Here is a 47,895-nt window from a genome sequence, read left to right as displayed (position 1 = left end):
GCCGACTCGACCAGCGCCTCCGGGGTCGCCCTGCCGTACTTCTGGAGCAGGCGACGGTCGAGGGAGCCGGCGTTGACACCGATGCGGATCGGCGTCCCGTGATCCTTCGCGGCCCGCGCGATCTCCCTGACCTTGTCGTCGAACTGCTTGATGTTGCCCGGGTTGACGCGGACGGCCGCGCAGCCCGCCTCGATGGCCGCGAACACGTACTTCGGCTGGAAGTGGATGTCGGCGATGACCGGGATCCGGGACTTGCGGGCGATCGTCGCGAGCGCGTCCGCGTCGTCCTGCGTCGGGCAGGCGACCCGCACGATCTGGCAGCCGGACGCGGTCAGTTCCGCGATCTGCTGGAGCGTGGCGCCGACGTCGGACGTACGGGTCGTCGTCATCGACTGCACCGACACCGGGGCCCCGCCCCCGACCGCCACCGGTCCGACCTGGATCCGCCGCGACACGCGCCGCGGCGCCACCGGCCGGACCGGTACCTCGGGAACGCCCAAGGGAACGGCGGTCACGACGTCACTCCCGGTTCCCGGAGACCGTCTCGCGCATGGCGCGCAGGGACTCCTTGAGCGACCCCATGGTGGCCAGCACGGCGGTGGGCTCGTAGCCGCAGTGCGCCATGCAGTTGGCGCAGCGCGGGTCCTTGCCGCGGCCGTACTTGTCCCAGTCGGTGTCCTCGATGAGTTCCCGGTACGTCGGCACGTACCCGTCGCTCATCAGATAGCAGGGCCGCTGCCAGCCGAAGAGCGAGTAGTTCGGGATCGCCCAGGCGGTGCACGGGAAGTCGACCTTGCCCTCGAGGAAGTCGAGGAACAGCGGGGAGTGGTTGAGCCGCCAGCGGCGCCGGTTGCCGCCCGCGAAGGCCTTCTTGAACAGCTCGCGGGTCTGCTCCACGCCCAGGAAGTGCTCCTGGTCGGGCGCCTTCTCGTAGGCGTAGGCGGGCGAGATCATCATCTCGTCGACCTTGAGGTCGTCGTTGAGGAAGTTGAGCACCTCGATGATCGTCTGCGGGGTGTCCGTGTTGAAGAAGGTCGAGTTGGTGGTCACCCGGAAGCCGCGCCGCTTGGCCTCCTTGATGGCCTCCACCGCCTCGTCGAACACGCCCTCCTTCGCGACCGACTCGTCGTGCCGCTCCCGCAGTCCGTCGATGTGCACCGCGAACGCGAAGTAGGGGGAGGGCTTGAACTTGTCCATCTTCTTGCGCATCAGCAGGGCGTTGGTGCACAGGAAGACGTACTTCCGCTTCGCCACCAGCTGACGCACGATCTCGTCGATCTGAGGGTGCATCAACGGCTCGCCACCGGCGATGGAGACCATGGGCGCGCCGGATTCGAGCACCGCCCCCACGGCCTGCGCCACCGGCATGCGCTGCTTGAGCACGCCGGCCGGGTGCTGGATCTTGCCGCAGCCCTCGCACTTGAGGTTGCAGGCGAAGAGGGGCTCCAGCTCCACGATGAGCGGGAACTTGTCCCGCTTACGGAGTTTCTGTTCGGCCAGGTATGTAGCGACCTTGATGGACTGACGCAGCGGCATGGCCATCTGGCTCACCTCCGGGGGAGCAGCAAAGAACGGTGCCATTCGTAGAAAGCGGGAAGGACGGAACGAAGAACATGGAAAGCTGATATTCCACCGCGCACCGTGCCGATCCGGACGAGTTCATGTTCTGGAGCGTCCACGACCACCCGGACGGCCGCAACCGGGCGCTCGCCCGCGCGGACGGCGCTCAGGAGCGTGGCCGCCGACTCCATGTCGACCGCGATCGCGCCGGTCGAGAGCAGACCGGCCCGCTCCTGACCACGGACGACGTGGTCGGAGCCGGTGAGCGGACCGGTGTGGACGGTGCGTCCGGGCAGGATGCGCGCGAGTTCCTTGACGAGCAGGTCGGTGCCGACGCAACCGACGCTCCCGCGCGGGTCCCGGGTCTCCTCGGCGACGACCAGGTCGCCGGGGTGCATCCCCGGAGCCAGCCCCGCGCAGAAGCCGGAGGCCAGGACGGCGGCCCCGGCGAAACCCGGGTCGGCCAGCAGCCGGGTGACGGACCGTTCCGCCGCCTTGGGCCCCATGCCCGTACGCAGGACGGTCACCGGCCCGCCTCCACCGCCCCGCCCGTGCAGGGCGAGGCGTTCGATGCCGAGCGCGCAGGCGATCAGCAGCGGGGGCGGGGCGGGCTGGGTGCTCATCAGCTCCCCTCGGCCTCGGCGAGGGGCTTGTCGGCGGCCTGCGTGACGAGCTCCGGGACGGGCCGCCCGGCCGGCTGCCGATCGGGCTTCTGGGTGAACGGCTCCCCGTTCAGGTAGCGGCCGAGCGCGGTGAGCGGGAAGACCTGCCGGTAGAGGTGGTAGTTGATGGAGAAGTCCCAGGGGAAGCCGGTGCCGGTGAAGTACGGCTCGTCCCAGGAGCCGTCCTCCCGCTGGGTGTCCGCGAGCCACTGGACCCCGCGTTCCACGGCCTTGGAGTCCCGCTCCCCCGCGGCGAGCAGCGCCATCAGCGCCCACGCGGTCTGGGAGGCGGTGGAGGCGCCCCGGCCGCTCCACTGCCTGACGTACTTGTAGGAGCGCAGGTCCTCGCCCCAGCCGCCGTCGTCGTTCTGCACCGCCTCCAGCCAGGCCACCGCCCGGCGGACCGCGGGGTGCGAACCCGGGAGGCCGGCCGCGGTCAGGGCGGGCACCACCGAACCGGTGCCGTAGACGTAGTTGACGCCCCAGCGCCCGAACCACGAGCCGTCCGGTTCCTGTTCGGCGAGCAGCCACTGGATGCCGCGCCGGGTCCGCGGGTCGTGGGCGAGGCCCTCGACCGCGAGCATCTCGACGACGTGCGCGGTGACGTCCGCGGACGGCGGGTCGATGACCTCGCCGAAGTCGCAGAACGGCAGCCGGTTGGGGAACGGGCTGGTGTTGTCGACGTCGAAGGCGCCCCACGCGCCGTTCTTCGACTGCATGCCGAGGTTCCAGCGCACCCCGCGCCCGATCGCCTTGTCCACCCGCTCCGGGTCGTGGTGCTTCACCCGGCGCAGGGCGAGGGCGACCTCGGCGGTGTCGTCGATGTCGGGGTAGTTGTCGTTGTGGAACTCGAACGCCCAGCCGCCCGGCGGAAGTCCGGGCCGCCGGACCGACCAGTCTCCGGGCCGCACGACCTGCTCGCCCAGCATCCAGTCGGCGGCCTTGACGAGCGCCGGGTGGTCGGCGGGGAGCCCGGCGTCGGCGAGGGCGATGGTGGCCAGGCAGGTGTCCCACACCGGCGACTGGCAGGCCTCGATCATCCGGGCCCCGTCCTCGCGCCACACGGCGAAACGGTCCAGCGACTGAAGGCCCGCGCGCATCACGGGGTGCTTCAGGTCGTAGCCCAGCAGGTACAGCGCGATGACCGAGTACACGGCGGGCGGCTGGATGCCGCCCCAGCAGCCGTCGTTCTCCTGGCGCTCGATGATCCAGCGGGCGGCGGAGTTCATGGCGGCCCGGCGCAGCCGGCGCGGGGCGACCTTGCGCAGCTGGTGCAGCGCCTTGTCCAGACGCTGGAACACGCCGTCCCAGCTCGCCGCCGGAGCGAGCGGCTCGGCCGGGTTGGGGTGCGCCGGGTCGGTGTGCAGTTCGTCGAGCGGGAAGGGCGCGGGGCGCACCGGGCGCTTGGCGGAGACGACGGTCAGCGGCACGATCGTCTGCCGGGCCCAGCAGCCGAAGTCGTAGATGTTGAGGGGGAACCACTTCGGGAACCAGACGAGTTCCGGCGGCAGTTCGGGCAGGTCCTCCCACTTCCACCAGCCGAACAGGGCCAGCCAGATCCGGGTGAAGACCCGGGCGGCGGCGATGCCGCCCCGCTCGCGGACCCAGGCCGAGGCCCTGCGCATGTGGGGGGCGTCCGGCTCGTCGCCGGCCAGGCGGAGGGCGACATAGGCCTCGATGGTGGCGGAGAGTTCGCCGGGGCCGCCGTAGAAGGTGGCCCAGGTGCCGTCCTCGCGCTGCTCGCCCCGGATGAAGAGCGCGGCGGCCGCGGTGGTCGCCTCGTCGCGGATGCCGAGGAACTGACGCAGCAGCAGGTCCTCGGCGTCCATCGTGACGTTGGTCTCGAGGTCGCCCTTCCACCAGCCCTCGGCGTCCTGCCGGGACAGCAGGAAGTCGGTGGCGCGCCGGGCGGCGCCCGCGGCGGCTTCGTGCACCCCGGCCGCGACGGGGGTGGTGATGTCGGTTTCGCTGGCCGCGGCAGCGCGGGACGGCAGTGTGGCCCCGGTGCTTCCGTCGGTCGTCGCTGTCATGGCTTCCCCTTCGTGCAGTCGAGTCGTGCTGCTGTGGGTCCGCCGTCGGCCGGTGCGCGGGTGCGGTACGCAGTACCACGCCGCTCCGGCCGGCGACTACGCGAGGGCTGTTCGACCGATAATGATCATCTCTTCCGTACGACGACGAAGTCGGCGAGCGCCGTGAACGCGGCCCGGACGCGGTCCGGCATGCCGACGGCGTCGAGTGCCTCGATGGCGATGGTGTGCTGACGGCGCGCCTCCTCGGCCGTCCAGTCACGGCCCCCGGCCTTCTCGATGAGGGCGGCGCGGGCCGCGAACTCCTCCTCGGAGAAGTTCTCGAAGTCGCTGCTCTTGGCGTCGGCGGCGAGGATCTCGCCGAGCCGCTCGGAGGCGCTGCCGCCCGCCGCGAGCGCGGCCACGACCGGCAGGGACTTCTTGCGCTGGCGCAGGTCGCTCCAGGTCTGCTTGCCGGTGGCCCCCGGGTCGCCCCAGATGCCGAGGAGGTCGTCGACGGCCTGGAAGGCGAGGCCGAGGTGGTAGCCGTACTTCTCCAGGGTGTCGGCGGTGTGCTCGTCGGCGCCGCCGAGCACCGCGCCGATGGAGGAGGCGCAGGCCAGCAGGGCGCCGGTCTTGTTGCCCTCCATCTCCAGGCACTCCTCGACGCTGACGCGGTCGCGGTGCTCGTAGGAGATGTCCTGCGCCTGACCGTCGATCAGGGCCCGGGTGGCGGTGGTCAGCCGGCGCGTGGCGCGGCCCGCCTCGACCGTGCCGAGCTCCAGGAGGACCTCGTTGGCCAGCGCGAACAGGGCGTCACCGACGAGGATGGCCTGGGCGGGACCGTGCACCTTCCACACGGTGTCGCGGTGACGGCGCTGCTCGTCACCGTCCATCAGGTCGTCGTGCAGCAGCGAGAAGTTGTGGACCAGTTCGACGGCGACCGCGCCGGGGATGCCGGTCTCGGGCGCGGCGCCGGTGACCTCGGCGGAGAGCACGGCGAGGGCAGGACGCACGGCCTTGCCGCCGTCGCCGTCGGCCGGGTTGCCCGCCGCGTCGATCCACCCGAAGTGGTAGGCGGCGACGGTGTCCATGGGAGGCGCGAGCCGGTCGACGGCCGCCCGCAGCACCGGAGTGGCCAGCGTCCGGCCGCGCTCCAGGAGCGCGGCCACGTCCACCGCGGTCTCTCGAGCGGCCTGGTCGGCCGGGGGCACAGTGGGCACAGTTACTCCTCTTGTTGCGGTGCCGGGGGTGCGGGAGTTTGCCGCGTGCCGGTCGGGCGTCACGCCGCCTCCTCGAGCTCGAAGAGATGGCGGGGGCGGGGCCGGCCCAGGGCGCTCAGCGCGGCGTCGGCCGCGCTCACTCCGCTGCGGACCGCACTCTCCATGGTCGCGGGCCACCCCGTGGCGGTCCACGCTCCGGCCAGGTAGAGGCCGGGTGCCTTGGTGCGGGCGCCGGGCCTGAGGCGCCCGACGCCGGGGACGGGAGCGAACGTCGCCGTGCGCTCCCTGGTGACGAAGAAGTCCCTCACCTCGGCGCCGCGCGCGCGGGGCAGCAGCCGCTCAAGTTCGGGCAGATAGCGCTCGCGCAGTGCGGCGACCGGTGCGTCGATCTCGTCCTGCGCGGCCGACTGGGACAGGGCGAGGTACTGGCCCTCGCCGAGGCCGGACGCGTCCGTGCGGTCGAAGACCCACTGCACGGGCGTGCCCAGGGCGGCGAAGAAGGGCCTGGCGAGCACCTTGCGGTCGTAGACGACGTGGACGTTGAGGATCGGCGCGGTGCCGATCTCCAGCAGCCGCCCGGGGGCGTCGAGGGCACCGGGCGGCAGCAGGTCGTGCGCCTCGCGCTGCGGTACGGCGAGCACCACCGCGTCCGTCCGGAGCGTCTCGCCGGGAACCTGAACGTTCCAGCTGCCGTTCTCGTTGGTAGAGACGGAGGTGACGCGTGAACGGACCTCGGTACGCACGCCCGCGGAGTCGAGCGCCTTGCGGGCGAGACGGTCGTGCAGTTCGCCCAGCGGCACTCGGGCCCAGCCGATGTCGGCCGCACCCGGGTCGGACAGCAGACCGGTCTTGAACACCATCGCGGCGAGCCCCAGCGAGGCGTCGCCCGCGACCGCGTTGAGGGTGGCGACCCCGACCAGGTCCCACAGGGCCTCGACGGCACGCGCCGACTGGCCGTGAGCGGCCAGCCAGCTGCCGAAGTCCTGTGCGTCCAAGGCCGGATCGGCGAGGTCCAGCCCCTTGAGCGCGAGCGCGGCACGCCCGACCCCGGCCCGCTCGGCGAGTGAGAGGTGCGGGTACGTGGCGAGGCTCCGGCCCAGGTGCAGGGGTACGGGCAGCGCGTCCCGCCGCAGCCTGCCGAGCCGCCGGCCCTCGGGCCGTGCGACGTCGAGAACGGGCACGTCGAGACGATCCTGCAACGGTGCCAGCGCCGCCCCCTCGATACGGTCGAGGAACCAGCGGTAGGCGGTGCAGCAACGCAGGTACACGTGCTGTCCGTTGTCGACGGTCAGCTCGCCGCGCCGGAAGGAGAAGGCGAGGCCGCCCAGTCTCGGCCTGCCCTCGACCAGGGTCACGTGCACGCCCGCGTCGGCGAGCGCGAGCGCCGCGGTGACACCGGCCAGCCCGCCGCCGACGACCACGGCGGTACGTCCGGCCCGGTCCGGGGTGGTCCGGCGGTCGGCCGGTGGCCGGCCGGACCGCGTGCCCTCGGTCATCGTGCGTCCTCCTGTGCAGGTCCGTCGTGCTGACGGAACGATGCACGGCGGACCGTCGCAGTCAGGGACGCCGCGCCGCGGCGGAGGGTTGCCTGCCGCATGCCGGGGGTGGAGTCCTCCTCGCCCAGGGGGTCCATCAGGCGCGCCTCCTGACGGTCCGCCGGGAGCTGTGGCGGGTCACGTGCCGGGCGTCGAGCCCGGACAGGCCGCGCACGGCGACGTACGCCTTCTCGCGCCCGGGCAGCGAGACCCGGCCGCGCAGCACGGCCTCCGGGTCGCGCTCGATGCGGTCGAGCAGCCGGCGGTAGATGCCGGCCATGGCGGCGACACAGGCGCCGCTGCGCCGGTCGAGCATGGGCAGCAGCCGGTAGCCCTCGGCGAAGAGGGCACGGGCCCGCCGCACTTCGAAGTGCACGAGGCCCGGGAAGTCGGAGCCCTCCGGTGGCGTGGGCCCGTCCAGGCCCGCGGAGCAGCCGAATTTGGCGAGGTCGTCGGCGGGCAGGTAGGTGCGGCCGCCCTCGGCGTCCTCGCGGATGTCCCGCAGGATGTTGGTGAGCTGGAGCGCGAGCCCGAGCGTGTCGGCGTACTCGGGCGCGCGTTCGGCGCCGCGCGCCCCCGGTTCCGTACCGAACACGCCCAGCGAGAGGCGGCCGATGGCGCCGGCCACGCAGCGGCAGTAGACCTTGAGGTCGTCCCAGGTCTCGTAGGTCTCGCCGCGCACGTCCATCTGGACGCCGTCGATGAGTTCGTCGAGGCCGCCGAGCGGGATCGGGAAGGCCTCGGCGGCGTGGGCGAGGGCGACCGCGACCGGGTCGGTGTCGTCCTCGGCGACCGTGCCCTCGCGGATCCGGGTGAGCACGGCCCGGGTCTCCTGGAGGCGTTCGGTCTTGACGTCGTCCGCCAGCGCGCCGTCGCCGATGTCGTCGACGCGCCGGGAGAACGCGTACAGCGCCGACATCGCGCGGCGCTTGGGCGTGGGCAGCAGCCTGATGCCGTACGCGAAGTTCCGGGCCTGCTGCCCGGTGACGGCCTCGCAGTAGCGGTAGGCGGCGAGTACCGGTGCGGACACGTGCGGCACAGAGTCCACGGTCCGGATCACCCCTCTCCTCGCAGAGTCGAGCCCACCTCACGCAGCAGCTGAGCCTTGCCGGGCTTGGGCGGGCCGGGAAGTACGTCGTATTCGGCGGCGGCGATCGCACCGATCGCCGCCCTTCCCCCCGCCACGAACCCCGCGAGCAGCAGCCTCAGTCTGCCGTGGACGCTACCCACCAGGGGGGCGCCTTCATTCAGGAGATCGCGGGCGCGTTCCGCTTCGTACGCAACCAGTGCGCGCAACCGTGCGCCCGCGGTCGTCATGGCGAGATCCGCCTGCTGGACCTGAAAGCGTTTCAGGTCCTCGGCGGGCAGATAGATCCGGTCGCGGCCGAGGTCCTCGGCGACGTCCTGGAGGTGTTCAATGATCTGGAGAGCGGTGCAGATCCGGTCGGACAGCCGGATCCGCTCGGGCGTGGCGGTGCCGGTGACGGCGAGCACGAGACGGCCGACGGGGTTGGCGGACAGTTCGCAGTAGGCGAGCAGGTCGTCGTAGGTCTCGTAGCGGGTGACGAGCTGGTCCTGGCGGTTGGCCGCGATCAGGCGGAGGAACGGCTCGGGGGTGAGGGAGCGGCGGCGCACGGCCGGCTGGAGGCGGCGCAGCAGGGGGTGGTGCGGGGTGGCGTCGAAGACCCGGCGCAGGTCGGTCTCGAAGGCGTCGAGGAGGACGAGGCGGTCCTCGGCCTCGGTGGCCGACACGCCGAGCAGCTCGGCGTCGGCGCCGCCGGGGGCGAGGTCGCCGTCCCCGATGTCGTCCACCAGACGGGCGAAGCCGTAGACGGCCATGAGGTCGTCGCGCCAGTCGCGGGGCAGGAAGAACGGCGCCACGGGGAAGTTCTCGCCCGCGGCCTTGTCGAGGGTGGCGCGCTCCGTCTCGCGCGCCGTGTCGGTTCCCGTCACCGTGCTCTGCCCGTGGCGGAGACGGCACGTGCTGCGTTGAGCTGGGGAGTTTCCGTAGCCATTGCCGTCACATCTCCCGTTCTACACCGCCGACCCAATACTCACTATTTCGGACACGCCGCCCGGCCGTCCGTGGGGCGGCCCTGGCAGAGGGTGTCGCGTAGTATCGCCCCACTTGCCGCTTTCCGGGACCGGTACAGCTTACGTTGTACAACGCGGTCAGGACCGTCGGGGTGTCCCGCGCATCACAACAACACACCGATTGGCGTCAAGATTCCTAACGCCAGCAGGAGTTGGCGTTTCCTTTGCAGACGCGGGGCCCCGCCGAAAAGGTTGCGGCGGGGCCCTGGCCGAATGTGGTCACTTCCCCGTGAACTTCTCGTATTCCTTGAGGACCTCTTCAGTGGGGCCGTCCATGCGCAACTCGCCGCGCTCCAGCCACAGGACGCGGTTACAGGTGTCACGGATGGACTTGTTGTTGTGGCTGACCAGGAACACGGTGCCCGCTTCCTTGCGGAGCTCCCGGATGCGTTCCTCGGAGCGCTTCTGGAACTTGCGGTCACCGGTGGCCAGCGCCTCGTCGATCATGAGGACGTCGTGGTCCTTGGCGGCGGCGATGGAGAAACGCAGGCGCGCGGCCATGCCGGAGGAGTAGGTGCGCATCGGCAGGGTGATGAAGTCGCCCTTCTCGTTGATGCCGGAGAAGTCGACGATCTCCTGGTAGCGCTCCTTGATCTCCTCCCGCGACATGCCCATGGCGAGACCGCCCAGGACGATGTTCCGCTCGCCGGTGAGGTCGTTCATCAGGGCGGCGTTGACGCCGAGCAGGGAGGGCTGGCCGTCGGTGTAGACCTTGCCCTTCTCGGCCGGCAGCAGGCCGGCGATGGCCCGCAGCAGGGTGGACTTGCCGGAGCCGTTGGAGCCGATCAGGCCGATGGCCTCGCCCCGGTAGGCGACGAAGGAGACCCCGCGCACGGCGTGCACCTTGCGCACACCCCGCGCCTCGTCGCCGGAGCCTCGCTTGAGGATGCGGCTCAGGGCCGCGGTGGCGCTGCCCTTGCCGGTCTTGGCGCCGTTGACGCGGTAGACGATGTGCAGCTCGTCCGCGATGACGGTGGGGCGGCGCTCCCCGGTGTGCTGGTCAGCCACGGCCGTACCTCTCCTCCGCCTTCCAGAAGTACACGAAGCCGCCGGCGAAGACGACCACGGCCCAGAACAGGGCGATGACCCACACGTGCGGCGGCAGGTTCGAGGCGCCGTAGCCGTCGATCAGGGCGAAGCGCATGAGGTCCATGTAGACGGCGGCCGGGTTCACCTGGAGCACGCGGGCGACGGTCTCGGACCGCCCTTCGAGCATCTTGTTGATCGAGAACATGACGCCGGAGGCGTACATCCAGGTACGCAGGACGAACGGCATCAGCTGGGCCAGGTCGGGCGTCTTGGCGCCCATCCGGGCCACGATCAGCGCGAGCCCGGTGTTGAACAGGAACTGGAGCGCCAGCACCGGCACGATCAGCAGCCAGGACAGGCCCGGGTAGCTGCCGAAGCCGATCGCCACGACGAACAGCACGAGCATCGAGAACAGCAGTTGCTGGAGCTGCTGCAACGCGAAGGAGACGGGCAGCGAGGCGCGCGGGAAGTGCAGGGCGCGCACCAGTCCCAGGTTCCCGGAGATCGCCCGTACACCGGACATGAGCGAGCTCTGGGTGAAGGTGAAGACGAACACGCCGGTCACCAGGAACGGGATGTACACGTCCTGGGACATGCCCCGGCTGGCGTGCAGGATCAGACCGAAGATGAAGTAGTACACGGCCGCGTTCAGCAGCGGCGTGGCCACCTGCCAGAGCTGGCCGAGCTTGGCCTGGCTGTACTGGGCCGTCAGTTTCGCCTGGGAGAAGGCGAGGATGAAGTGCCGCCGCCCCCACAGCTGACGGATGTACTCGACGAGCGAGGGCCGGGCGCCACTGACGGTCAACCCGTACGTGGCGGCGAGCCCTGCCGCCGTCAGTCCCTCGTCGGGCGACGGGGCCGCGCTCACCGCGATGCCGCCGTCGTGCGTTGTCTCACTCACGGGTTGGAAACTTTCGTCTTCGAGTGCAATCGAGTACTTCGCGTACTTCGTCGAGCTTGTCAGATCACCGGGGGGCGGCCCAGCCGCGTGAGCCGCCACACGGTGCGCCACTTCATCGGCCGGCGGGGCCCGCACGGAGTGGTCCAGCCCTCCCTGAACCCGCCGAACCAGGCCTTCAGGGCCGGGCGGGAGGGGCGGCGCAGCAGGGTGAGCAGCATCCAGACCCCGAGGTAGACCGGGACCAGGAGGGCGGGGAGGTTCCGGCGGGCGAGCCAGACCCGGTTGCGGGCGACCATGCGGTGGTAGACCGCGTGCCGGGAGGGCGCGGTCGTCGGGTGGTACAGCACCATGTCGGACCGGTAGTCGATCATCCAGCCCGCGTCGAGGGCCCGCCATGCCAGGTCGGTTTCCTCGTGCGCGTAGAAGAATTCGTCCGGGAGTCCGCCGACTTCGGCGAGGACCCGGGTACGGACGGCGTTGGCGCCGCCGAGGAAGGTGGTGACCCGGGAGGAGCGCATGGGGTCGGAGGCCCGCAGCCGCGGCACGTGGCGGCGCTGGGTGACGCCGGTCTCGGGGTCGGCGATGCGGAAGCTGACGATGCCCAGCTTCGGGTCGGCGGTGAAGGCCTGCCGGCACAGCTCGGCGGTGTCGTGGCCGGCGAGCAGCCCGTCGTCGTCGAGGAAGAGCAATATGTCGACATTGCGGCCGCCGGGCCCGAAGGCCTCTATGCCGACGTTGCGGCCGCCCGGGATGCCGAGGTTCTCGGGCAGCTCGATGGTCCGTACGCCCTCGGGGACGTCCGGGACGGGCGAGCCGTTGCCGACGACGACCACCTCGACCCGGTCGCCGTCCTGCTTGGCGACCGAGTCGAGCAGGGCGCGCAGTTCGTCGGGGCGGTTGCCCATGGTGATGATCACCGCGCCGACCTTCGGGGAGCTGGTCACGGCGGTCACCTCAGCCTGCTGGAGGCGAGGATGGACACCAGGTGCAGCACGGTCTGGAGCAGCGCGATGCCGGCCAGCACCGCGACGCCGAGCCGGGTGAAGAACAGGTCGCCGCGCGCCTGGTCGACGACGGCCAGGACCAGGATGAGCAGCGACGCCTCGATGCCGAGGATCAGCCGGTGGAACTTGAACGCGGCGGCGGCCCGGCGGGCCAGGGCCATGCCGGAGGTGCGCATCTCGGCCGCGGCCTCCTTGACCGGCGGCTTGCCCGCCTGGTGCCGGGCGACGCCGACCAGGTCGGTCTCGGCCTTGATCAGGATCGCGCCGAGGGCGGCCAGCGTGCCGAGGAAGGCCCACAGCCAGTCGATACGGCCGGTGCCCCACAGGTCGGCGGCGCGCAGCCCGAAGCCGACGAGGACCGCGGCGTCGGTGAGGTAGGCGCCGACCCGGTCGAGGTAGACGCCGTTCAGCGAGTACTGCTTCTTCCAGCGGGCGATCTCGCCGTCGACGCAGTCCAGCAGCAGGTACAGCTGGACCATCACCACGCCGAGCACGGCGCCCGGGATCCCCGGCACCAGCAGGGCCGGGGCGGCGAGGACGCCGCAGACGGTCATCAGGTACGTGAGCTGGTTGGGCGTGACCCTGGTGTTCACCAGGTAGCGGTCGACCCGCAGGGACACCTCACGCATGTAGAGGCGCCCCATCCAGTGCTCACCGCTGCGCCGGTCCTTCACCCCTGCGGGGTGTACGACCGGACGGAGTTCAGCTACCGATGGCCTTGACATAGTCGGCGTAGACGTCCTTGATCTGGTGGGTCTTGAGGTCGAGGTGCTCGAGGATCGTGTAGCGGCCGGGCCGGGTCTCCGGAGCGAACTCCACGGCCCGGACGAACTCGTCCACCGTGAAGCCGATCTCCTCCGGAAGCACCGGCAGCCCGTGCCGGCGCAGTACCTCCGCCATGTACGCCGACTCCTCGTGGGCGCCGCGCAGGTACATCGCGAAGGCCGCGCCCAGGCCGCACTGCTCGCCGTGGGCGGCTGCCCGCTTGGGGTAGAGCAGGTCGAAGGCGTGGTTGATCTCGTGGCAGGCCCCGGAGGAGGGGCGGGAGTCGCCCGACACGGACATGGCGATACCGGTGAGGACGAGTGCCTCTGCCAGCACCTGGAGGAAGCCGTCGTCGCCGACGCCTCCCGGGTGCCTGAGCACCGCCTCCCCGGCCTGCCGGGCCATGGCTGCGGCGAGGCCGTCGATCTTCTCGCCGTTGACGCGGTTGGACAGCTCCCAGTCCGCGACCGCGGAGATGTTGGAGATGGCGTCACCGATGCCGGAGCGCACGAAACGGACGGGAGCCTCACGGATCACGCCCAGGTCGATGACGACCGCGATCGGGTTCGGCACGCCGTACGAGCCACGGCCGGCGTCGTTGTCGAGGGTCGCGACGGGCGAGCACAGGCCGTCGTGCGCGAGGTTGGTGGCGACGGCGACCAGGGGCAGGCCGACGCGTGCCGCCGCGAACTTGGCGCAGTCGATGATCTTGCCGCCGCCGAGGCCGACGACCGCGTCGTAGCGGCCTGCCTTTATGTCGCCCGCCAGCCGGACCGCGTCGTCGATGGTGCCGCCGTCGACCTCGTACCAGGTGGCGCCGGGCAGCGAGGGGGCGATCCGCTCCCTCAGCCGGGCGCCCGAGCCACCGCTGACGGCGATGGCGAGCCTGCCCGACTGCGAGATCCGCTCGTCCGCGAGCACACACGCCAGGTCGTCGAGGGCACCCGGGCGGATGTCCACGACGACCGGCGAGGGAATGAGCCGGGTCAGTACTGGCACGCGATCTCCCGTCCCCGGGCGAGGTCGTCGTGGTTGTCGATCTCGACCCACGGCACGTCGCCGATCGGCGCCACGTCGATCCTGAAGCCCCGGTTCACCAGTTCCTGGTATCCGTGCTCGTAGAACTGCTGCGGGTCGGTCTCCCAGACCGTCTTCAGCGCGTCGGCGAGCTCCGGGGCCGCGTCGCCCTCGATGAGGGTGACGCCGATGTACTCGCCGGTCGCCTCGGTGGGGTCCATCAGCTTGGTGATCTTCCGCACGCCCTTGTCGGGGTCGACGACGACCTTCATCTCCTCGTCGGCGAGGGACTTCACGGCGTCGAGGGCGAGGATGATCTTCTTGCCGTCGCCGCGGGCGGCGAGCAGCGTCTTCTCGACGGAGACCGGGTGGACGGTGTCGCCGTTGGCGAGGATCACCCCGTCCTTGAGGGCGTCACGGCCGCACCACAGGGAGTAGGCGTTGTTCCACTCCTCGGCCTTGTCGTTGTCGATGAGGGTGAGCTTCAGGCCGTACGTGGCCTCCAGCGCCGCCTTGCGCTCGTACACGGCCTCCTTGCGGTAGCCGACGATGACCGCGACCTCGGTCAGGCCGATCTCGGCGAAGTTGCCGAGCGTCAGGTCCAGGACCGTCGGTTCGCCCTCTATGCCCGCGGGGCCCACCGGCACCAGAGCCTTGGGGAGGCTGTCGGTGTAGGGGCGCAGGCGCCGTCCGGCACCGGCCGCCAGCACGAGGCCGATCATGCGGGTTCTCCTTCATCGTGTACGGCTGGGGCGCCCTTTCTGTGAGCGGCGACCCAGAAGCGGATGCTCTCGAGAAGCACCACCACGGCCACGGCCACGGCGAGGACCGTGAGCGCGACCTTGAACTGCGAGGCGGTGAGCAGCACGGCCAGGACCGTGACCAGCAGCGTCCGCCCCTCCTGCCCCCCGATGGCGCGCACCAGCCAGGCCGGCGGCGCTCCGGCGTCGCCGCGGATGCGGTACACCGTGTCGTAGTGATGGTAGGCGACGGCGGCCACCAGCCCGAAAGCCGCCGGAAGCGCTCCGTTCACGTCCGCTTGGGCCGCCAGCACCAGGACGGTGCCGTATTCGGCGGCGCGGAACAGCGGCGGAACGAGCCAGTCGAGGGCGCCCTTGAGGGGGCGGGACAGCGCCTGACCGGCGGTGACCGTGTAGACGACGGCGCCCGCGACAGGAGCCCAGGTGATCCCGGAGAAGAGGGCCGCGGCGAGGACGACCGTGCCGGCGAGCGCCACCAGGAGCGGAGCGCCGAGGGGGACGCGTGTGGCACGTACCACGAGGGAGGCGAGCGGCCCGTTGTCCGCCAGGTCCGTCAGCGCCCGCGCGGCCCGGTCGGTGCGGCGCGCCTTGCGGGTGAGCGAGCGGAGCACCCGGCCCGCCGTGGTGTACGTCGCGGCGAAGGCGCAGCCGGCGAGCAGCACGTAAAAGGTGATGCGGGGGGTGGTGACCGCCGTGAGGACCGCGATCATGGCCCAGCGTTCGCCGATGGGGAGCACGATCATCCGCCGCAGCCAGACCGTCCAGCCGACGCTGTCGAGCTTGTCGGAGAGGGCCGCGGTGGGGCTGGTGTTGGCGGTGGCGGCCGTACTGTCGGCGTTCGCCTCGTTGAAGGAGAAGTCCACGACGTGCCGGCAGGTCTGGAGCACCATCGCACCGAGCGCGAGGGCCCACACGTCGTCCCCGCCGCGGGCCGCGCCGAGGGCGAGACCGGCGTAGTAGGCGTACTCCTTGGCCCGGTCGAAGGTGGCGTCGAGCCAGGCGCCGAGCGTGGAGTACTGGAGCGAGTAGCGGGCCAGCTGGCCGTCGGTGCAGTCCAGGACGAAGGAGGCGATGAGCAGCACGCCCGCGGCGACGAAGCCCGCGCGGGTGCCGGTGGCCGCGCAGCCCGCGGCTATCAGGGCGGTGAGCAGGGAGGCGGTGGTGACCTGGTTGGGGGTCAGACCGCGGCGGGCGCACCAGCGGGCGACGTAGCGCGAGTAGGGGCTGATGAAGAACGTGGTGAAGAAGCCGTCGCGGGCCTTCACGGCCGACTTCAGGCGTACCGCCTCGTCGTCGACGGCGGCGACGGCCTGCCGGGCCTCGTTGCGGGCCTGCGGGTCGGCGGGGACGGCGGCGACCAGGCTGCCGAGCTCGGGGCGCCGCACCTCGGTGCCGTCGGCGTCGAGGGCGAGGGCGAGCCGGTCGGCGAGGCTGTCCACGGCGAGGGCCGTGCCGCCGCCCGCGGAGGTCTCCCGCGCGATCGCCCGGGTCAGCGCCTGCCGGCCGGCCGGCTGGGCGGTGACGGCGCCGTGGACGGCGGCGAGCGGGAAGCGGGGGTCGGTGAGACCGAGACGGAGCGCGTGCGGGTGGCCCACGAAGCGGGCGTCGACGACGGCCACGCGTTCCCGGGCGGGGACGGCCGCGAGGAGCGTCTCGGTGTCGGAGGCGTCGGTGGCCGTGAGCACCTCGAAGCCGAGGGACCGCAGATCGGTCTCGAGCGACGATCCGGGGACCGGCTGACCGGTCACGATGGCGGTCGACAACCGAACTCACTCCCTGGGTGCCGACGCGTGAGCGCCGGTCGTCTGCATGATGGGGCGCCGCTTGTCCAGGCTCCCGGGCGGCATGTCGGCAGAGGCTATCGGATGACGACAAGCCCGTGTTCACCGCCCGTTCACGGGCCGGTCGACACGGTCTGCATCGGCCGCTGCCGCGATCATCATCGGTGATCCGGGGGCCGCCCACAAACCGCGCCCGATATGGGCCCCATGGGTGGCGGGCATCCGGGACACATCCGGGACATTGGGGACGGGCCGTGCCGGTCGGCATAGGGTGGGCGACCATGACGTGGCTGATCACCGGCGGTGCCGGATACATCGGGGCTCATGTGGCGCGGGTCATGACCGGCGCCGGGGAGCGCGTCGTCGCGCTGGACGACCTCTCGGCCGGGATGCCCGCGCGGCTCCCGGCCGGCGTGCCCCTGGTCGAGGGCTGCGTGACGGACCGGGATCTGCTGGGGCGGGTCCTCGCCGAGCACGCGGTGACGGGCGTGGTGCACCTCGCGGCGCGCAAGCAGGTCGCGGAGTCGGTGGCGCGGCCGGCCCGCTACTACCGGGAGAACGTGGGCGGACTCGCCACGCTCCTGGAGGCGGTCGCCGCGGCCGGGATCGAGCGGTTCGTGTTCTCCTCGTCGGCGGCCGTCTACGGCAACCCGGACGTGGACCTGATCACCGAGGACACCCCGTGCGCGCCGGTGAACGCCTACGGCGAGACCAAGCTCGCCGGGGAGTGGCTGGTGCGGGCGGCGGGCCGGGCGCACGGCATCTCGACCGTCTGCCTGCGCTACTTCAATGTGGCGGGCGCCGCCGAGCCGGAGCTCGCGGACACCGGTGTGTTCAACATAGTGCCCATGGTGTTCGACCGGCTCACCCGCGACGAGGCCCCGCGGATCTTCGGCGACGACTATCCGACGCCCGACGGCACCTGCGTCCGTGACTACATCCATGTCGCGGACCTGGCCGAGGCGCACCTGGCGGCGGCCCGGCGGCTGACCGAGGGGGCCCTGACCGGCGACCTGACGGTGAACATCGGCCGGGGCGAGGGCGTCTCGGTGCGTGAGCTGGTCTCGGTCATCGGCGAGGTCGCCGGCGACCTGCGGCCGCCCGTCGTGGAGGGGCGGCGCCCCGGGGACGCGCCGCGCGCGGTCGCCTCGGCCGAGCGGGCCGCGGAGGCACTGGGCTGGCGGGCGCGGCGCGGGGTGCGCGCGATGGTGGAGTCGGCCTGGGAGGGCTGGCAGGCGCACCACGGCGCGGGCCACGCGCCGGTGCGCTGAGGGTGCCCTGACCTGGGAATCGTTTCCGCAGGTCAGGGCACATGACAACGGTGTTCAGTACCGCGTTGCCGGGTACCCCCCACCCGTAGTTCACTGTGATCTCAGACGGACACGGCGGACACACGGAAGGGCCGACGGCATGGGGGCAGGGCACGATCACGGGCACGCTCACACGCATGCGCCGCCCACCGGGACGGCGGCTGCGGCGTACCGCGGCACGCTGCGTGTCGCGCTGTCGATCACGCTCGGCGTCATGGTGGTCGAGGTCGTCGGCGGTGTGGCCGCCGACTCCCTCGCGCTCATCGCGGACGCGGCGCACATGGCCACGGACGCGTTGGGCCTGGGCATGGCCCTGCTCGCGATCCACTTCGCCAATCGTCCGCCGAGCACCAACCGCACCTTCGGCTACGCGCGCGCCGAGATCCTGGCCGCGCTGGCCAACTGTCTGCTGCTGCTCGGCGTCGGCGGCTACGTCCTGTACGAGGCCGCACAGCGGTTCCTGACCCCGGCCGGCACCGAGGGCGGGCTGATGATCGTGTTCGGTGTGATCGGCCTGGTCGCGAACATGATCTCGCTCACGCTGCTGATGCGGGGCCAGAAGGAGAGCCTGAACGTGCGCGCCGCGTTCCTGGAGGTCGCCGCGGACGCGCTGGGCTCGCTCGCGGTGATCGTCTCGGCGGCGGTGATCCTGACCACCGGCTGGGAGGCCGCCGACCCGATCGCCTCGCTCCTCATCGGGCTGATGATCGTGCCGCGTACGGTCAAGCTGCTGCGCGAGACCCTCGACGTGCTGCTGGAGGCGGCCCCGAAGAACGTCGACATGGCGGAGGTACGGGCGCACATCCTGGCCCTGGACGGCGTGGAGGACGTGCACGACCTGCACGCCTGGACCATCACCTCCGGCCTGCCGGTGCTCTCCGCGCACGTGGTGGTCCGCTCGGACGCGCTCAACGCCATCGGCCACGAGAAGATGCTGCACGAGTTGCAGCACTGCCTGGGCGACCACTTCGACGTGGAGCACTGCACCTTCCAGCTGGAGCCGAGCGGACACGCGGAGCACGAGGCGCGGCTGTGCCACTGACGGCGGCCCACTGACTGCGGGCCGCTGACGGCGGGGGCGCCGCCGGTGGAACGCAGCCGTCCGGAGTACTCCGGCGTCCTTGTGTTCGGGGCACCCATGGACGGTTCCCGGCCATACCCGCAGGGCACGCTCACCTACCGGGTCCCGCTTCCGGCGTCCGGCCGGGACGACCGCCGGCCGCGCCCCGCGCGGACATGCGGACGTGCCGGGAAGTGACGGGAGTGCCGGATTCGTACGGCAGACTTGAGGTGCGAAGACCGAGGCGAAGGATGGGTATGCCGATCACACCTGCCACCGCGACGCACAGTTCGTCGAACGGCACCGCAGAGGCGATTTTGCTGGAACTGGTCGACGAGGACGGCGTGACGATCGGCACCGCGGAGAAGCTCGCCGCCCACCAGCCGCCGGGACAGCTGCACCGCGCGTTCTCCGTCTTCCTCTTCGACGAGCAGGGCCGGCTGCTGCTCCAGCGGCGGGCGCTCGGCAAGTACCACTCCCCCGGTGTGTGGTCCAACACCTGCTGCGGCCACCCCTTCCCCGGTGAGGCGCCCTTCGCGGCGGCCGCCCGGCGCACGTACGAGGAGCTCGGCGTGTCTCCGTCGCTGCTCGCCGAGGCGGGCACGGTCCGCTACAACCACCCGGACCCCGCCTCGGGCCTGGTGGAGCAGGAGTACAACCACCTGTTCGTCGGCCTGGTGCAGACCCCGCCCGCGCCGGATGCGCAGGAGGTCGGCGCGACCGCCTTCGTGACCCCGGCCGAACTGAAGGAGCGGCACGCGGCCGACACCTTCTCGTCCTGGTTCATGACCGTTCTGGACGCGGCCCGTCCGGCGATCAGGGAACTGACGGGGCCGTCCGCTGGCTGGTGAGCCGGCTCACGGGAGCCGCGCGGGTTTGAGCGGCATGGCGGCCCAGATCACCTTGCCGCCGCCCGCCGTGTGCTCCACGTCCACCACCCCGCCCGCCTCCTGGGCCACCTCGCGGACCAGGAGCAGGCCCCGGCCGCCGGTCTGCCCGTGATCGGCCTCCAGCGCCGTGGGACGGTAGGGATGGTTGTCCTCCACCGCCACCCGCACCCACTCGGCACCGACGGCGATCTCCACGGCGAGCGTCGGCGACAGCAGCGCCGCGTGCTTGACCGCGTTGGTGACCAGCTCGGAGACGATCAGCAGCAGCCCCTGGAAGAGGTCGTCCGAGACCGGCACGCCCTGGCGGTGGAGCAGGTCCCGTACGGCGTGCCGCGCCTGCGGGACCGAGGCGTCCACGGCGGGGGCGGTGAACCGCCAGACTCCCTCGTAGGGCAGTGGCTCCGGCGCGCGCCGGTCGCCTCCCTCTGGGCGCGGGGCCGCCCCGCGCCCGTGGTTCTCCATCGTCCGGTCGCCACCCTCGCGCTCGATTGTCACCACACGTCGAGTGTTGGTAACGATCCGCTCCGCCCCGCGGAACTGAACACAAGTCAGCGGATTTCGGATGGTTTCCGATCGTTGCGTTACCACTGGTGCACGGCTCTGACACGTTCGGCGGTGGCGGAGCCGGATAGCATCCGCCGCATGGAGCCCCAGCTGCTGCACGGTGTGACCGGCTCGGTCGCCACCGTCGTCGTCCATCACCCCGCCAAGCGCAATGCCATGACGGCCGCGATGTGGCGGGCTCTGCCGCCGCTGCTGGACGCGCTGGCCGCCGACCCCGCCGTACGGGCGCTGGTGCTCACCGGCGAGGGCGCCACCTTCTGCGCCGGGGCGGACATCTCGACCCTGCGCGGCTCGGCCGAGGAGGCGCAGGGGCTCGCCGTGCGCGCCGAGGAGGCCCTCGCGGCGTTCCCGAAGCCGACGCTGGCGGCAGTCCGCGGACACTGCGTGGGCGGCGGGGCACAGCTCGCGGCGGCCTGCGACCTGCGGTTCGCCGAGGAGGGCGCGCTGTTCGGGGTGACGCCCGCGAAGCTGGGCATCGTCTATCCGGCCTCCGCCACGCGCCGGCTGGTGTCGCTGGTGGGTCCGGCCACCGCCAAGTACCTGCTGTTCTCCGGCGAGCTGATCGACACGGTCCGCGCGCTGCGCACGGGCTTCGTCGACGAGGTGCTGCCGGAGGGGGAACTCGGCAAGCGGGTCGCGGAGTTCACCCGGGTCCTGGTCTCCCGCTCGCAGCTGACGCAGGCCGCGGCGAAGGAGTTCGCGGACGGGCGCACGGACCGGGGCGCGTACTGGACCGGGCAGATGCGCGCGAGCGGCGACACCGCGGAGGGGGTCGCCGCCTTCCTGGAGCGCCGCCGGCCGCAGTTCACATGGTCGGTTCCTGGCCGAGGATGAACCGGCTCTGCGAGCGGAGCAGTTCGACGACCTCGGCGGGTGCCTTCTCCGGGGACCCCGCGTCGTAGGGCGGCTGCGGGTCGTATTCGATGCCCAGCTGTACGGCCTGGGCGACGATATCGCCGGAGATCCTGCCGAGCAGGGCGAGCCCCATGTCGATGCCGGAGGAGACACCGGCCGCGGTGACGTACTTGCCGTCGGTCACCACCCGCTCCCCTGTCGCCTCGACGCCGTACTTCCGCAGTTCGTCCAGGGCCAGCCAGTGCGAGGTCGCGCGGCGCCCCTCGAGGAGGCCGGCCGCGGCGAGCAACAGGGAACCGGTACACACGGACGTCGTCCAGGTGCTGGTGGCGTCCGCGGCACGGATCCAGTCGAGAAGCGCCGTGTTCTCCATCTGCGGGGTCTGGCCGGGGCCGCCCGGGACGACCACGACATCGGGGTTCGGCACCTCGGCCAGGCTCCTGTCGGCGCTCAGGGCGAGGTTCCCGTTGTCGGTGCGGACGGATCCGGCCCGCTCGGCGACGAAGACGACCTCGGAGTCCGGGAGCCGTCCCAGGGTCTCGTACGGCCCCACGGCGTCGAGGGCGGTGAAACGGTCGTAGAGGACGATCGCGAACTGCATGGCTCTCCTAACCAGGCTGGCTGACGGGTGTGGTGCGGAACCTGCGCCGGTACTCGGCGGGGGCCGCGCCGAGGGCCTTGAGGAAGGCTCGGCGCATCGTTTCGGGTGTGCCGTAGCCGCTGGCACGGGAGACCTCCTCGACACCGCCGCCGGTGTCCTCCAGGAGCCTGCGGGCGTGTTCGAGCCGGACCCGGTCGACGTACCGGCCGGGTGTCGTCCCGGTCTCGGCCTGGAAGGCACGGGCGAAGTGGCGGGGCGAGAGGGCGGCGCGGGCGGCCAGGGCCTCGATGCTCAGATCCGCGTCCGGGTTCTCGGTGATCCACTGCTGGACCTCGCGGAGCGGCTCGCGCTGTGCGGTCTGCGCGGCGAGCTGGGCGCTGAACTGGGCCTGGTTGCCGGGTCTGCGCAGGAAGACCACCAGATGGCGGGCGACGACGAGTGCGGGCTCTCGCCCCAGGTCCTCCTCGACCAGCGCAAGGGCGAGATCGATGCCCGAGGTGACGCCGGCGGAGGTGGAGACCCGTCCGTCGCGCACGTAGATGGGGTCGGGGTCGACCTGCACGGCCGGGTGGTCGCGGGCGAGCCGGTCGCAGTACGCCCAGTGGGTCGTGGCCCGCCGGCCGTCCAGCAGGCCCGCCCGCGCGAGCAGGACCGCGCCGGTGCACACGGAGACCAGGCGGGCGGCGCGCGGTCCGTTCTCCCGCAGCCAGCCGGTCAGCCGCGGATCGGGCTCGCGGGTGCCCTGTCCCCCGGGCACGAGCAGCGTGTGCGTCCCGGCCGCCTCCGGCAGCGCCTGGTCCGGTACGACGGTCAGGCCGCTGGAGGTGCGCACGGGGGCGCCGTCCAGGGAGGCCGTCCGGATGCGGTAGGTGCCCGGGGTGTGCGTCTCGGCCCCGGCGAAGACCTCCACCGGGCCGGTGACGTCAAGGCTCTGCACGCCGTCGAAGAGGAGGACGAGAACGGATCGCTGCGTCATGCCACCGATTCTTCAAAGGCGCACGGATGACCGCAATGACGAGCTTCCCACCTTTCCTGCCATCCCCTCGGCCCGCACCCCTACAGGTACCGACCGGTCGGTAACGTGCGACGCATGACTACCGTCGCCCTCGACCCGCGCGCGGGCCGCCGCTGCGCCTCCGCGCTCAACACCCTGCACGCCACCCTTTACTTCTCGCCCGACCTGACGCACGAGCTGGCCGCCCTCGGGATCACCGGCTTCCCGGCGATGAACTTCGCGGTGCGGGCCGCCGCCCTGGGGCCGGTCGGCGCCGGCACGGTCACCGCGACGTTCTACAACTACAAGCACGAGCTCGTGTCGCGCCATGTGCCCGCCGTCTGGGAGGCCGCCGCGCCCGGCCGGGTGCTGGCGGCACGCGCGCGTGCCGCCGACGCGACGCTGCGCCGCCTGCTCGGCGAGGAGGCCGTCGCCTCCGCGGAGATGGCGGAGGCCGCACGGCTGGCGCTGCGTGCCGCCGAGGCCTGCTCCCGGGCCGGCCGCCCGCTGTACTCCGCCCACGCCGACCTGCCGGTCCCCGAGGAGCCGCACCTGGCCTACTGGCACGCGGCGACGCTGCTGCGCGAGCACCGGGGCGACGGGCACCTGGCCGCCCTGGCGACCGCCGGGCTCGACGGCCTGGAGGCGCTGGTGACCCACACCGCGACCGGCAGGGGCACAACGCCGAAGTGGGTCTTCGTCACCCGAGGCTGGAGCCGCGAGGAGTGGGACGTGGCGGCCGGGCGGCTCCGGGAGCGCGGACTGCTGGACGGCGAGGGCGAGCTGGCCGAGCGGGGCGTCGCGCTGCGCGAGGAGATCGAGCGGGAGACGGACCGGCTCGACCGGGCCCCGTACGAGCACCTGGGGGCGGCGGGCGTCGCGCGGCTCACGGAGCTGGGGAAGGGCTTCGCCGGCGCGGCGCTGGCGGCCGGTGCCTTCCCCGCGGACCTGATCGGCAAGGGCTGAGCCGCGGGGCGGGCGCGGGGCGGGGGCGCGGGGCGGGGCATGCCGGTCCGCCGCCGAGGTACCCGCCACTCTCCCGGCCGGGGCGGCCGGGAGACGAAAGGGGAAGAATCCGTGTTCCGTGCGATCGCTGACGTACTGCGCCAGATCGGTGGGGCCGTCGCCACCGTCGTGACGCTGCCGTTCCGGGTCCTGGCCCGGCTGTTCGGCGGCGCGTCGGGCTCGGCGCGGGGGCGCAGGGCCTGATGACGGCGCGCCCGCCCCGCCGGGCGCCGCCCTGATCCCCGGTTGTCGGTGTCACCTGCCACAATTGCCGCGCAACCTCAGTGGAGAAGGCGGTACGGGATCGTGACGACACCCGGATCCAGCGGGTCCATCAACGTAGGGTCCATCGAAGGCAGGATCGCCGAGGAGCTCGGCGTACGGGAGCGGCAGGTGAGGGCCGCGGTGGAACTGCTCGACGGCGGTTCGACGGTGCCCTTCATCGCCCGCTACCGCAAGGAAGCGACCGAGATGCTCGACGACGCGCAGCTGCGCACGATCGAGGAGCGGCTGCGCTACCTGCGGGAGCTGGAGGAGCGGCGGGCGGCGATCCTGGACTCGGTGCGCGAGCAGGGCAAGCTCACCGACGAGCTCCAGGCGCAGATCGTCGGTGCTCAGACCAAGGCGCGCCTGGAGGACATCTACCTGCCGTACAAGCCGAAGCGGCGCACCAAGGCGCAGATCGCGCGCGAGGCGGGCCTGGAGCCGCTGGCCGAAGGGCTGCTGGGCGACCCGGGTGTCGAACCCCTCGCCGCGGCCGCCGCGTTCGTCGACGCCGACAAGGGCGTCGCCGACCCGCAGGCGGCGCTCGACGGCGCGCGGGCGATCCTCACCGAGCGGTTCTCGGAGGACGCCGACCTGATCGGCGAGCTGCGCGAGCGGATGTGGGTGCGCGGGCGGCTGGCCGCCAAGGTGCGGGACGGCAAGGAGGAGGCGGGCGCCAAGTTCGCCGACTACTTCGACTTCGCCGAGCCCTTCACCGAGCTGCCCTCGCACCGCGTCCTCGCCATGCTCCGCGGTGAGAAGGAGGAGGTCCTGGACCTCGTCCTGGAGCCGGAGCAGCCGGCCGAATCCTCGTCGGCCCCTTCGTCGTACGAGGGGATCGTCGCCCACAAGTTCGGGATCGGCGACCGCGGACGTCCCGGTGACAAGTGGCTGACCGACACGGTCCGCTGGGCCTGGCGCACCCGCCTCCTCGTGCACCTCGGCATCGACCTGCGGCTCAGGCTGCGCACGGCCGCCGAGGACGAGGCGGTGAACGTGTTCGCGGCGAACCTGCGCGACCTGCTGCTCGCCGCCCCGGCGGGCACGCGCGCGACGCTGGGCCTGGACCCGGGCTTCCGTACGGGCGTGAAGGTGGCCGTGGTCGACGGGACCGGCAAGGTGGTGGCCACCGACGTGATCTACCCGCACGTCCCGGCCAACAAGTGGGACGAGGCCCTCGCGAAGCTGGCCCGGCTGGCGAAGGAGCACGCGGTCGACCTGGTCGCGATCGGCAACGGCACCGCGTCCCGGGAGACCGACAAGCTCGCCGGTGAACTCATCGCGAAGCACCCGGAGCTGAAGCTCACCAAGGTGATGGTGTCCGAGGCGGGCGCATCCGTGTACTCCGCCTCCGCCTTCGCCTCGCAGGAACTGCCCGACATGGACGTGTCGCTGCGCGGCGCGGTGTCGATCGCCCGCCGCCTCCAGGACCCGCTGGCCGAGCTGGTGAAGATCGACCCGAAGTCGATCGGCGTCGGCCAGTACCAGCACGACCTGTCCGAGGTGAAGCTGTCGCGTTCGCTGGACGCGGTGGTGGAGGACTGTGTGAACGGCGTGGGTGTGGACGTGAACACGGCGTCCGCCCCGCTGCTGGCCCGGGTCTCCGGCATCACCTCCGGGCTCGCGGAGAACATCGTGGCGCACCGGGACGCGAACGGCCCGTTCGCGTCGCGCACCGAGCTGAAGAAGGTGGCCCGGCTGGGCCCGAAGGCGTACGAGCAGTGCGCGGGCTTCCTGCGTATCCGCGGCGGCGACCCGCTGGACGCCTCCAGCGTGCACCCGGAGGCCTATCCGGTGGTGCGCCGCATGGTGAAGACGACGGGGCAGGAGGTCGCCTCCCTCATCGGCAACACCGGGGTGCTGCGGTCCATGCGGCCGGCCGACTTCGTGGACGACACCTTCGGTCTGCCGACGGTCAGCGACATCCTAAAGGAGCTGGAGAAGCCGGGGCGCGACCCGCGTCCCGCCTTCAAGACGGCCACCTTCAAGGAGGGTGTGGAGAAGATCTCCGACCTGTCCTCCGGGATGATCCTGGAGGGCGTCGTGACGAACGTGGCGGCCTTCGGGGCGTTCGTGGACGTCGGCGTCCACCAGGACGGTCTCGTGCACGTCTCCGCGATGTCGCGGACGTTCGTGAAGGACCCGCGCGACGTCGTGAAGCCCGGTGACATCGTCAGGGTGAAGGTCCTCGACGTGGACATCCCGCGCAAGCGGATCTCGCTGACCCTGCGCCTGGACGACGAGGCCGCGCCGCAGGAGAGGCAGCAGGGCGGCGGCGAGCGGCGGCAGCGCGGCGGACGCCCGCCGCAGCAGCGCCAGGCCCGCGGCGGCGGAGGTGGCGGCGGCGGCTCCCGTCAGGCTCCCCCGCCGCCCGCCAACAGCGCGATGGCCGACGCGCTGCGGCGCGCGGGACTGGTCGACCCGAAGAACGGGCGGCGCTGAGCACCCGGGGCCGGGCCTTCCGCGAGGGAGCGCCCGGCCCCGCGTAAAACCGGTGGTCCGGCGGATCATCGGGCGGCGAGACTGGCCCCATGCCCGCAACCGATCCCAGGACCGACCTCCAGGTGTATCTTCAGGACGCCCGCGATGTGCTGCTGTGGAAGCTGGACGGCCTGTCCGAGTACGACCTCCGGCGGCCCCTGGCGCCCACCGGCACCAATCTGCTCGGACTCGTCAAGCACCTCGCCGGTGCCGAGGCGCTGTACTTCGGCGCGACCTTCGGGCGGCCCTTCGACGACGGGCCCGCGCTGTGGATCACCGGGGACGCCGAGCCGGACGCGGACCTGTGGGCGCGCCCCGAGGAGACCCGGGAGGAGATCACCGGCGTGTACCGGCGGGCGTGGGCCCACTCGGACGAGACGATCGCCGCGCTGCCCCTGGACGCGGTCGGCCGGATTCCCGGGGGGCCGGGAAGCGACGTCACGCTCCACCGCATACTCACCCACATGGTGGCCGAGACCCAGCGGCACGCCGGGCACGCCGACATCGTCCGGGAGCTGATCGACGCAGCGGTGGGGCAGCGCGAGAAGGGCCTCAACATGTCCCCCGGGGACGCCGAGGCGCGGCAGGCGCACCGCGGCCGGGTGGAGGAGGCGGCGAAGGAGGCGGAGCGCCGGTACGCCTAGCGCTCGGTCACCTTGCCGTCCGCGACCTCCAGGCGGCGGGTCACCCGTACCGCGTCCAGCATCCGCCGGTCGTGGGTGACCAGGAGGAGCGTGCCCTCGTAGGAGTCGAGCGCCGACTCCAGTTGTTCGATGGCGGGCAGGTCGAGGTGGTTCGTCGGCTCGTCCAGGACGAGGAGGTTCACACCGCGGCCCTGGAGGAGGGCCAGGGCGGCCCGGGTGCGTTCGCCCGGGGAGAGGCTCGCGGCCGGGCGCAGCACATGGTGCGGCTTCAGGCCGAACTTGGCCAGCAGGGTGCGCACCTCGACCGGCTCGGTGTCGGGGACGGCCGCGCAGAAGGCGTCCAGCAGGGCCTGCGGACCGAGGAACAGCCCGCGGGCCTGGTCGACCTCGCCGACCAGGACGCCCGAGCCGAGCGCCGCGTGCCCGGCGTCCAGGGGGATCCGGCCGAGCAGCGCGCCGAGCAGGGTGGACTTGCCGGCGCCGTTGGCACCGGTGACCGCGACCCGGTCCGCCCAGTCGACCTGGAGGGAGACCGGCCCGAAGGTGAAGTCGCCGCGCCGTACCTCCGCGTCCCGCAGGGAGGCCACGACCGAGCCGGAGCGCGGGGCCGCCGCGATCTCCATGCGCAGTTCCCACTCCTTGCGGGGCTCCTCGACGACCTCGAGGCGCTCGATCATGCGCTGGGTCTGGCGTGCCTTCGCGGCCTGCTTCTCGCTGGCCTCGCTCCGGAACTTGCGGCCGATCTTGTCGTTGTCGTTGCCCGCCTTGCGGCGCGCGTTCTTCACGCCCTTGTCCATCCAGGCGCGCTGCGTCTGCGCCCGGTCCTGGAGGGCCGTCCTCTTGTCGGCGTACTCCTCGTAGTCCTCCCGGGCGTGCCGGCGGGCCGTCTCGCGTTCCTCCAGGTAGGCCTCGTAGCCGCCGCCGTAGAGGTTGATCCGCCGCTGGGCGAGGTCGAGTTCGAGGACCTTGGTGACCGTGCGGGTGAGGAACTCGCGGTCGTGGCTGACGACGACGGTGCCGGCGCGCAGTCCGGTGACGAAGCGTTCGAGGCGCTCCAGGCCGTCCAGGTCGAGGTCGTTGGTGGGCTCGTCGAGCAGGAACACGTCGTAGCGGGAGAGCAGCAGTGAGGCGAGGCCCGCGCGGGCCGCCTGGCCGCCGGAGAGGGAGGTCATCGGCTGGTCCAGGTCCACGGCCAGGCCGAGGGAGTCGGCGACCTCCTCGGCCCGCTCGTCCAGGTCGGCGCCGCCGAGGCCGAGCCAGCGCTCCAGGCTGACCGCGTAGGCGTCGTCGGCGCCGGGTGCGCCCTCGACCAGCGCCTCGGTGGCCTCGTCCATCGTCCGCTGGGCCTCGGTGACGCCGGTGCGGCGGGCCAGGAACTCCCGAACCGTCTCGCCGGGCCGGCGCTCCGGTTCCTGCGGGAGATGTCCCACGGTCGCCGTGGGCGGGGAGAGCCGGAGCTCGCCCTCCTCCGGCACGGCCAGTCCGGCGAGCATCTTCAGCAGCGTGGACTTGCCCGCTCCGTTGGCTCCGACGAGCCCGATCACGTCCCCGGGGGCGACGACGAGGTCGAGGCCGGAGAAGAGCGAGCGGTCGCCGTGGCCGGCGGCGAGGTTCTTGGCGACGAGGGTGGCAGTCATCAGGACGCCGATCCTAACGGCCGGGCCGCCCGCCGCTCAGCCGGGTTTCCCTGCGCGTCACCGCCGCCACCAGCACGCTCCCGGACGTCCGGGCCACCACGAAGGCCTCCCCCTTCACCGTCTTCGCGTCCAGCGCGACGCGGTGCCGCCCGGTCTCCAGCATCCCGTCGAAGACTTCGTGGGCGCGGATCCGGGAGAGCCGGTCGAGGCGGTAGGCGGTCAGGCGCACCCGGCAGGGCGAGGCGACCTCCACGTGAGCCTCGTCGCCGTCGGCCGCCAGGCGGGTCAGGCGGCGCTGTTCCACGGGGCAGCGGTCCAGGGCCTGTTCGATCTGTGCGACGAGGAGCGGGACGATCGGGGCGAGGCCCTCGACGAACACCGCGGCGATCCCGGCCCGCTCGAACGCCCGCCGGGCGGCGGCCCGGTCGCCCTCACCGAGGGCGGGGCCGAAGGCGACGGCGCCGTACGGGCGCAGTTCCTCGGCGGGCACGTCGTCGACGTCGCCGGTGATGTCGGCGCCGATGCCGGTGGAGCGCAGGGCGGCGGCGAGCCTGGCGAGCAGGGCGACGCGGGCGCCGATCAGCAGGACGCGGCGGCCGGTCGCGGCGCCGGGACCCGCGCCGCGGCCGTCGCCGTCGCCGTCGAGCAGGACGCCCAGGGCCGCCCGGTACTCGGGCCCGTGGAAGCGGAACGGCCCGACGCCGTGGTAGCCGTTGAACTCGAGGTCCGCGTGGAGGTCCGTCTGCCAGGCGAAGTCCCGCCAGACGTAGTCGTCGCCGTCCCGTTCGATGACGGCGGTGACCGCGCCGCAGGCCAGGTCCTCGCACTCGGGGCAGCCGTAGACGACGAACCGGCCGGCGGGGAGTGGCGCCCCGGTCTCCAGCAGCAGGCCGCGGACCTGCGCGGTGAAGATCGCGGGCGGCACGTCGGAGGCGAGCGGGGACACGGCGTCGAGGTCACAGAGCCTCAGCAGCAGCGGACGGCCGTCGACCACGAAGTCCAGGAAGTCCCGGTGGAGCTGGTGGCCGCCGTCGGCGAGGACACCGCCGGCGCGCGTCGCCGGTGCCAGGCCGAAGGTCGCGTATGCGGCAGACATGCCGTGAGTATTCCCAGAGCGGGACGGATCTGAGCGCAGCATGACATGTTCCGCCACCGCCGTCGCGCCCGGGTGGCGGCCGGGCCGTCTCGCCCGGCCGCCTGGGCGCGTCAGCTGCCGGGGACGTGCCGGATGGTGCGCGGCGCCCTCACGCCGTCCAGGGTGGTGGCCTTCGGCGCGGCGGACGTGCCGCCCGAGGTGGCGCGGGTGAACGCGGCGGCGCCGCCCACGAGCGGCACCCGGGCCGACGTACGGGCCAGGTCCAGGGTGAGCGTCGGGGTGGTGGACGGCGGATCGATGAGGTCCTTGTCCGTGCCCGCGACGATCAGCGCCAGGCGGTGGCCCTTGGGGACGACGTGGTCGGTGGCCGCGAGGTCGAGCGTGATGGTGTACGCCTTGCCCGGAGTGAGCGGGACGCCCTTGCGGTCGGAGGCGTAGTTGCCGAGGTCGGCCCAGCCGCGGCTGAAGACCGTGTAGCCGACGGCGGCCGTCTTCGCCCGGGTCGCCTTGAAGCAGGCGCTGTCCCCGCTGGTGCTCGCACCCCAGCAGGTGCGGTCGGTGAGCGTGGTGATGCCCTCGGCGGCGTCCGCGTAGTCCCGGATCGTGTCGGGGCCGAGGTCGACGAGGACGGCGGACAGGTGGGCCGTCGAGGTGGTCGGGGTGGCGGTGACGGTGACCTTGGAGGAGCCGGACAGGCGGAGGTCACGGGTGAGCGGCCGGGTGACGAAACCGGCCTTCTCGGCGGTCGGCCGGGTGATCCGCGCGGCCCAGTCGGTCTCGCTCAGCCGCGGGTCGTCGGTGAAGGTCTCGGTGCCGGAGCCCTTGCGCAGGCCGAGGGTGCCGACGCCCGCCTGCGGGCCGGTGGCCGGGCGCAGCGTGGCGGCCTTCGTGGTGCGCGGCGGCCAGACCGTCGAGGTGACCCACTGGTCGGGGTGGCGCTCGATGTCGGCCATGGGCTCGCGGTCGATGCCGTTGGCGTAGCCGAGGAGTTCGTGGTCGAACCAGCGGTGCAGGGTCTCGGTCCAGTCGGCGCGCCGGTAGTCGAAGGGGTCGACGTGCCCGGTCTGGGAGAGCCAGATCTTGCGCTCGACGCCGTGCTTGGCGAGGGCGTCCCACCACTGGCCGAAGTGCTTGGTGCGGACGTTGAGGTCCTGCATGCCGTGCACGAGGAAGACGCTCGCCCGTACCTTGGCCGCGTCCTTGACGTAGTCGCGCTCGGTCCACAGGGAGGTCCAGTCGCCGGTGCGCGGGGCTCCGTCGATCAGCTTCTGCTGGACGGCGGCGCACTTCGCGTGGGCGCCGTCGCTCTCCACGGCGTCGGACAGCGCGTCGGGGCCGGAGTCGTACAGCGGGGCGCCCTTGGCGAAGTAGTAGTCGTACCAGGAGGAGATGGCGCTGATCGGCACGATCGTCCTCAGTCCCTGGACGCCGGTGGCGGCGACGCCGTTGGCGATGGTGCCGTCCCAGCTCTTGCCGATCATGCCGGTGCGGCCGTTGGTCCAGGTCGCCTTGACGGTGGTGGTGCCGGTGCGGCTGGTGTAGGCGTGGGCGCGGCCGTTCAGCCAGTCGATCACGGCCTTCGCGGACTGGATGTCGCTGCGGCCGCCGATGTCGATGCAGCCGTCGGAGCGGTTGGTGCCGGCGAGGTCGACGCCGACGAAGGCGTAGCCGCGGGGCACGAAGTAGTTGTCGTAGAACAGCGGCATCTGCACGACGTGGCCGCTCGCGTCGTAGGTCTTCTTCTGGCTCTCGTTGCCGCGCCCGCAGCAGGAGTAGTACGGGCTGGCGTCCATGATGACGGGGACCTTGCGGCCCTGCCGGGCGGGTTCGCTCGGCCGGACGATGTCGGCGGCGACGCGGTCGGTCCTCCCGTCGCCGTCGCCGTCGAGTCCGGTGTCCACCCAGACGGACTCACGGACGGCGTCGGCGTAGGAGTAGACGGGCCGGCTCTCCCGCGGGGCGGGGGCGGCCTGGGCCGCGGCCGGGGTGAGGAAGGCGGCCATGAGGACGGCGACGGCCGCTGTCGCGAACGTTCTCCAGATCGTGAAGCGCGTGCGTTTCGGCATGCGCGGACGGTACCCCGGTCAACTGCCGTGCAGAAGGGGGCATATGAGTGGTCGTCGGGTTCGTGACGGCCGAATGGCGATCGTGTGACACGGGGTGCTGTGGACACGCCAGGAGCCACAGGGTCTGAATAGGCTCCGAACAGACTTGTCGTCCCTACGACTTGGAGCTGACGTGCACCGCAGAATCCTCGCCCCGGGCGTACTCGCGGCGGCCTCCCTCCTGCTGGCGATCCCGGCATCGGCCGCGAGCTACGCGCCGGGCGCGCCGGGCATCGGCGACCCCTACTACCCGTACTACGGCAACGGCGGCTACGACGTCTCCCACTACGACCTGAGGCTCCAGTACCAGCCCGCGACGGACGAGCTCCAGGGCACGGCGACCGTCCTGGCGCGGACCACCGAGGACCTGTCCCGCTTCGACCTGGACTTCCTGCTGGACGTGAGCGAGGTCCGGGTCAACGGCGTAAAGGCCGCCTTCGCCACCTCCGGGCAGCACGAGCTGGAGATCACTCCGAAGACGCCGCTGGCGAAGGGCACGCCGATCACCGTCGTGGTCCGCTACAGCGGGGTGCCGTCGACGAAGAGCGCCTACGGGTTCTCGACCTGGCACCGCACCCCCGACGGGGCCGTCGCCGCGGACGAGCCCGAGGCCGCCTGGTGGTGGTTCCCCAGCAACGACCACCCGCTGGACAAGGCCACCTACGACGTGTCGGTGGCCGTGCCGGACGGCACCCAGGCGATCTCCAACGGCACGCTTCAGTCGACGAGCTCGAAGCTCGGCTGGACCCGCTACACCTGGCGGCAGAACAAGCCGCAGGCGACGTATCTGGCCACGCTCGCGGTCGGGAAGTTCGACATCACGACCAGTACCTCCGAGGGCGGTGTCCCCGTCGTCAACGCGTACAGCGAGGACCTCGGCGACAACGACGGGGCGGCGCGGGCGAGCGTGGAGCGGACCGGGGAGCTGGTGGACTGGCTCAGCGGCTATTTCGGGCCGTACCCGTTCGCCTCGGCGGGCGGCTACGTGCCCAACACCACCACGGGGTACGCGCTGGAGACGCAGACCCGGGTGTACTACAGCCCCAAGCAGTTCGCCAACGGCTCCAACACCTCCGTGGTGGTGCACGAGCTGGCGCACCAGTGGTACGGCGACGACGTGTCGCTGAAGGGCTGGAAGGACATCTGGATCAACGAGGGCTTCGCGCGGTACGCGCAGTGGCTGTGGTCCGAGCACGAGGGCGAGGGCACCACGCAGGAGCTGGCGGACTACGTGTACGCCTCGCACCCGGCCGACGACTCGTTCTGGACGGTCGCGCCCGGTGACCCGGGTCCGGACAACCAGTTCGACGCCGCGGTCTACGACCGGGGCGCCCTCGCCGTCCAGGCACTGCGCAACGAGGTGGGCGACGACGCCTTCTTCGCCATCCTCAAGGGCTGGCCCAAGGAGCACGCGTACGGCAACGCCTCGGTGGCCGACTTCCAGAAGTACGCCGAGCAGGTCTCCGGCAAGTCCCTCGCGACGCTCTTCGACGCCTGGCTGTTCCGGCCGTCGAAGCCGTCCGCGCCCGCGGCCCGCACCGCGTCCGTCGCCGAGCCGGCGGTAGCGCCGGTCCGGCCGAGGTCGTGGAAGAAGATCGAGGCGACGAACGACGTGCACGCGCACTGACGCGGCCCTGGCCGGGAGCCGGGAGCTCGCTCCGTCGCCCCGGCCGGGGCTGGGCTCGGCCCCGCCGCTCACCGCCGGCCGCTGCTGCGGGCCCGCGTCCGACGTCGGCGGCGTGGTCGCCGGCACCGCGGCCTGGCGCTCGCTCGCGGGACGCGGCCCCGGCGGTCGCGGGCAGGGGTCCAGCCCGCGCGCCTCGGCCGGGACGACGCTCGTGGCCTCCGCGCGCGGGCGCGGCGGGCTTGTCCCGGGCCGGGCCGCCGGGGGCCGGGGCGGCGGCCCCGCTGCTCAGCCCGGCCCCTCCCCGTGGTCGTACACCGTCACCGCGATCCCCCGCTCGGCCAGCCGCTCGGTGATCAGCGGCTCGATCCGGGACCACTTCCCGCCCGCGAGCCCGCAGCCTATGCGGGGCATGTGCACGGACGCGCCGAGTGCGGCCGCTTCGCCGGCGAGCCGGCCCAGGGCCGCGTCGATCGCCTCGTAGCGGACGGGGACGCCCTTGCTTCCGGTGCGTATACCGCGCTGGCCGACCATGTTGGCCACCCACACGTACCGCTCGACGCGGACCAGCTGGACCGCGCCCAGGCCGAAGTCGTTCGCCGCGCGGTCGCGGTGCCAGGCGCGGTACGCGGCCTCCGGCTCCGGCCAGCGGCGCGAGAGGGCCAGCACGAAGCCCTTCCCCCAGCCGCCGATGTCGTTGCAGACATGGGCGATCACCTTGACGCCCTTGACCGACGGCACGGTGGCGTCACCCCGGACATACCTGATCCCCGACATGACGCCACCGTAGAGGCTGCCACTGACAGTGGCCGTGACCTGCTGCTTCGTCCGCTACCTCACTCGGTGAGGCCGCTCAGCTCCCGCTCCGCGGTCCGCTCGACCCGGCGGCGCACCCCGAACCAGCCGCCGATCAGCAGCACGGCGATCAGCGGGATGAGGAACAGGGTCCTGCGGCCGACCTCGGGGTCGTTCCACATCATGCCGAGGCAGGCCAGCAGGAACGCGATCGTGGTGATCTCGGTGACCGGGCTGAACGGCAGGCGGAAGTGCGGCCGGGTGACCTCGCCCGCCCGGGCGCGCCGGACGAAGACCAGGTGGCAGACCATGATGATCACCCAGGTGCTGATGATGCCGAGGGAGGCGACGTTCAGCACGATCTCGAAGGCCTGGCTCGGCACGAGGTAGTTCAGGACGACACCGGCCACACACACCGCGCAGGTGAGCAGGATGCCGCCGTAGGGGACCTGGCTGCGGTTCATGCGGGCGGTGAACTTCGGCGCCGAGCCGGCCATCGCCATGGAGCGCAGGATGCGGCCGGTGGAGTACAGGCCGGAGTTCAGCGACGACATGGCCGCGGTGAGCACGACCAGGTTCATCACGTCACCCGCGCCGGAGACGCCGATCTTCGACAGGACCGTCACGAAGGGGCTCTGGTCGGCGGAGTACACCGAGCCGGGCAGCAGCAGGGCCAGCAGGACGACCGAGCCGACGTAGAACAGGCCCACGCGCCACATGATCGAGTTCACCGCGCGCGGGACGATCTTCTCCGGCTCGGCGGTCTCGCCCGCGGCGACACCGACCAGCTCCAGGGCGGCGTAGGCGAAGATCACGCCCTGCATGACCAGGACGACCGGCATCAGGCCGTGCGGGAGGATGCCGCCGTTGTCCGTGATCACGCCCAGACCCGGGGTGTGGCCGTCCACGTGGTGCCGGGTGGCCAGCAGGAAGATGCCGACCAGCATGAAGGCGACGAGGGTGGCGACCTTGACGATCGCGAACCAGAACTCCATCTCGCCGAAGATCTTCACGGAGATCAGGTTGACGGCGAGGACCACCGCGAGGGCGACCAGGGCGAGCAGCCACTGCGGAATCGGGGTGAACAGACTCCAGTAGTGCGTGTACAGCGCGATCGCGGTGATGTCGGCGATGCCGGTGGTCGACCAGTTCAGGAAGTACATCCAGCCGGCGACGTAGGCGCCCTTCTCGCCGAGGAACTCGCGCGCGTAGGACACGAAGGAGCCGGAGGAGGGCCGGTAGAGCACCAGCTCGCCCAGGGCCCGTACGACGAAGAAGGCGAACACGCCGCAGACCAGGTAGGCCAGGGCGAGCGCCGGGCCCGCGTTGTGCAGCCGGCCGCCGGCGCCCAGGAAGAGCCCGGTGCCGATGGCTCCGCCGATGGCGATCATGTTGACGTGGCGGTGCTTGAGGTCCTTGCTGTAGCCGGCGTCGCCCGCGTCCGCGGGTGTGCGGGTCGCCCGGGGGTGGTCGGCGACCTGTGCCGAGTGCACGGCGTCCTTGCTCACGGGTGGTTCCACTTCCTGGTGCCCCGGGATGTCGTGACCCCGGGTGTCCGAACGTGTTCCGGCCCGCACCACCCTTGTGTCGCGGCACAGACCAAGCAGGCAGCTTCCCCGCGGCATCCCCGGCCATGCGATGGTCCACATCACACAGCGGCACTTCTCACATGGTCGTTACATGTTTCGCAGCGCTGGTGGGACAGCGATACTGCTGCACATGACGACCGATGCCGAGACCGACGCCGGCGACGGTGCCGGGCAGCCGACCCTCACCGTCGACGAGCTGGCCGCCCGCGCGGGCGTCACGGTCCGCACGGTCCGCTTCTACGCCGCCAGGGGCCTGCTGCCGCCGCCGGTGATCGGTCCGCGCCGGGTGGGTCACTACGGGGCCGGGCACGTGGCCCGGCTGGCCCTCATCGAGGAGCTTCAGCAGCAGGGCATGACGCTGGCCGCGATCGAGCGGTACCTGCGGCAGCTGCCGCCGGAGCTCACCCCGCACGACCTGGCCATCCACCGGGCGGTGGTCGCGTCCTGGGCGCCGGACACCGAGGAGACGGTGTCGCGGCGGGAGCTCCAGCGGCGCGCGGGACGGCCGCTGACCGAGGAGGACGTGGCCCGGCTGACGGCGATGGGCGTCGTCACGGCCGCCGACGGGGAAACGTTTCGGGTCGACTGCGGGCTGCTGCGGCTCGGGGTCCGGCTGCTCGACGTACCGCTGTCCCAGGACGCGATCCTCGCGGCGCGCAAGGTGCTCGTCGAGCACTCGCGCGCCGCGGCCCGCGAGCTCTCCCAGCTCTTCCGCGGCGAGGTGGCGGAGCGTGACGCCCGGGATGTGAAGTCCCTGTCGGCGCACATGCACCCGTTGGTGGTGCAGGCGCTGCTGACGACGTTCCAGCGGTCGCTGCGGGAAGAGCTGGGCGAGTGGCTCACCAGGGAGTCACGAGCGGGCTGAGTCGGCGAACCGCTCCTCCTTCTCCGCCTTCTCCACCAGTAGCGCGGGCGGGTCGAAGCGCTCGCCGTAGCGCTCGGCGAGCTCCCGCGCGCGGGCCACGAAGCCCGGCAGGCCCCCGTCGTAGCCGTTGATGTACTGGAGCACGCCACCCGTCCAGCCGGGGAAGCCGATGCCGAGGATCGAACCGATGTTGGCGTCGGCGACCGAGGTCAGGACGCCCTCCTCCAGCAGCCGGACGGTGTCCAGCGCCTCGGAGAAGAGCATGCGCTCCTGCATGTCCTCGAACGGGATCTCCGCGCCCTCGCGCGTGAAGTGCTCCCGCAGCCCCGGCCACAGACCGGCCCGCTTGCCGTCCTCGGCATACTCGTAGAAGCCCGCGCCGCCGCTGCGGCCGGTGCGGCCGAACTCGTCCACCATGCGGTCGATGACCGCCTCGGCGGGGTGGGCGGTCCAGGTGCCGCCCGCCTCCTCCACCGCCCGCTTCGACTCGGTCCGGATCTTCCGCGGGAGGGTGAGCGTCAGCTCGTCCATCAGGGACAGCACCTTCGCCGGGTAGCCGGCCTGCGCGGCGGCCTGCTCCACAGACGCCGGCTCGATGCCCTCGCCGACCATCGCCACGCCCTCGTTGATGAAGTGGCCGATCACCCGCGAGGTGAAGAAGCCACGCGAGTCGTTGACGACGATCGGCGTCTTGCTGATCTGCCGGACCAGGTCGAAGGCGCGCGCGACGGCCTCGTCCCCGGTCCGCTCGCCCTTGATGATCTCCACCAGCGGCATCTTGTCGACGGGCGAGAAGAAGTGCAGGCCGATGAAATCGCCCTGTCGTTCGACGCCCTCGGCGAGTGTGGTGATGGGCAGGGTGGAGGTGTTGGAGCACAGCAGGGCGTCCGGGGCGACGACGTGCTCGATCTCCTGGAACACCTTGTGCTTGAGCGCCGGGTCCTCGAAGACGGCCTCGATCACCGCGTCGCAGCCGGCCAGGTCCTTCGCGTCGGCGGTCGGCGTGATGCGGGCGAGCAGCGCGTCCGCCTTCTCCTGGGTCGTACGGCCCTTCGCGACGGCCTTGGCGCACAGCTTCTCGGAGTAGCCCCTGCCCTTGACGGCCGCTTCCAGGGACACGTCCTTCAGGACGACGTCGATGCCGGCGCGGGCGCAGGAGTAGGCGATGCCCGCGCCCATCATCCCGGCGCCGAGGACGGCCACCTTGCGGACCCTGCGGGGCTCGACGCCCTGCGGGCGGTTGGCGCCGGAGTTGACGGCCTGGAGGTCGAAGAAGAACGCCTGGATCATGTTCTTCGAGGTCTGCCCGGCGGCCAGTTCGACGAAGTAGCGGGCCTCGATCACCTGGGCGGTATCGAAGTCGACCTGGGCGCCCTCGACGGCGGCGGCGAGGATGTTGCGGGGGGCCGGGTAGGGGGCGCCGCCCGTCTGCTTGCGCAGGCTGGCGGGGAAGGCGGGGAGGTTCGCGGCGAACTTCGGGTTGGCGGGGGTACCGCCGGGGATCCGGTAGCCCGGCCGGTCCCAGGGCTGCTGGGACTCGGGGTTGGCGTCGATGAAGGCGCGGGCCTTGGCGAGGAGCTCCTCGGGGGTGGCGGCCACCTCGTCGACGAGGCCGTTGTCCAGGGCGCGCCGGGGGGTGTACTGGGTGCCCTGGAGGAGGACCTTCAGGAGCGCGTCGGCGATGCCGAGCAGCCGGACGGTGCGGACCACGCCGCCGCCCCCGGGGAGCAGGCCGAGGGTGACCTCGGGGCAGCCGATCTTGGAGCCGGGCGCGTCCAGGGCGACGCGGTGGTGGCAGGCCAGGGAGATCTCGTAACCGCCGCCCAGAGCCGCGCCGTTGATCGCCGCGACGACCGGCTTGCCGAGGGTTTCGATGCGGCGCAGGTTCCGCTTGATGGCGAGGCCGCCGTCGAACAGGTGCTGTGCGGTCTCGGGGGTGACCCGGATCAGGTCGCGCAGGTCACCGCCGGCGAAGAAGGTCTTCTTGGCGGAGGTGAAGATGATGCCGCGGATGTTCTCCCGCTCCGCCTCCAGGCGGTCGGTGATCGCGGCGAGGGAGTCGCGGAACGCCTGGTTCATGGTGTTCGCGGACTGGTCGGGGTCGTCGAGGACGAGGGTGACGACACCGGTGTCGTCCTGTTCCCAGCGGATGGTGGTGCTCTCGGTCATGACAGTCGTCTCCGTTGAAGTGTCGTGATTCCGCGGGGAGTTCAGATGCGCTCGACGATGGTGGCGATGCCCATGCCGCCGCCCACGCACAGCGTGGCGAGGCCGTACCGCTTGTCCTGGCGCTCCAGTTCGTCCACGAGGGTGCCGAGGATCATGGCGCCGGTCGCGCCGAGCGGGTGGCCGAGCGCGATGGCGCCGCCGTTGACGTTGACCTTGTCCAGGGACAGGCCCATGTCCTTGACGAAGCGCAGCACGACCGCGGCGAACGCCTCGTTGATCTCGACGAGGTCGATGTCGTCGATCGTCAGGCCGGCCTTCGCGAGGGCCTTGCGGGTGGCGGGGGCGGGACCGGTGAGCATGATGGTGGGCTCGGAGCCGGAGACGGCGGCGGAGACGATCCGCGCGCGCGGGGTGAGGCCGTGGCGCTCGCCGACCTCCTTGGTGCCGATCGCGACCAGTGAGGCGCCGTCCACGATGCCGGAGGAGTTGCCCGCGTGGTGGACGTGGTCGATCTTCTCCACCCAGTGGTACTTCTGGAGCGCGACCGCGTCGAAGCCGCCCAGCTCGCCGATGCCGGCGAAGGACGGCTTGAGCCCCGCCAGGGAGTCGGCGGTGGTGCCGGGGCGCGGGTGCTCGTCGTGGTCGAGGACGACCAGGCCGCTGCGGTCCTTGACCGGGACCACCGAGCGGTCGAAGCGGCCCTCCTTCCAGGCGGTGGCGGCGCGCTCCTGGGACAGGGCCGCGTACTCGTCGACGTCCCGGCGGGAGAAGCCCTCGATGGTGGCGATGAGGTCGGCGCCGATGCCCTGCGGCACGAAGTTGACGGCGAGGTTCGTCATCGGGTCGTTGAACCAGGCACCGCCGTCGGAGGCCATCGGCACCCGGGACATCGACTCCACGCCACCGGCGAGGACGAGGTCCTCGAAACCGGAACGGACCTTGGCGGCGGCCATGTTCACCGCCTCCAGGCCCGAGGCACAGAAGCGGTTCTCCTGGACCCCTGCAACCGTGTCCGGCAGTCCGGCGGCGATCGCCGCGATCCGCGCGATGTCGGAGCCCTGGTCGCCCACCGGGCCGACGACGCCGAGGACGATGTCGTCGATCGCGGCCGGGTCGAGGCCCGGGAAGCGGTCGCGGAGCTCGTGGATGAGGCCGACGACCAGGTCGATGGGCTTGGTGCCGTGCAGGGCGCCGTTCGCCTTGCCGCGGCCGCGCGGGGTGCGGATCGCGTCGTACACGTACGCTTCGGTGCTCACTGGGGTGCCTTTCGCGGGAGGTGGGCCGGTCGGTGGCGGGGTCAGTCGCCGTCCCGGGCGAGATCGTCGTGGTGGGCGAGCGCGGGTATGTCCCAGTCCCGGGCCACGGCCGCGGTGTCGGCGCCGGGCCGGGCGGGGCCGGTGCGGACGGTCGTCGGGGTGGCGGAGAAGCGGGGCGCGGGCGCGGGCTGGGTGATGCCGCCGTGCTCGGTGAAGGTGCCCCGGGCGGCGAGGTGCGGGTGGTGCGGGGCCTCGCGCAGGGACAGCACGGGCGCCACGCACGCGTCGGTGCCCTCGAAACGGGCGGTCCACTCGTCCCGGGTACGGGACTTGAAGCGGGCGGCGACCTTCTCGCGCAGCTCGCCCCAGCGGGTCCAGTCCTTGCGGGCGGGGGCCAGTTCCTCCAGGCCGAGCAGGCGCAGGAACTCCTCGTAGAACTGCTGTTCGAGGGCGCCGACCGCCATGTACCCGCCGTCGGCGGTCTCGTAGGTGCCGTAGTACGGGCAGCCGCCGTCCAGCAGGTTGGCGCGGCGCCGGTCCTGCCAGCCGCCGGCGGCCAGCATGCCGTGGATCATCGCCGAGAGATGGGCGGTGCCGTCGACGATGGCGGCGTCGACGACCTGGCCGGTGCCGGTCGCGCGCGCGTGGTGCAGTGCGGCGAGGACGCCGACGACGAGGTAGAGCGAGCCGCCCGCGTAGTCGCCGAGGAGGTTGGCGGGGACGGCGGGGGGTCCGTCCGGGTCGCCGATCATCCCGAGGACGCCGGTCGGGGCGATGTAGGCGATGTCGTGCCCGGCCCGGTCGGCGAGGGGGCCCTGCTGGCCCCAGCCGGTCATCCGGCCGTAGACCAGCGCGGGGTTGCGGGCATGGCAGGCGTCGGGGCCGACGCCGAGGCGCTCGGCGACACCGGGGCGGTAGCCCTCGATGAGGATGTCGGCCCGTCCGGCCAGGTCGAGGACGCGGGCGGGGCCGGCGTCGGACTTCAGGTCGACGAGCACGGAGCGCTTGTTGCGGTTGGTCACGTCGTACGCGGGGTCCACACCGAGCGAGGCGCCGCCCGGCCGGTCCACCCGGACGACGTCGGCGCCCAGGTCGGCGAGGAGCATGGCCGCGAACGGGCCGGGCCCGATGCCGGCCAGCTCGACCACGCGCACGCCCGTGAGCGGGCCCTGTCCCGGCGTCCCTGCCGTGGCCATGCCGCACCCCCAGTCAATGTGACACAACTGCTGTAACACTGCTGATGCTAAGAACACGTTCCATCGGGCACAAGGCCTGGACAAGCAAGCGCTTAGCCAAGTTACCCTGCGACTCGGCGCCCCGGCGCGGTCGGCGCGTGGGTCTGGCCGCCGGGCTCCGCGTTCCTCACGCTAGCCTCAGCCACCGACAACGGCGCGGAGTGCACGACCGAAGGGTGTCATGAGCAGGCTGAACAGGACGGACCGTCCCTACGACATCGTGCTCTTCGGGGCCACCGGCTTCGTCGGCTCACTCACCGCGGAGTACCTCGCCGCGCACGCCCCCGAGGACCTGCGCTGGGCGATCGCCGGCCGCAGCGAGCGCGGACTGGCCGAGCTGCGGGAGCGGCTGCCGGGGGGCGCGGACGTGGGTGTCCTCCAGGCCGATGTGACCGACCCGGACGCGTTGCGCCGACTGGCCGGGCAGGCGCGCGTGGTGGCTTCGACGGTGGGCCCCTACATCCGGTACGGCGAACCGCTGGTCGCCGCCTGCGCGGACACGGGGGCCGACTATCTGGACCTGACGGGCGAGCCGGAGTTCGTGGACCTGATGTACGTCCGCCATGACTCCCGCGCGCGGGAGACCGGCGCCCGGCTGGTGCACGCCTGTGGCTTCGACTCCGTGCCGCACGACCTGGGCGTCCACTTCACCGTCCGTCAGCTGCCTCAGGGCGTGCCGCTGACCGTGGACGGATATGTGAGCCTGGACGCGGCCTTCTCCGGCGGCACCTTCGCCTCGGCGCTGAACCAGTTCGCGCGCGGGCGGCAGATGCTGGCCGCCGCCCGGGAGCGCGGCCGGCACGAGCCGCGGCTGATCGAGCGCCGGGCGTCCGCGCCGACGGGTGTGCCGCGGTTCGCCAGGGACGTCGGCGCCTGGGCGCTGCCGCTGCCGACCATCGACCCCCAGATCGTGCGCCGCTCGGCGAAGGCCCTGGACCGGTACGGGCCCGACTTCCGCTACCGGCACTACGCGGCGGTCAAGCGCCTGCCCGCCGCCCTCGGCGGGGTGGCGGCCGTGGGCGCGGTGGCCGCGGCCGCGCAGCTCCCGCCCGCCCGGCGCTGGCTGTCCGACCGGCTCAGGCCCGGGGACGGGCCGAGCGCCGAGAAGCGGGCGAAGAGCTGGTTCTCGGTCCGGTTCGTCGGCGAGGGCGGTGGCCGGCGCGTGTTCACGGAGGTCGCGGGCGGCGACCCGGGTTATGACGAGACCGCGAAGATGTTCGCGGAAGCGGCCCTGTGCCTGGCCTTCGACGAGCTGCCGCCCACGGCCGGCCAGGTCACGACGGCGGCGGCGATGGGCGACGCGCTGACGCGGCGGCTCCGCGGGGCGGGGATCACGTTCCGGGTGGCGGCTTCCTTCTGAGCCACTCGCCGGTCAGGCGGACCACGCGAGCACGGTGTACAGCATGCCGCCTATCCAGGCGATCCCCGCCAGCACGGCGAGGACGAGAGCGGCCGTCACGGCGCGTTCGACGGGCCGGCCGGGGTCGGACAGGGGCTGCGGGGAACGGTGCGTCGTCATGCGGCACAGCCTGCCGCCGACCCCGGGGCGGCCACATCCGTACACGTACTCAGACGGCGTGATGGCCCCTGAGTACGCCCCCGGCCGTCCGCCTTCCCCCCGGTTTGAGACTTGCGGCACGGTGTGGCGTCCTCACCTGCGGCGTTGAGCGGTGAAGTACCAAAGGGCACGTCAATGAAAGGATTGAAGCCCAAGGCCGACGGAGGGAGAAGCACGTGAAGTTCGTTCTCGAGGTGACGCTGGACGACGGCGCGGTGGCCGAGGACAAGGCCAAAGAGCTCGGGCGGATCCTGCGCTACTGGGGCGGGAACCTCGGCCATTACGCGCTGGTGCCGGGCGACGGCTCGGCCGTCCACGACTCGGAGTACCGGGAGGTCGGCTCCTGGAGCGTCGCCGCCTCCTGAGCGGCCCCTTCAGCCGTCTCCCTCAGCCGTCTCCCTTGGTGGCCTCCCGCAGCGCGCGACGGCACAGCGCATCCGCCCGGCGCGTGGTCTCGGGGATCCGGTAGGCCGGGGTCAGGGCCAGCGTGTGCGCGCACGCGTTGTCGAGGCTCACGCGGTGGCCGACAGAGACGAACACCGGCTTGACGGCGTCCCGGGTGCGCAGGGCGCGGCCGACCTCCTCGGTGCCCGACAGGAGCGGGGAGCCGCTGCCGCGCGCGGGGGCCGGGTCGTCGTAGGAGAAGGTGAAGGGGTTCTTGGCGACGCCGATCGTGGGCAGGCCGGTGAGCACGCCCAGGTGACCGGCGAGGCCGAAGCGGCGCGGATGGGCGAGGCCGTAGCCGTCGCAGACGACCAGGCCGGGCGGGACGGGCAGCGCGTCGAGGGCGGCCAGGACGGTGGGGAGCTCCCGGAAGGCGAGCAGACCCGGCACGTACGGAAAGGAGACGCGGCCGACGGCCGTCGCCTCGGCGACCACCTCCAGGGTGGCCCCGTCGAGGACGACCGCCGCCGCCGCGACGACGTCCCGCTCGTCGTCGTAGGCCACGTCGACACCCGTCACACGGCCCGAGCCGGGGAGCGGCCCGGGCTCGTCCAGGACCACCCGCTCGCGCAACTCGTCCTGGACGGCGCGGGCCTGTTCCTCGGTCGCGGGCCAGCCCGCGGGGATCGGTACGGTCGTCATGATGCGCACGAGCGTACGACTCGGCCCACGGTGGGCGCCGCACCAGGGGTACGCTCGCGATCATGTTTGTCCTGGAGCTGACCTACACCGCCCCGCTCGACGCCGTCGACGCGGTTCTCGAGGCGCATGTCGCCTGGCTCGACGAACAGTACGAGAAGGGTGTCTTCCTGGCGTCCGGACGCAAGAACCCCCGTGACGGCGGGGTGATCCTCGCCGTCGCGGGGGACCGCGCGCGGATCGAGACGATCACCGCGGGGGATCCGTTCGTCACGGCCGGCGTCTGCGCCTACCGCATCACCGAGTTCACCGCCACCAAGACCGCTCCGGCTCTGGAGCCCTACCGCGAGACGCTCGGCTGAGCCGTCGGCTCACTTCTCGCCGAGGGCACGCCGCAGCTCGCCCTTGTTCATGTCCGAACGGCCGTGGATGTTGCGGCGCTTGGCCTCTTCGTACAACTGGTCGTAGGTCGGGCCCTGGGAGCCCTTGCCGGACCGCTGGCCGCCGCGCTTCCCGGAGGACATGTCCTGGGTCGAGGTGCGGCTCGCGGTCTTCGACTCGCCGGACCGGGCACGTTCCTTGTTCACCGTGCGGGCGGCTATCTCCTCGGCCCTGCCGGTGCTCTCGCCGCGGTCCTGCGCGCTCTCTTTGATGTGCTCGTACTGACGTTCCCGCTTGGGGCTGGAACCGCGTGGCATGTCGGTCACTCCCTTCCCGTGCCGTGACCGGGTACCCCTTCCGCCTGCGCGGACGCACTCCGCGCGCGGGTCAGTTCTCCAGCCGTGCCACCCGGCCCTGCTCCCCCGCCGCCCAGCAACTCAGGTCGGGGGTGCAGTCGACGGTGTCGTACGAACCGGTGTCGAGGGACTTCCAGGTGCGTCCGCCGTCCGTGGTGACATCGGTGCCGGTGGGGCCGACGGCGAGGGCGGCGGTGCGGCTGTGCGGGAGCCAGGCGGCGCCGGAGCGGTAGGCGGGCGGGGGTGTGGCCGCCGGCTGCCAGGTGCGTCCGCCGTCCCGGGTGACCGCGGCCGCCCGCGGGGAGGGCTGGTCGGCGCGGTAGTCGCCGCCGACCGCGAGGCCGTGGGCGTGGTCACGGAAGGCGAGCGCGAACACTCCGCGTGCCGGGTCGCCCGCCGGGACCGGCGTGTCGGTGGCCGTCCAGGTCAGGCCGCGGTCGGCGGAGTGCAGCACACGCGCGCGTGCGCCTCCGCCGGTGGCCAGCCAGGCGTCCTTCGGCCCGGAGGTGACCAGGCACTGGCCGCTCGCCGCGAAGCCCGCCTCACCGTCCAGCGCGGCCGGCATGCCGTCGCCGGGCAGCACCCGCCAGGTGCGTCCGCCGTCGGCGGTGGACAGCATGCGGAACCTGCCGTCCACCGGGTCGCTCATCGCCAGGCCGTGGCGGCGGTCGAAGAAGGCCATGCAGTCGTAGAAGGCCTTCTGGTCGGTGTTGCGGAAGGACTCCGTCCAGGTCGCTCCGCCGTCGTCGGTGCGGTAGACGCGGGACGCCTCGCCCTCGCCGATGGCCAGCACCACCGCGCGCCGCGCGTCGAACGCCGCCACGTCCCGGAACTGGAGGTCCGCGGCGCCGGGCGGGGAGACGTTCCGCCAGCTCGCCCCGCCGTCGGTGGTGCGCAGCACCGTGCCGCCGGTCCCGGCCAGCCAGGCGGTGTCCCGGTTCACGGCCGCGAGCCCGCGGAACCGTGTCTGCGGCGCCCCGCTGTCCTTGAGCGCCCAGTGCGGCGCCCGGTGCTCCGGCGTGTGCGCCTGGGCCGGTACGACGGTCAGCGCGGCCAGCGCCACCCCGCACACCCCCGCCGCCACCGCCCCCGCCGGCTGTCGATGCCTGCGTCCCGTCATTCCCGCGTTCCCCGAGCGCCTCATGGCGGGCGAAGCTAGCCCACTGTCCGAGCCCCGTCCAGACGGCCTCGGTCCGGTACGCGCGTGCATGAACGCGGTGACAGAGGTCACTAGCGATACGTGTGCACGGAGTGGCCCGTTCCGTCGTCTCTTCCAGTGCCCGGTCTCACACCCCGGAAGTCCGTCCAGCCGTCACGAGGGAGCAAGGCGTTGTCCACCGTCATCGAGCAGCCCGTAGAGGCACGCCTCGTCGCCGCCGCACCACGCATGCCGAGCATTCCCGCCACACTGCGCTACGACCGGCGCGACCCGTTCGCCGTCCGCATGACCTTCCCCGCCCCGTCCACCCTGGAGGGCGTCGAGGTCTGCTGGACCTTCGCCCGCGAGCTGCTGACGGCCGGTCTGCGGTCCCCGGAGGGCCACGGCGACGTGCGGGTGCGGCCGTACGGGTACGACCGCACCGTGCTGGAGTTCCACGCCCCCGAGGGCACCGCCGTCGTGCACGTGCGCACCGGCGAGATCCGCCGCTTCCTCCAGGCGACGAACGACCTGGTGGCGTCCGGCCTGGAGCACCTCCAGCTCGACCTCGACCACGACCTGGCGGAGCTGATGCGCGACGCCTGCTAGCGCTCCTGCGCGAGCAGCGCGTTGAGCTCGCCGTAGTCGAGCCCCTCGGCCAGCGCCCCACAGGTCCCCGCGCCCAGCAGCTCCCGCGCGGCGCGACGGGCCACGGCGTACGCCGCCTGGGCCACAGCCGACCCGGCGCTCACCCGGGCGACGCCGAGCGCGGCCAGCTCGGCGACGGCCGGCGCGCCCGGTCCCACCAGCACGTTGAGCGGCCCGTCGACGCCCTCGACGAGCGCCTTGACCGTCTCCGGTTCGACGGCCCCGGGGACGAAGATCCCGTCGGCACCCGCGGCACGGAAGGCGGCGGCTCGCTCCAGGGTGGCGTCCACTTCCCCGCCTCCGCGCAGGAAGGTGTCGATGCGGGCGTTCACGAACAACGGCACCCCCTCCGCGTCCGCGGCCTCCCGGGCGGCGGCGATCCGCTCGGCCTGCTCCGCGACCTCCCGCAACGGGGCCCGCCCCGTCTCGTACAGTGCGTCCTCGATGTTGACGCCGACCGCGCCCGCCGCGAGCACCGCCCGGACGGTGTCGGCGACGCCTTCGGGGTCGTCGGCGTATCCGGTCTCGATGTCGGCGCTGACCGGGACCGCCACGGTCGCGGCCACGCGCGCGACGGCCTCGAGCGCCCGGTCCCGCTCCAGCCGGTCGCCGTCGGCGGCCCCCAGGGCCCAGGAGAGCCCGGCGCTGGTGGTGGCGACCGCGGCGGCGCCCGCGTCCTCGGCGAGCCGGGCGCTCATGGCGTCCCAGGCGTTCGGCAGGACGAGCGGCCGTCCCGGGACGTGCAGGGAGCGGAAGGCCAGGGCACGCTCGCGCAGGGAGATCTGATGCGTCATGGGCATCAGCCAACCAGCCGCGGCCGGGCGCGGGCTGGCAGGAATCCGACATGAATGTGACGCCCGTCAATTCCGTTGACGGCGTCCACCCGCCCTCCTACGGTGTATCTCGCTTCTGTTGCCGTCGATCGGAGAAGGACGTTGCTCGTCTGAGGTCCTGAGACACCGCGCCCCACTGCGAAGTGGGTGTGAGCGCGTGCGACCTCGGCGTCCGAGCCGTCCTCCGGCACAGGGCTGAGCCCTTCCCCCGGCCACACGGTTGCCGCCCCGCGGTGTCTCGACACGCGTTGCCCTGACCGCATCAAGCAACCGCGAGGCCTGTATGTCTTCTTCCCTCACCTGCACCTCCCTGTCCTTCGCCTGGCCCGACGGCACCCCCGTCTTCGACGGCCTCGACGTCTCCTTCGGCCCCGGCCGCACGGGACTCGTCGGCGTCAACGGATCGGGGAAGACGACCCTGTTGAAGCTCGTCGCCGGTGAACTCGACCCCACGGACGGCGCCGTCCGGGTGGCGGGCGAGGTCGGCTACCTGCCGCAGAACGTCACCCTGGACACCGCGC

47 protein-coding genes (1 of these 47 only partly in view) are annotated in these 47,895 nt (G+C 72.3%); 15 read left to right on the top strand and 32 right to left on the bottom strand.

What is annotated here, in order from left to right:
* From ABZ915_RS19005 to ABZ915_RS18930, 16 genes are all read right to left on the bottom strand, one after another.
* The coding region (locus tag ABZ915_RS19005; RefSeq protein WP_361803828.1) for a flavodoxin-dependent (E)-4-hydroxy-3-methylbut-2-enyl-diphosphate synthase at window positions 1-515 on the bottom strand (515 nt) is incomplete at its 3' end.
* A gap of 4 nt (window positions 516-519) precedes the next feature.
* Entirely contained in the window at window positions 520-1,542 is a 1,023-nt protein-coding gene (hpnH, locus tag ABZ915_RS19000) for an adenosyl-hopene transferase HpnH (protein WP_361803825.1), read from the bottom strand.
* Window positions 1,543-1,547: 5 nt separating this feature from the next.
* On the bottom strand, window positions 1,548-2,183 hold the full coding sequence (locus ABZ915_RS18995; RefSeq protein WP_361803822.1) for a 1-hydroxy-2-methyl-2-butenyl 4-diphosphate reductase: 636 nt from the start codon (window positions 2,181-2,183) through the stop codon (window positions 1,548-1,550).
* Entirely contained in the window at window positions 2,183-4,252 is a 2,070-nt protein-coding gene (gene shc / locus ABZ915_RS18990) for a squalene--hopene cyclase (protein WP_361803819.1), read from the bottom strand. Before shc ends, ABZ915_RS18995 begins: the two co-directional genes overlap by 1 nt.
* Window positions 4,253-4,377: 125 nt before the next feature.
* The gene (locus ABZ915_RS18985; protein WP_361803892.1) at window positions 4,378-5,442 is read right to left on the bottom strand and encodes a polyprenyl synthetase family protein; all 1,065 of its coding nucleotides are present in this window, start codon (window positions 5,440-5,442) and stop codon (window positions 4,378-4,380) included.
* Window positions 5,443-5,510: 68 nt separating this feature from the next.
* Window positions 5,511-6,947 carry a hydroxysqualene dehydroxylase HpnE gene (gene hpnE, locus ABZ915_RS18980; RefSeq protein WP_361803816.1) on the bottom strand — a complete coding sequence of 479 codons (1,437 nt, stop codon included), beginning with the start codon at window positions 6,945-6,947 and terminating at the stop codon, window positions 5,511-5,513.
* A complete protein-coding gene (locus ABZ915_RS18975) occupies window positions 6,944-7,048 on the bottom strand; it encodes a DUF6380 family protein (RefSeq protein ID WP_361803889.1) in 105 nt (34 codons plus the stop codon). Before ABZ915_RS18975 ends, hpnE begins: the two co-directional genes overlap by 4 nt.
* Before the next feature lie 35 nt (window positions 7,049-7,083).
* Complete coding sequence (hpnD, locus tag ABZ915_RS18970) at window positions 7,084-8,046, bottom strand: presqualene diphosphate synthase HpnD (RefSeq protein ID WP_361803813.1); 963 nt, start codon at window positions 8,044-8,046, stop codon at window positions 7,084-7,086.
* Window positions 8,043-8,939, bottom strand: coding sequence for a squalene synthase HpnC (gene hpnC / locus ABZ915_RS18965; protein WP_361803810.1), 897 nt, complete (start codon window positions 8,937-8,939; stop codon window positions 8,043-8,045). The genes hpnD and hpnC overlap by 4 nt, the downstream gene beginning before the upstream one ends.
* A 360-nt stretch (window positions 8,940-9,299) precedes the next feature.
* Window positions 9,300-10,088, bottom strand: coding sequence for an ABC transporter ATP-binding protein (locus ABZ915_RS18960; RefSeq protein ID WP_361803807.1), 789 nt, complete (start codon window positions 10,086-10,088; stop codon window positions 9,300-9,302).
* Complete coding sequence (locus ABZ915_RS18955; RefSeq protein ID WP_361803804.1) at window positions 10,081-11,010, bottom strand: ABC transporter permease; 930 nt, start codon at window positions 11,008-11,010, stop codon at window positions 10,081-10,083. The genes ABZ915_RS18960 and ABZ915_RS18955 overlap by 8 nt, the downstream gene beginning before the upstream one ends.
* Before the next feature lie 59 nt (window positions 11,011-11,069).
* Entirely contained in the window at window positions 11,070-11,954 is an 885-nt protein-coding gene (locus tag ABZ915_RS18950; RefSeq protein WP_361803801.1) for a glycosyltransferase, read from the bottom strand.
* 5 nt (window positions 11,955-11,959) lie between these two features.
* A complete protein-coding gene (locus ABZ915_RS18945; protein ID WP_361803798.1) occupies window positions 11,960-12,739 on the bottom strand; it encodes a CDP-alcohol phosphatidyltransferase family protein in 780 nt (259 codons plus the stop codon).
* Window positions 12,717-13,778 (bottom strand): iron-containing alcohol dehydrogenase family protein, encoded by a 1,062-nt coding sequence (locus tag ABZ915_RS18940; protein WP_361803795.1) that lies wholly within the window; start codon window positions 13,776-13,778, stop codon window positions 12,717-12,719. The genes ABZ915_RS18945 and ABZ915_RS18940 overlap by 23 nt, the downstream gene beginning before the upstream one ends.
* A complete protein-coding gene (locus ABZ915_RS18935) occupies window positions 13,766-14,518 on the bottom strand; it encodes a phosphocholine cytidylyltransferase family protein (RefSeq protein ID WP_361803792.1) in 753 nt (250 codons plus the stop codon). Before ABZ915_RS18935 ends, ABZ915_RS18940 begins: the two co-directional genes overlap by 13 nt.
* Window positions 14,515-16,320, bottom strand: a complete 1,806-nt coding sequence (locus ABZ915_RS18930; protein ID WP_361803789.1) for a DUF5941 domain-containing protein — start codon at window positions 16,318-16,320, stop codon at window positions 14,515-14,517. Before ABZ915_RS18930 ends, ABZ915_RS18935 begins: the two co-directional genes overlap by 4 nt.
* A 299-nt stretch (window positions 16,321-16,619) precedes the next feature.
* Between ABZ915_RS18930 and galE the strand changes: the two genes are divergently transcribed.
* The 3 genes from galE to idi all read left to right on the top strand — a co-directional run bounded on the left by galE (window position 16,620) and on the right by idi (window position 19,559).
* Window positions 16,620-17,609, top strand: a complete 990-nt coding sequence (gene galE, locus ABZ915_RS18925) for a UDP-glucose 4-epimerase GalE (protein WP_361803786.1) — start codon at window positions 16,620-16,622, stop codon at window positions 17,607-17,609.
* Window positions 17,610-17,748: 139 nt separating this feature from the next.
* Window positions 17,749-18,690, top strand: coding sequence for a cation diffusion facilitator family transporter (locus ABZ915_RS18920; RefSeq protein ID WP_361803783.1), 942 nt, complete (start codon window positions 17,749-17,751; stop codon window positions 18,688-18,690).
* A gap of 275 nt (window positions 18,691-18,965) precedes the next feature.
* A complete protein-coding gene (gene idi, locus ABZ915_RS18915; RefSeq protein WP_361803780.1) occupies window positions 18,966-19,559 on the top strand; it encodes an isopentenyl-diphosphate Delta-isomerase in 594 nt (197 codons plus the stop codon).
* A 6-nt stretch (window positions 19,560-19,565) separates the two neighbouring features.
* Here idi and ABZ915_RS18910 read toward each other — a convergent pair whose 3' ends face one another.
* A complete protein-coding gene (locus ABZ915_RS18910) occupies window positions 19,566-20,060 on the bottom strand; it encodes an ATP-binding protein (protein ID WP_361803886.1) in 495 nt (164 codons plus the stop codon).
* A 180-nt stretch (window positions 20,061-20,240) separates the two neighbouring features.
* Here ABZ915_RS18910 and ABZ915_RS18905 point away from each other — a divergent pair, with 180 nt between their 5' ends.
* Window positions 20,241-20,996 (top strand): enoyl-CoA hydratase-related protein, encoded by a 756-nt coding sequence (locus ABZ915_RS18905; RefSeq protein ID WP_361803777.1) that lies wholly within the window; start codon window positions 20,241-20,243, stop codon window positions 20,994-20,996.
* Here ABZ915_RS18905 and ABZ915_RS18900 read toward each other — a convergent pair.
* Both ABZ915_RS18900 and ABZ915_RS18895 read right to left on the bottom strand, forming a co-directional pair.
* On the bottom strand, window positions 20,968-21,618 hold the full coding sequence (locus ABZ915_RS18900; RefSeq protein WP_361803774.1) for a DJ-1/PfpI family protein: 651 nt from the start codon (window positions 21,616-21,618) through the stop codon (window positions 20,968-20,970). The two genes, ABZ915_RS18905 and ABZ915_RS18900, sit on opposite strands and share 29 nt — an antisense overlap.
* A gap of 7 nt (window positions 21,619-21,625) precedes the next feature.
* Window positions 21,626-22,594 (bottom strand): GlxA family transcriptional regulator, encoded by a 969-nt coding sequence (locus ABZ915_RS18895; protein ID WP_361803771.1) that lies wholly within the window; start codon window positions 22,592-22,594, stop codon window positions 21,626-21,628.
* A gap of 114 nt (window positions 22,595-22,708) precedes the next feature.
* On the opposite strand from ABZ915_RS18895, the gene ABZ915_RS18890 reads away from it, so the two are divergent.
* The 4 genes from ABZ915_RS18890 to ABZ915_RS18875 all read left to right on the top strand — a co-directional run bounded on the left by ABZ915_RS18890 (window position 22,709) and on the right by ABZ915_RS18875 (window position 27,006).
* Window positions 22,709-23,578, top strand: a complete 870-nt coding sequence (locus ABZ915_RS18890; RefSeq protein ID WP_361803768.1) for a hypothetical protein — start codon at window positions 22,709-22,711, stop codon at window positions 23,576-23,578.
* Between the two features lie 111 nt (window positions 23,579-23,689).
* Window positions 23,690-23,821 (top strand): LPFR motif small protein, encoded by a 132-nt coding sequence (locus ABZ915_RS18885; RefSeq protein WP_361803765.1) that lies wholly within the window; start codon window positions 23,690-23,692, stop codon window positions 23,819-23,821.
* A 102-nt stretch (window positions 23,822-23,923) separates the two neighbouring features.
* The gene (locus ABZ915_RS18880; RefSeq protein ID WP_361803762.1) at window positions 23,924-26,323 is read left to right on the top strand and encodes a Tex family protein; all 2,400 of its coding nucleotides are present in this window, start codon (window positions 23,924-23,926) and stop codon (window positions 26,321-26,323) included.
* Between the two features lie 89 nt (window positions 26,324-26,412).
* Window positions 26,413-27,006, top strand: coding sequence for a DinB family protein (locus tag ABZ915_RS18875; RefSeq protein ID WP_361803759.1), 594 nt, complete (start codon window positions 26,413-26,415; stop codon window positions 27,004-27,006).
* On the opposite strand, the gene ABZ915_RS18870 is transcribed toward ABZ915_RS18875, so the two are convergent.
* The 3 genes from ABZ915_RS18870 to ABZ915_RS18860 all read right to left on the bottom strand — a co-directional run bounded on the left by ABZ915_RS18870 (window position 27,003) and on the right by ABZ915_RS18860 (window position 31,805).
* Window positions 27,003-28,643, bottom strand: coding sequence for an ABC-F family ATP-binding cassette domain-containing protein (locus ABZ915_RS18870; protein ID WP_361803756.1), 1,641 nt, complete (start codon window positions 28,641-28,643; stop codon window positions 27,003-27,005). The genes ABZ915_RS18875 and ABZ915_RS18870 overlap by 4 nt on opposite strands.
* A 13-nt stretch (window positions 28,644-28,656) precedes the next feature.
* The gene (locus tag ABZ915_RS18865) at window positions 28,657-29,739 is read right to left on the bottom strand and encodes an oxidoreductase (protein ID WP_361803754.1); all 1,083 of its coding nucleotides are present in this window, start codon (window positions 29,737-29,739) and stop codon (window positions 28,657-28,659) included.
* 110 nt (window positions 29,740-29,849) lie between these two features.
* Entirely contained in the window at window positions 29,850-31,805 is a 1,956-nt protein-coding gene (locus ABZ915_RS18860) for a Xaa-Pro dipeptidyl-peptidase (RefSeq protein ID WP_361803751.1), read from the bottom strand.
* A 172-nt stretch (window positions 31,806-31,977) separates the two neighbouring features.
* Here ABZ915_RS18860 and ABZ915_RS18855 point away from each other — a divergent pair, with 172 nt between their 5' ends.
* Window positions 31,978-33,471 carry a M1 family metallopeptidase gene (locus ABZ915_RS18855; protein ID WP_361803748.1) on the top strand — a complete coding sequence of 498 codons (1,494 nt, stop codon included), beginning with the start codon at window positions 31,978-31,980 and terminating at the stop codon, window positions 33,469-33,471.
* Window positions 33,472-33,756: 285 nt separating this feature from the next.
* Here the strand turns inward: ABZ915_RS18855 and ABZ915_RS18850 are convergent, their stop codons facing one another.
* A complete protein-coding gene (locus tag ABZ915_RS18850) occupies window positions 33,757-34,245 on the bottom strand; it encodes a macro domain-containing protein (RefSeq protein ID WP_361803745.1) in 489 nt (162 codons plus the stop codon).
* Window positions 34,246-34,304: 59 nt separating this feature from the next.
* Window positions 34,305-35,771, bottom strand: a complete 1,467-nt coding sequence (locus tag ABZ915_RS18845) for an amino acid permease (protein WP_361803742.1) — start codon at window positions 35,769-35,771, stop codon at window positions 34,305-34,307.
* Between the two features lie 211 nt (window positions 35,772-35,982).
* On the opposite strand from ABZ915_RS18845, the gene ABZ915_RS18840 reads away from it, so the two are divergent.
* The gene (locus ABZ915_RS18840; RefSeq protein ID WP_361803739.1) at window positions 35,983-36,717 is read left to right on the top strand and encodes a MerR family transcriptional regulator; all 735 of its coding nucleotides are present in this window, start codon (window positions 35,983-35,985) and stop codon (window positions 36,715-36,717) included.
* Here the strand turns inward: ABZ915_RS18840 and ABZ915_RS18835 are convergent.
* The 3 genes from ABZ915_RS18835 to ABZ915_RS18825 are packed head-to-tail and all read right to left on the bottom strand — an operon-like array spanning window position 36,703 to window position 41,338.
* Window positions 36,703-38,886 (bottom strand): 3-hydroxyacyl-CoA dehydrogenase NAD-binding domain-containing protein, encoded by a 2,184-nt coding sequence (locus ABZ915_RS18835; RefSeq protein ID WP_361803736.1) that lies wholly within the window; start codon window positions 38,884-38,886, stop codon window positions 36,703-36,705. The genes ABZ915_RS18840 and ABZ915_RS18835 overlap by 15 nt on opposite strands.
* Before the next feature lie 41 nt (window positions 38,887-38,927).
* Window positions 38,928-40,142, bottom strand: a complete 1,215-nt coding sequence (locus tag ABZ915_RS18830; RefSeq protein WP_361803733.1) for an acetyl-CoA C-acetyltransferase — start codon at window positions 40,140-40,142, stop codon at window positions 38,928-38,930.
* A gap of 41 nt (window positions 40,143-40,183) precedes the next feature.
* Entirely contained in the window at window positions 40,184-41,338 is a 1,155-nt protein-coding gene (locus tag ABZ915_RS18825) for a CaiB/BaiF CoA-transferase family protein (RefSeq protein ID WP_361803730.1), read from the bottom strand.
* A 220-nt stretch (window positions 41,339-41,558) separates the two neighbouring features.
* Here ABZ915_RS18825 and ABZ915_RS18820 point away from each other — a divergent pair, with 220 nt between their 5' ends.
* A complete protein-coding gene (locus ABZ915_RS18820) occupies window positions 41,559-42,737 on the top strand; it encodes a saccharopine dehydrogenase NADP-binding domain-containing protein (RefSeq protein ID WP_361803727.1) in 1,179 nt (392 codons plus the stop codon).
* A gap of 12 nt (window positions 42,738-42,749) precedes the next feature.
* Here ABZ915_RS18820 and ABZ915_RS18815 read toward each other — a convergent pair whose 3' ends face one another.
* Entirely contained in the window at window positions 42,750-42,896 is a 147-nt protein-coding gene (locus ABZ915_RS18815; RefSeq protein ID WP_361803724.1) for a hypothetical protein, read from the bottom strand.
* 215 nt (window positions 42,897-43,111) lie between these two features.
* On the opposite strand from ABZ915_RS18815, the gene ABZ915_RS18810 reads away from it, so the two are divergent.
* The gene (locus ABZ915_RS18810) at window positions 43,112-43,300 is read left to right on the top strand and encodes a hypothetical protein (protein ID WP_361803721.1); all 189 of its coding nucleotides are present in this window, start codon (window positions 43,112-43,114) and stop codon (window positions 43,298-43,300) included.
* A gap of 22 nt (window positions 43,301-43,322) precedes the next feature.
* On the opposite strand, the gene ABZ915_RS18805 is transcribed toward ABZ915_RS18810, so the two are convergent.
* Window positions 43,323-44,021: an endonuclease V gene (locus tag ABZ915_RS18805; RefSeq protein WP_361803718.1), complete on the bottom strand. Its 699-nt coding sequence runs from the start codon at window positions 44,019-44,021 to the stop codon at window positions 43,323-43,325.
* A 62-nt stretch (window positions 44,022-44,083) separates the two neighbouring features.
* On the opposite strand from ABZ915_RS18805, the gene ABZ915_RS18800 reads away from it, so the two are divergent.
* Window positions 44,084-44,380 (top strand): YciI family protein, encoded by a 297-nt coding sequence (locus ABZ915_RS18800; protein WP_361803715.1) that lies wholly within the window; start codon window positions 44,084-44,086, stop codon window positions 44,378-44,380.
* 9 nt (window positions 44,381-44,389) lie between these two features.
* On the opposite strand, the gene ABZ915_RS18795 is transcribed toward ABZ915_RS18800, so the two are convergent.
* Window positions 44,390-44,716 (bottom strand): plasmid stabilization protein, encoded by a 327-nt coding sequence (locus ABZ915_RS18795; RefSeq protein ID WP_361803712.1) that lies wholly within the window; start codon window positions 44,714-44,716, stop codon window positions 44,390-44,392.
* A gap of 70 nt (window positions 44,717-44,786) precedes the next feature.
* Window positions 44,787-45,875, bottom strand: a complete 1,089-nt coding sequence (locus tag ABZ915_RS18790) for an oxidoreductase (protein WP_361803709.1) — start codon at window positions 45,873-45,875, stop codon at window positions 44,787-44,789.
* Between the two features lie 210 nt (window positions 45,876-46,085).
* Here ABZ915_RS18790 and ABZ915_RS18785 point away from each other — a divergent pair, with 210 nt between their 5' ends.
* Window positions 46,086-46,502: an SsgA family sporulation/cell division regulator gene (locus ABZ915_RS18785; protein ID WP_361803706.1), complete on the top strand. Its 417-nt coding sequence runs from the start codon at window positions 46,086-46,088 to the stop codon at window positions 46,500-46,502.
* On the opposite strand, the gene ABZ915_RS18780 is transcribed toward ABZ915_RS18785, so the two are convergent.
* Complete coding sequence (locus tag ABZ915_RS18780; protein ID WP_361803703.1) at window positions 46,499-47,335, bottom strand: isocitrate lyase/phosphoenolpyruvate mutase family protein; 837 nt, start codon at window positions 47,333-47,335, stop codon at window positions 46,499-46,501. The two genes, ABZ915_RS18785 and ABZ915_RS18780, sit on opposite strands and share 4 nt — an antisense overlap.
* A gap of 322 nt (window positions 47,336-47,657) precedes the next feature.
* On the opposite strand from ABZ915_RS18780, the gene ABZ915_RS18775 reads away from it, so the two are divergent.
* Window positions 47,658-47,895 carry the 5' end (the start) of an ATP-binding cassette domain-containing protein gene (locus tag ABZ915_RS18775; protein ID WP_361803700.1) on the top strand. The gene runs 1,388 nt beyond the window's last position, so the window shows 238 of its 1,626 coding nt (coding positions 1-238); it begins with the start codon at window positions 47,658-47,660; its stop codon lies off the right edge, out of view.

Source organism: Streptomyces sp. NPDC046915 (genome assembly GCF_040644935.1).
Taxonomy (GTDB): Bacteria; Actinomycetota; Actinomycetes; order Streptomycetales; family Streptomycetaceae; genus Streptomyces.
This window is presented reverse-complemented; position numbering and strand designations above follow the sequence as displayed.

Coding starts and splice junctions, on each gene's coding strand:
- hpnE (WP_361803816.1), bottom strand. CDS start 6,947: ATGACCGAGGGCACGCGGTCCGGCCGGCCACCGGCCGACCGCCGGACC.
- hpnH (WP_361803825.1), bottom strand. CDS start 1,542: ATGGCCATGCCGCTGCGTCAGTCCATCAAGGTCGCTACATACCTGGCC.
- ABZ915_RS18895 (WP_361803771.1), bottom strand. CDS start 22,594: ATGACGCAGCGATCCGTTCTCGTCCTCCTCTTCGACGGCGTGCAGAGC.
- ABZ915_RS18975 (WP_361803889.1), bottom strand. CDS start 7,048: ATGCGGCAGGCAACCCTCCGCCGCGGCGCGGCGTCCCTGACTGCGACG.
- ABZ915_RS18900 (WP_361803774.1), bottom strand. CDS start 21,618: ATGCAGTTCGCGATCGTCCTCTACGACCGTTTCACCGCCCTCGACGCC.
- ABZ915_RS18860 (WP_361803751.1), bottom strand. CDS start 31,805: ATGCCGAAACGCACGCGCTTCACGATCTGGAGAACGTTCGCGACAGCG.
- ABZ915_RS18905 (WP_361803777.1), top strand. CDS start 20,241: ATGGAGCCCCAGCTGCTGCACGGTGTGACCGGCTCGGTCGCCACCGTC.
- ABZ915_RS18995 (WP_361803822.1), bottom strand. CDS start 2,183: ATGAGCACCCAGCCCGCCCCGCCCCCGCTGCTGATCGCCTGCGCGCTC.
- ABZ915_RS18840 (WP_361803739.1), top strand. CDS start 35,983: ATGACGACCGATGCCGAGACCGACGCCGGCGACGGTGCCGGGCAGCCG.
- ABZ915_RS18800 (WP_361803715.1), top strand. CDS start 44,084: ATGTTTGTCCTGGAGCTGACCTACACCGCCCCGCTCGACGCCGTCGAC.
- ABZ915_RS18850 (WP_361803745.1), bottom strand. CDS start 34,245: ATGTCGGGGATCAGGTATGTCCGGGGTGACGCCACCGTGCCGTCGGTC.
- ABZ915_RS18790 (WP_361803709.1), bottom strand. CDS start 45,875: ATGACGGGACGCAGGCATCGACAGCCGGCGGGGGCGGTGGCGGCGGGG.
- ABZ915_RS18815 (WP_361803724.1), bottom strand. CDS start 42,896: ATGACGACGCACCGTTCCCCGCAGCCCCTGTCCGACCCCGGCCGGCCC.
- galE (WP_361803786.1), top strand. CDS start 16,620: ATGACGTGGCTGATCACCGGCGGTGCCGGATACATCGGGGCTCATGTG.
- ABZ915_RS18825 (WP_361803730.1), bottom strand. CDS start 41,338: ATGGCCACGGCAGGGACGCCGGGACAGGGCCCGCTCACGGGCGTGCGC.
- shc (WP_361803819.1), bottom strand. CDS start 4,252: ATGACAGCGACGACCGACGGAAGCACCGGGGCCACACTGCCGTCCCGC.
- ABZ915_RS18920 (WP_361803783.1), top strand. CDS start 17,749: ATGGGGGCAGGGCACGATCACGGGCACGCTCACACGCATGCGCCGCCC.
- ABZ915_RS18890 (WP_361803768.1), top strand. CDS start 22,709: ATGACTACCGTCGCCCTCGACCCGCGCGCGGGCCGCCGCTGCGCCTCC.
- ABZ915_RS18875 (WP_361803759.1), top strand. CDS start 26,413: ATGCCCGCAACCGATCCCAGGACCGACCTCCAGGTGTATCTTCAGGAC.
- ABZ915_RS18780 (WP_361803703.1), bottom strand. CDS start 47,335: ATGACGCATCAGATCTCCCTGCGCGAGCGTGCCCTGGCCTTCCGCTCC.
- ABZ915_RS18795 (WP_361803712.1), bottom strand. CDS start 44,716: ATGCCACGCGGTTCCAGCCCCAAGCGGGAACGTCAGTACGAGCACATC.
- ABZ915_RS18865 (WP_361803754.1), bottom strand. CDS start 29,739: ATGTCTGCCGCATACGCGACCTTCGGCCTGGCACCGGCGACGCGCGCC.
- ABZ915_RS18835 (WP_361803736.1), bottom strand. CDS start 38,886: ATGACCGAGAGCACCACCATCCGCTGGGAACAGGACGACACCGGTGTC.
- ABZ915_RS18935 (WP_361803792.1), bottom strand. CDS start 14,518: ATGATCGGCCTCGTGCTGGCGGCCGGTGCCGGACGGCGCCTGCGCCCC.
- ABZ915_RS18870 (WP_361803756.1), bottom strand. CDS start 28,643: ATGACTGCCACCCTCGTCGCCAAGAACCTCGCCGCCGGCCACGGCGAC.
- ABZ915_RS18805 (WP_361803718.1), bottom strand. CDS start 44,021: ATGACGACCGTACCGATCCCCGCGGGCTGGCCCGCGACCGAGGAACAG.
- idi (WP_361803780.1), top strand. CDS start 18,966: ATGCCGATCACACCTGCCACCGCGACGCACAGTTCGTCGAACGGCACC.
- ABZ915_RS18910 (WP_361803886.1), bottom strand. CDS start 20,060: ATGGAGAACCACGGGCGCGGGGCGGCCCCGCGCCCAGAGGGAGGCGAC.
- ABZ915_RS18820 (WP_361803727.1), top strand. CDS start 41,559: ATGAGCAGGCTGAACAGGACGGACCGTCCCTACGACATCGTGCTCTTC.
- ABZ915_RS18945 (WP_361803798.1), bottom strand. CDS start 12,739: ATGTCAAGGCCATCGGTAGCTGAACTCCGTCCGGTCGTACACCCCGCA.